Genomic DNA, 57,671 nt, shown 5'->3' with positions numbered 1-57,671 from the left:
CTAACGTGTCATCGGTGCTACCACCATCTTTAATAATTATCTCATATTCAGTAAATTTTTGCTGCAATATAGACAGCAAACACTCGCTTAAATATACTCCAGCATTGTAAGTAACTATTATGATGCTTACTTTTGGCCGGATATCATCTTTGCTATTATTAATGGGGAACATTACCTTGCTTCATGATTTTCATGATACGACAAAGATAGAATTGTTAGAATAAGTAGTGTACATTATTACGAATACAACTATTTTTGCTCTATGACATATAGTATAGATATTGTAATCCCTTCCTTTCGATTGGATGAACAATGCCTGCTACCTCTCCTCAATTTACCAAGGCCAGATGGTTTTGATATTAGTTATTATTTAGTTGCTGATAATCCGGCAGTACAGGTGCCCATTAGCATACAAAAATTAAATGGTCAAAACAATATTCATTTACTTATTAATAATCAAAACCTTGGCTATTCATGCACACGTAACCGAGGCATAGATACCGGAAAAGGCGATTGGATATTACTACTTGACGATGATGTAAACCCTGAACCTGACTTGTTATATGTATATGCTCAACATATTCTTAATCAACCAAATGCCATAGGATTTATAGGCGTAACAAATTTTCCGGAGCCCATAGATGCAGAAACAAAGTCATTAGAAATTTTAGGCGTCTCTACACATTGCCAACGGGCCAAGCAAGAGTCAGAAATGTTTTGGTCAGGCGGGGCAAATGTGATGTTGAACCGGAAGAAATTGGGGAGCCGTCGTTTTTTACCGGAGCTTATGAAGAGTACGGAAGATATGGAGTTACTATTTAGAAACGCATTCGAAAATAAGTTACAGCCATACTTAGCTGCCCCTAAAGCAGTAGTTCACCACCCCTGGTGGAAAAAAGGACTTAGCACAATACGTCTTTTTTTATATGGCGAAGGTGCCGGAGAAGCTGCACGCCTGTATCCTATTTCCTTATATACACATTACGATTTTACAAATACGCTGGAAACTTTGCTATTGCTTGTTATATCGATTTTACCCGCCCTTATTTTTGGATGGCCACTAAAATTCATATTATGGCTGGCCATAGCCGAAATTGTATCGGAATTTTTGACCAACTATTATCGTACTATTAAAGAAGGCCATTCTTACAATATCAATGTTGCATGCCAAGTAGTATGGTATAAAAATGCGCAGGAGGCCGGACGATTATGGAGTTGGCTACGCCTGGGCCGTTTTCAGGAGATTGCCCAACGTACGGATGGAAGTTTCCGGAAACCACATCCGCAAAACTTTAGATTTAACCGTTGGAAAATCATCAAGCTCGTGATTTATATTTTGATAATTGCGCTACTCTACATCGTTATAGAATTTTGACTTTGTTTCAAAACAACAAATTCAATTCTGAAAATTCCTTTAATTATCTACCTGAAAAATTGCGATAAAATCTAACTTTTTGCGCTTTTTTAAGGAAAACATGAGGTTTAATGCGGTTTTATGAAGTTAAACTTCGTGGTAACCACTGGGGCAATAAGTCAGCTTTTCTTCTACTGTCTTCCTGTAAATCAGCTCGTTAGGTAAGAAATTACCACGGTCGTGTATCTTGTGAAATATATGGTAGCTAATAGCGGCCATTTTAAGTCGCCTTTTTAGAATCCCGGCATTTATAAGTCTGGCACCAAATTCATAATCTTCCCAACCCCAGCCTTCAAAATCATTATAATAGCCGTTAACCGTAATGTAATCCTCGCGCCAAAAAGCTAAGTTACAACCCTTTACATTCCAGGAACTGCGCGGATCGGGCTTGAAGAACATACTCAGCAAAGGTATTCGAATGGCATTAAACCGGCTGTATAAGCCCTGCGATAAGGAATGGAAGTTAATTTGCTTGGTTTGGAGGATTTCACGGGTTTTAACCTCGGTTAACATAGTGCGGCTGCCCTGCATAAAACTGCCTTTACGGGCCATGCGCTCATGGTCGGCTACAAATTTAGGGTTAACTATAATATCGCCGTCTATCTCAATAATATAATCCGCATCAGATAACTTTACTGCCTTATTGAGGATCAGGCACTTACGAAACCCATTATCTTCCTGCCAGGCATGTTTAAGCGGGATGGTAAAGCGGGTGCGGTAACGGTCAATTAGTTCACTGGTTTCCGATTTTGAGCCATCGTCGGCTATCAGGATCTCATCGGGCATGCGGGTTTGCTGTAACAGGCTCAATAGCACCAACTCTAAAGCCTCGGGCCAGTTATAAGTAGCAATTAGTACCGCCACTTTAAGCTTGTTATTATTGCCGGTTATATCATGCAAAGATCTTTCTTCTCTCATTATCTCTGCAAAAATAAGCATCAGAAATATAATTCTATACTTCCGATGCTTATTGTGTATGCTTAACTGTTCATGATGTCTTCTATATGGTCAGCTTCTATTGGAATATCAGCCATTAAATCGATGTTTCCCCCTTTAGTGATCAGGATATTATTCTCTAAGCGTATGCCTAATTTTTCTTCGGGTATGTATATACCAGGTTCACAGGTTAAAATATTACCCACTTCAAACGGTTTATAACGGCTGGCGAAGTCATGTACATCTAAACCCAAATGGTGTGAGGTACCATGCATAAAGTATTTCTTATATATAGGTGCTTTCGGGTCTTGCTTTGCAACATCATGCTTATCAAGCAAGCCTAATTTTATCAATTCGCTGCTCATTATTTTCCCTACTTCGTCATGATACTCATTCCATACCGTGCCGGCAACAAGCATTTGGATGGCCTGTTTCATAACATGGAGTACTGAATTGTAAACACTGCACTGCCGTGTAGTGAATTTACCGCTCACCGGCACCGACCGGCTCATATCGGCATTGTAGTTAGCATACTCGGCCGCAAAATCAAATAGTATCACATCGCCATCTCTGCAAACCTGGTTATTGTCATTATAATGCAGTATTATGGCATTGGCACCCGATGCTATAATGGGGTTATAAGCATGTCCTGTTGCCCGCTGGCGTAAAAACTCATGCGTAATTTCGGCTTCAATTTCATATTCGGCAACACCAGGTTTAATAAATTTTAGTACACGTTTAAAGGCATCGTTGGTAATATCGCATGCTTTTTGGGTCAGTTCAATTTCGGTACCCGATTTAACTACACGAAGATCGCGCATAATAGGTGCCGACCTTTGGTAATGATGCAAAGGGTATTTGTTGCGCAGATCGGCTAAAATGCGCAAGTCGCGATAGGGAACACCAGGCAAAAAGCGGTCGTTCTCATTCGTGTTAATATATATGTTATCGGCATAATTAATAATGCTGTGTAAAATAGCATCCATATCCTGCAACCAATATACAATTTCTATCCCTGATGCTTTCCTGGCTTCCTCTTTCGTATATTTATGACCTTCCCACACAGCAATGTGTTCATCGGTTTGTCTTAAAAAAAGTACTTCTTTGTATAACGGATTAGGACAATCAGGAAAAAGGAATAATAAACTTTGCTCCTGATCGATACCAGTGAGATAAAAAAAATCAGCATTTTGTTTAAAGACAAAATTTTGGTCTCCGCTGCGCGTATATTCATCACTGGCGTTAAACAGGGCAACAGAATGAGGTTTAAGTCGCGAAACGAAATTTTTTCTATTAAGAGTAAATAAGTTGTTATTAATAGGTAGATATTTCATGATTTAATCACTTTTAATTTTTATAAAACAAAATTTTGCATTTCTTTGTCTACAATATTAGTAAAACTGGAACGGTGTTTGGTAAGGATCAAACATAAGTGCTAATTTTACAAAGTAAAATCACAATTAAAAATTGTTTAATCTTAAAACTATGAATTATTCTACATTAAAGAAAACGGTTGCGCTTTCTTTTGCATCTTTGATGGCAGTTGGCGTTGCCAACGCTCAAACAGATTCAACTGCGAGCATGACTACAACTACTACAGGCACTGCTAAAGTGTTTGGCGGCAGAGGACAGTACAACACCTGGAGCTTAGGCTTAAACGCAGGTGCTATTTCTCCGGTAACTGCAATTGGTGGCGTACATGATTACGTTAATTATAACGTATCATTAGGCTACGGCGCTTCATTGAAATGGCAATTAGCGCATTCATTTGCTTTGCAATTGGATTTCAATGGCGGTAAAGTTGCAGGTAACAACAATTTCGAATCGGAAGGTGAGCCAGGACAAGGAAGCTCATTCACAAGCCGTGATGGTTTCCGTTCTTACGATACTCGTTTTTGGCAAGGAACTTTAGGTGCTAAAGTAAATGTTGCCACTATCGATTTCTTACGTCGTAAAAACTCAGTAAATTTCTTCGTTAACGCAGGTGCTGGTATGATTTGGTATAATCCACATTACATCACTGCAAACGGTACTGAAGCCAGGTTCCTTGAACCAGGTACTACTGACGAAAAAAGATGGGTTAAAAGTTTAGTAATCCCTGTTGGTGCTGGTGTTAAATTCAGATTATCTGATGCATTAGGCTTAAACTTAGGTTACACAATTAACTTTACTGATGACGATAACTTAGACGCTTTGAAAAGAGCTTATCCTACTAAAGATCGTTACTCATACGGTTACGGTGGTTTAGAGTACACTTTTGGTTCAAGCTCAAAAGCTAACTTAGAGTGGGTTAACCCGGTAGCTATGATGTATGATGAACTGTATGATGCAGCTTTACGTCAAGAAGTTGAAGCTTTAAAAGGTCGTGTTACTAACGTTGAAAACGCTGTTAATGACTTGAAAAAAGATTCTGATGGTGACGGTGTTTCTGATCAGTTTGACAAATGCCCTAACACTCCTGCAGGTACTGTAGTTGATGGTGCTGGTTGTCCTATCAAATTCCCAGCTGTTGATTCAACTGCAGCCATTTCAGCTGTACAGCCTTACTCAAACATTCAGTTTGATTTTGACAGCTCTGTATTAAGAACTTCTTCTTACAGTGTGTTGGATGCCGGTTCTGCCGATTTACGTGCTAATTCAAGCAAAACTATCGAATTAGCTGGTTACGCTTCATCAGAAGGTACTGCTGCTCATAACTTACGTTTATCTAAAGATCGTGCTAACTCTGTAAAAACTTACTTAGTTAACTCAGGTGTAGAAGCAAAACGCATTAAGGTTAAAGGCATGGGTGAAACTAACCCAATTGCTGATAATTCAACTGAAGAAGGACGTGTAATGAACCGTCGCGTTGAATTCAAACAAAATTAATTTTTAAAAATTAATTTTTTAAAAAAGGCTTCGGATAACCCGGAGCCTTTTTTTGTTACTTTTGTTTATGTACTTCTTTCGCAAAAAAGACGATAATCGTCCTAAGAGTTTCAACCTTAAGGTTATGCATATTATAAATGCCATTGCCATTATTATGTTTGTGCTTGGCATTGCCTGGAAATTAATTGATTGGTTTATAATAAAAAAGTGATGAGTAACATTATCAATACCCTTAATGCTCCCGCACCTATAGGCCCTTATAACCAGGCCGTTTTTGCAGGTAACCTATTATTTGTATCGGGACAGATAGCATTAGATGCACAAACCGGCGAACTGGTTATGACCAACCTGGCAACTGAAACCAATAAGGTGATGAATAACATTAAAGCTATTTTAGAAGCAGCCCAGCTTGATTTTAGTCATATTGTAAAAACGAGTATTTTTTTAAAAGATATGGGCCATTTTGCACAGGTGAATGAAATTTATGGCTCCTACTTTACTGGCAATTTTCCTGCCCGCGAAACTATACAGGTTGCGGCCCTGCCTAAAAACGTGAACGTTGAAATTTCGGTTACGGCTTATAAAGCTTAATTGTTTAGCTCCTTCACTTGAACACGCAGGCTTTTCAAACGCCCATTGAGTATTTAAAAGGGGTAGGCACCGCCCGTGCCGAAGTTTTAAAGAAAGAGCTGGCGATATTTAAATATGAAGACCTGCTCCGCCATTATCCGTTCAAGTATATTGACCGCACTCAATTTTATAAGATTAGAGACATTAACCCTGAACTGCCCCATGTACAGGTTATAGCGCGGTTAACGCATAAAGAAATATTGGGTGAAAAGCACACCAAACGTCTTATTGCACATGCCATAGATGATACTGGTATTATGGAACTGGCCTGGTTTCAAGGCATTAAGTGGGCTGAGAAAAATCTAGTAGTTGGTAAGGCCTATATTATTTTTGGCAAACCGGGCATGTTTAATGGCAAAGCCCAGATGGCCCACCCCGAAATTGAGCCCTACTCACCCGAGGCTTTAAAGCGTAAGGGCAATGTAAGCTTACAACCGGGCTATCATTCTACCGAAAAACTGAAGACCTTCTCGCTTGATAGCAAAGGGCTACAAAAGTTAGTGGCTATATTACTGGAAATGTGTGCTAAAGACATACACGAAAACCTCCCGAAATACATACTCCAAAAATTCAATCTCATTAACCGGGCCGATGCCTATCGCAATATTCATTTTCCCGAAAATGCAGCTTTACTATACGAAGCTCAGCATCGGCTAAAATTTGAGGAACTTTTTTTAATCCAGCTCAGATTATTGAAGTCCAAGCTTTTGCGTACACAAAAGTTCAAGGGTAATATATTTAGCACTGTTGGCGAATGCTTTAATACTTTTTATAACGAAAAGATACCCTTCCCGCTTACTAACGCGCAAAAGCGTGTGTTAAAAGAAATCCGGCTGGACACCCAACGTGGCATACAAATGAACCGTCTTTTGCAGGGTGATGTAGGTAGCGGTAAAACGGTAGTAGCGCTTATGAGCATGTTGCTGGCTATTGATAATGGCTTTCAAACCTGCATAATGGCCCCAACCGAAATTTTGGCCACCCAGCACTTTATCTCCATACAAAACCTATTAGGCGAAGATTTTGTAGAGGTAGCGTTGCTCACCGGTTCGGTTAAGAAAAAGAACCGTAAGGTAATTCACGAGAACCTGGAGAACGGTAAACTTAAAATATTAATTGGTACACATGCGCTGATAGAGGATGCCGTACAATTTCAAAACCTGGGTTTTGTAGTGATTGATGAGCAACACCGCTTTGGGGTAGAACAGCGCGCAAAATTATGGCGTAAAAATGTTATCCCGCCGCATGTGCTGGTGATGACGGCCACCCCCATTCCCCGCACCCTGGCCATGACGCTGTATGGAGATTTGGACGTATCGGTAATTGACGAGTTACCCGCTGGGCGTAAACCCATTGAAACACTCCATTATTATGAAACGCAGCGTTTACAAATGTTTGGCTTTATAAAGCGAGAAATTGCATTAGGCCGTCAGATTTATATTGTATATCCGCTGATACAGGAAAGTGAAAAGCTTGATCTGAAAAACCTGACGGATGGTTTTGAGGTGATTTCCCGTGAGTTTCCATTGCCGCAGTACCGCGTGAGTATGGTGCATGGCAAGTTGTCTGCTGCCGATAAAGAGTTAGAGATGCAACGCTTTGTAAAAGGCGAAACGCAAATTATGGTTGCCACTACGGTAATTGAAGTTGGAGTGAATGTACCCAATGCCTCAGTAATGATCATTGAAAATGCCGAACGCTTCGGCCTGTCGCAATTGCACCAATTACGCGGGCGTGTTGGCCGTGGTGCCGAGCAATCATACTGTTTATTAATGAGCGGAGGCAAGCTGAGCCGTGAAGGCCGCGTACGCTTAGATACCATGGTACGTACTAATAACGGCTTCGAAATATCGGAGATAGATTTGCAACTGCGCGGGCCCGGTAATATTGAAGGCACCCAGCAAAGCGGTGTGCTCGACCTCAAATTGGCCAACCTAGCTACCGACCAGGAACTGCTCATACAGGCGCGCAAAGCGGTAGAAGATATCTTTGCAAAAGACCCACAACTGGCTTTGCCAGAAAATCAGATGCTTAATTACGTTTTACAATTAAAAAACGGTGGTTTAAGTTGGGATAAAATTTCGTAATCCCTATCTTACAGGCATCAAACGTCTAAAAACTTCTTCATGAAATTAAAAGCTACTGCCCTGTGTTTACTGGCCGGTGTAGGTCTATCGTTGCAAACCCACGCACAAACCGATTCGTTAATGCTGCGCAAAATATTTGATGAAGCGCTGGTAAAAGGTGAGTGTTATGAAAACCTGCGTTACTTATGTAAAAAGATAGGTTCCAGGTTGAGCGGCTCGGCAGGTGCACAAAAATCGGTAGCATGGAGTAAAAAGCTGATGGAAGGTTACGGCTTCGATAAAGTTTATTTGCAGGAAGTAATGGTGCCACACTGGGTACGCGGCGAAAAAGAACAAGGTATTATTGTAATGGGCGATACCCGTACCCCTGTTGCAATGGCTGCTTTAGGAGGTTCGGTGGCAAGCCCCAAAGCAGGTATTACGGCCCAGGTTATTGAACTGCAAAGCTTAAAAGAACTGGAAACTTTAGGCGAAGCAAGAATTAAAGGCAAGATAGTATTTTTCAACCGCCCGTTTGATGAACGCTTTATAGAAACCGGTGGTGCTTATGGCACAGCAGGAGATCAGCGTAATGTTGGTCCGGGTGCGGCGGCTAAATACGGGGCAGTAGCGGTTATTGTACGCTCACTGACGGCCTCGTTAGATAACTATCCGCACACTGGTGGCACCAACTATGGCGACAACCCTAAAATACCGGCAGCGGCCATTTCTACCATGGCTGCCAATAAGCTGAGCATGCTTTTAAAGCAACGGAGCGCTATCCCGGTAAAATTCTTTTTAAAAACCAGTTGTCAAACGCTGCCCGATGTATTATCCTACAACGTAATAGGCGAGTTGAAAGGCACAGAGAACAATAACAAATACATTACCGTTGGCGGTCACCTCGATTCTTGGGACTTGGCCGAGGGTGCGCATGATGACGGTACAGGGGTAATGCAATCGGCCGAGGTACTACGTATTTTTAAAGCAGTGGGTTATCGTCCAAAAAACAACATTCGTGCGGTATTTTTTATGAACGAAGAGAACGGACATAAAGGTGGTATTAAATATGCCGAACAAGCTTTGAAAGATAAAGAAGAGCACATTGCCGCTTTAGAAACCGATGAAGGTGGATTTACTCCGCGTGGCTTTAGTTTTGAACGTGCAACCCCCGCTTTTTTGAAGGGTATTAACCAGCAATGGAAAGCCCTGTTAGAGCCTTACGAAACTGACCGCCTCGTAGCCGGCGGTGGTGGTACCGATATTGGTCCGCTGCGCCAAACCCATCCAAACATCCAACTGATAGGTTTCCGACCCGATTCGCAACGGTATTTTGATATTCACCACACTCCTAACGATGTATTTGAGAATGTAAACAAACGTGAGCTGGAATTGGGTGCCGCTGCCTGTGCCTCACTTATTTACTTGATTGATCAGCACGGGTTAAGCTTTTAGTTCAATATGGCTAAGTTGCAGCATCAAACAATGAAAACCTTTATACGTATGTTGATAATGAAACTTAGCCGTACCTTTTTTATATTTTCCGCAATCTTATTTTCTTGCACCCAGGCCGAAAGCTCGTACCGGCAGGATGCTTCTACCCCATCTTCGATAGATACGCCTGCGCAAAAGGTTTTAAAAAGCACGGACGACAACGGCCAATCTATAACACGTATCAATACGGGTAAGATCACACCGTCACAATTAGTGGCCTACGCACGCACGCTTACCGGCATCCCTTATAAATACGGCTCTACCGATCCGCAGCAAGGTTTTGACTGTTCAGGCTTTATTACCTATACCTTCAATCACTTTAAAATTGCAGTGCCACGAAGCTCCGTTGATTTTACCAACGTTGAACACGAGATACCATTAAAAGAAGCCAAGCCAGGTGATTTTGTTTTGTTTACGGGTACCGATAGCACTAAAAAAGTAGTGGGCCACATGGGCATCCTGCTTACCTCGGCAGCCGAAGGTCACCAGTTCATCCACTCTACATCGGGCAAGGCCTATGGTGTTACCGAAACGCCTCTTAATCCATATTACCAAGGTAGGTATATGAAAACGATACGGGTATTTCCGCAAAACGATCTGTAGTGTTACTGCACTGTACTATTTCAATAAAATATATTTCAACGAAACTCAGTCGGGTTTAAATGCGTTAAATTTGCAGCACATCAATATATATCACTTCTGTGGAAGAACGACAGGTACAGGACACAACCGTAAAGAAAGACTCATTTGCCGCACTACGCTATAAAGATTTTCGCGCATACTTAGGTATGCGTTTCTTTTTTACTTTCGCTTACCAAATGCAGGCCGTTGTAATTGGCTTTTACATTTATCAAATTACGCACAGCAAACTGGCCTTAGGTTACATTGGCCTGTGCGAAGCCATACCAGCCATTAGTATTGCCCTCTACGGTGGTTACATTGCCGATAAGTACGAAAAGCGAAAACTCCTGTTCCTCATATTTTCGGTAGTAACGTTTGCATCCTTAACCATATTTGTGGTCACGCTTCAAAGCATGAGCCACTATGTACATACCGGCTGGATCATCCCCATTATTTATGTCATGATATTTTTTAACGGGGTTGCCCGTGCCTTTTACGGGCCGGCTACCTTTGCCATTTATGCGCATAGTATCCCAAAAGAGCTGTACCCCAATGGGAGTACCTGGAGCAGTTCGGCATGGCAAGTTGCTACTATTTTGGGCCCGGCGGCAGGCGGATTAATATTTGGCCACTGGGGCATTACACCAACCTTTGTAATTATCAATATTTTACTCATTATTAGCATGGTATTGGTTTACCTGCTGAAATCATATCCGCCGGTATATATTCCTAAAGAAAGTATTTATGAAAGCCTCTCGGCCGGTATAAAGTTCGTGTTCCATAACAAAATGATGCTGGGTGCCATGAGTTTGGATCTGTTCTCGGTGTTTTTTGGCGGAGCTATTGCCCTACTCCCGGTATTTGCACATGATATATTGAAGGTAGGCTCGGAAGGGTTGGGATTGATGCGCGCTACTTCTTCGTTAGGTGCGGTGCTAACCATGCTGGCCATGACGCGTTTTTCACCGATGAACCGGCCATGGCGAAACCTGTTGATAGCCGTTACCGGTTTCGGGGTGTCTATCTTATGCTTTGGTCTTTCTAAAAGCTTTTATCTTTCCCTTATCTTCCTTTTTACTGAAGGTGCATTTGATAGCATTAGCGTAATTATACGTAGTACTATCATGCAATTATTAACCCCGGATCACATGCGTGGAAGGGTATCAGCCGTAAACTCTATGTTCATCGGTTCGTCGAACGAAATAGGTGCCTTTGAATCGGGTTCGGCAGCAGAGTTATTAGGAACAGTTCCGGCTGTAATTTTTGGTGCTTGTATGACCTTGGTAGTAGTTACCGTAACTTTCTTTAAAACCAAGAATTTGATACCGGCTAAGCTATCGGATATTGGTACACCAACGGAGAAGCAGTCGGGATAACTATTTACACTTCGTTTTCAGTATAAGCATCCAGCTCTTCCTGTAAACGGCGTTCGCCCGATTGCTGACGCCACATGGCATAGTATAAGCCTTTCTGATCTACCAGTGCATCGTGGTTTCCTACTTCAACCACCTCTCCATTCTCCAGCACGTAAATACGGTCGGCATGCATAATGGTACTCAAGCGGTGGGCAATAATTAAGGTGATCCGGTTTTTAAGGTTAGAGATATGCTGTACCGTTTTGCTGATCTCTTCTTCGGTGATAGAATCGAGCGCGGAGGTCGCTTCGTCAAACAGTAATATATCCGGGTGACGCAGCAGGGCACGGGCAATAGAAAGGCGTTGCTTTTCACCTCCCGAAATTTTCACACCGCTCTCCCCTATCAACGTATGAATACCATTTTCGGCACGGGAAAGCATGCCCTGACAGGCGGCTTTGTTTAATGCCGATAAACAATCTTCGTCGGTAGCATCTGGCTTCACAAAGGTGAGGTTATCTTTAATGGTACCCGAAAACAACTGCGTATCCTGCGTTACAAAGCCTATACGGCGACGAATCATATCCAGGTGGTACTTGTCGCTTTCAATACCATTGTATAAAATACGACCGCTTGCAGGCTGATATAGGCCGATCATCAATTTAATAAGGGTTGACTTGCCCGAACCCGATGGACCTACAAAGGCTACCGTTTCGCCTTTATTAGCATGAAACGAAATACCATTGACTGCATATCGTTTTATGGTATGATACCTGAACTTGATATCCTCAAACGCAATACTTTCAATATGGGTAGAATCGGCAGGGTTTTCAGGAACAGTTTCCAATGGCCTGCTCATGATCATATTGAAATTGTTCAGCGAGATCTGTGCTTCGCGCCAGGTTAGCGACATGTGCCCAAACTCCTGAAGCGGGCCGAATAAGAAATAAGCATACAGCAAGAAGCTGAAATATTGTCCGCCGGTTATTTCTTTATCAAAAATTAGCACCAGTAACACCACCACCATAGCACTGCGCACTACGTTAACAGTAGTTCCCTGCACAAAGCTTAATACGCGTAACAGTTTCGTTTTGGCAATTTCGAGCGTGAGAATTTTGTAGGTGGTTTTGTTCAGACGGTCAATTTCTTCGTTAGCCAATCCGTGGCTTTTAACCAGTTCAATGTTCCGAAGCGATTCAGTAGTACGCCCTGCCAGCACCGATGTTTTAAGCACTATAGCCCGGTGTATCACTTTTATTTTTTTAGATAACGTCCAGCTGAGCCAGGTAATAATAGGTACGGCCACAAAAAACACCAAGGTAACCTTGTAGCTTATAGTAAAAGAGTAAACGGCCACAAAAATGATCCCAAAAAACGTCATAAACGTAACGTTGATGGTGGCTTTAACTAAATTCTCAATATCGCTGCGGATCCGTTGCAGCATGCCTAACTTCTCGCCGCTGCGCTGGTTTTGATGTTCGTAGAAGGGCATAGCCAGCGCATGCTTCATGCCGTCGGCGTAAACTTCGGCACCGGTTTTTTGGGCAATGGTAACGGTATAGTAATCCTGAAAATTATTGGCAATACGGGAGAAAAGCGCGGCTATGGCAGCTATTGTAATTAACCAAAGTACACCGCTTATAAAATCATGACGGGTAAACTGTTCTTTTTTACTGATGTAATCATCAAACAATTTACCTGTAATAAGCGGTTCCATTAATGCAAAGCATTGGTTGAGAGCCGTCATCAGTAAGGCCAACCACACTGCCTTCTTGTGTCGTATCAGATATTTGAAGAGTATTTTCATTATAAAGACTGCCTTATTGATAATTACACAACAATAACAACGCCTAAATGCAGATAATACTTGCCTATTAATTAATTTTTGCGTAAATTTTAATTAACCACATTGTAAATTAAAATTATGTAAATTTAGGATATTAAATAATCTGTTTGATTTCCATATATAATAAACCATTTCTGCTACAATAAATTCTATTCATTAAAGTTGTAAAGAATTTCAAACAATTGTAGTTAATAAATGCCAGCCCGGCTAAACAGTTTCTGTAGTGTACTTTTCACCAATTTGCTGACGCCACATGGCATAGTATAAACCTTTTTGTGTGATCAGTTCCAGGTGCTTGCCTTCTTCAATGATGTTACCTTTTTCGAGCACATAAATTTTATCGGCATGCATTATGGTGCTCAAACGGTGAGCGATCAATATGGTAATATGGTCCTGATGTTCAGACACATCTTTAATGGTTTCGGTGATTTCTTCTTCGGTAAGCGAATCAAGTGCCGATGTAGCCTCATCAAAAACCAAAATATCCGGCTTCCGCAGCAAAGCCCGTGCTATAGAAAGACGTTGCTTTTCTCCACCTGAAACTTTTACGCCGCCCTCGCCTATAACAGTGTCCAATCCTTTATCGGCACGGGCCAGCAGGCTTTGGCAGGCAGCCCAGTGCAATACGTGCATACACTCCTCGTCGGTAGCACCCGGACGAACAAACTGCAGGTTTTCCCTAATACTGCCCGAAAACAATTGGGTATCCTGTGTTACAAAACCAATGCGCTCGCGCAGGCGGTCTAAATCGAGTTCCTTACTCAATACACCGTTATACAATACATCACCTTCCATAGGCTGGTATAAACCAACCAGTAGTTTTACCAGCGTAGTTTTACCCGAACCCGACGGGCCAACAAAAGCAATAGTATTTCCAGTTTTAACATCAAAGCTGATATGGTTTAGCGCGTTGCGGTTAGCGGTTAAGTGTTTAAAGCTTACGTTGAAAAAGGTTAGATCTTTTACTTTTTCCAATAACACAGGCTTCTCAGGCTTAACATCAACCGGAATATTAATAATGGCCTCAAAATTAGCGAGCGAAACCTGCGCCTCTCGCCAAGAGAGGATCACATTACCCAATTCCTGCAACGGGTTAAACAAGAAGAAGGAGTAGAACAAAAAGCTGAAGTATTGTCCCGGTGATATGGTGCCTTCAAAAATGAGCAGCAATAGTACAACCACCATGGTACTACGCACCAGGTTTACGGTAGTACCCTGTACAAAGCTCATACTCCGTACAAATTTTACCTTTTTCAGCTCCAGGTCTAAGATCTTATAAGTGGTTTTATTGAGGCGATCAATCTCCTGGCTAACCAGTCCCAAGCTTTTTACCAGTTCAATATTCCTTAACGATTCAGTTGTAGAACCGGCTAAGGCCGTGGTTTCGCCCACAATTTTACGTTGAATAGTTTTTATGCGTTTGCTCAACGCGGTACTCACAAAGGCAATTACGGGTATGGCTGCAAAGTAAACTAAGGTCACCTTATAGCTCACATTTACCGAATACACAATAACGAACACCATACCCACCAAACTCACAAACAATACGCTAATGAACGAGGTGATAAACTTTTCGCAATCGATACGTACCTTTTGCAGAATGCCCAGGGTTTCGCCGCTGCGCTGGTCTTCAAATACCTGATAAGGCAGTTCGAGCGAGTGCTTTAAACCATCGGCATACATATTGGCGCCTACCTTTTGGGTAATAATATTGGTAAAATAATCCTGAAAGTTTTTGGCTATACGCGATACCATAGCCGCGCCTACACTAAGCCCTACCCAGGTAAGTACGCCAACCACAAAATCGTGGTGGGTAAGTTGGGTACGCTTTTCTATAAAACGGTCCACAATACGACCGGTTATATAAGGATCGAGCAGGGAAAAACCGATGTTAACAGCCGCTAAACCTAAGGCTATCAGCACCACTGAACGAAATTTTGTTAAATAAGATAAGAGTAACTTCATAATAAGGCTGCAAAAATAAAAAAGGGAATGATGCAAAATGCTCATTCCCTTTAATTTGACGTTGGTTTAAGAAACCTCTTTGAATATCGAATAATGAATTAAAAATGATGAATAATGATTGAAGAAAAAATCATTCGAAATTCAAGATTCAGCATTCGATGTTCATAATTCAAACTCTTACTAAACCGTCATAATATCTTTTTCCTTAGCATCTGCTAACTGGTCTACCTTAATAATATAGGCATCAACCAATTTTTGAACATCAGCTTCGCCTACTTTCATTTCATCTTCCGATACGCCTTCGGTCTTTAATTTTTTGATCTTCTCGTTGGCGTCTTTACGGATGTTACGAATGGCAATTTTACCGGTTTCTGCTTCACCTTTTAGTCTTTTCACTAAATCACGGCGACGCTCTTCAGTTAACGGCGGTACGTTGATACGGATCATGATACCATCGTTTTGTGGGTTTAAACCCAAAGTAGATTCTTTAATAGCTTTTTCAATTGGTGCTAATAAAGATTTTTCCCAGGGCTGTATAACCAGCGTACGTGCATCGGGCGTATTAACGCTACCCACCTGGCTTAAAGGGGTTGGTGTGCCATAATAGTCAACCACTAAACCATCTAACATGTTAGGACTGGCCTTACCGGCACGTATTTTTGATAACTCGCTATCCGCATGATCAATTGCTTTATCCATCAAGGCTTTCGCATCATTCAGTTGTTTTTTAATGAGTTCGCTCATCGTATGATTTTATTTTTTGTGTGCAAAAATAATAATTTTTAAGAGAGTCGAGAATACAGAATCAAGAGTAAAGACTTAAAATAGGAACTTTAAGAATCTTGACTCTGTATTCTTGACTCTATATTCTCTTAATTATCTTACCAGCGTACCAATAGATTCGCCTTGGGCAATTTTCATGAAATTGCCACTTTTGTTCATATCAAATACAATGATAGGCAACTCGTTTTCCTGGCAAAGGGTAAAGGCGGTCATGTCCATTACGTTCAGGCCCTTGTTATACACTTCCTGAAAAGTTACTTCATCGTATTTGGTGGCTGTTGGATCTTTTTCCGGGTCGGCTGTATAAATACCATCTACACGGGTGCCTTTTAAAACCACATCGGCCTTCATTTCAATAGCACGTAAAGATGCCGCGGTATCGGTTGTAAAATAAGGATTACCGGTACCTGCACCAAAAATTACAATTTTACCGGTTTCTAAATGCGTCATGGCACGACGACGAATGTAGGGTTCACAGATTTGCTCCATTTTTATGGCCGATTGCAAGCGGGTATCTACACCGATACCTTCCAGCGCACTTTGTAAAGCCATGCAGTTAATAACGGTTGCCAGCATGCCCATATAATCGGCCTGGGCGCGTTCCATGCCCGATTTTTCCGCGCTTAGTCCTCTGAAAATATTACCTCCACCAACTACAATGGCAATTTCGATACCAGCTTCGCTTACTGCTTTAATTTCGTGCGCATATTGCAGCACCCGGTTGTTATCAATACCATATTGGCGGTCGCCCATTAATGATTCTCCGCTCAGTTTAAGTAAGATTCTTTTGTATTTCATGCAGATGGTTGGTTTTTTAAAGTTGGTGTTTATTGTTGTATCGAGTTTTACCTTTATAAATTGTAAACGCAGGGTTAAATTCTGTGTCAAAAATAATTAAATCTGCGTCATATCCGGCCTCTACTTTTCCTTTCGTTTTTAATGATGCCAGTTGTGCCGGATAAAGCGATGCCATATTAACCGCTTCGGGCAAGCTAATGTTAACATGGTTTACACAGTTTTTTACCGCAGTAAGCATAGTTAGTGCCGAACCTGATAGCGTGCCATCGGGCATTACATACTTATCGCCTTGTCGTTTATGCAGATACGTACCTTCGGTAGTTTCGGTAACAGCATCGGATATTAAAAATAGTTTATCACCCAGTTCGTGCTTGGCTAAACGGATCATGGCGTAATCTACATGAAGGCCATCGGCTATAATACTGGCGTAAGGCTTATCTTCAAAAATAGCTGCAATAATACCCGGTTTGCGGTGATGCAATGGCGGCATAGCGTTGTACAAATGCGTTGCTGCTTGTATAGGATTATTTAAAAATGCCTTAGCTTGAGTGTACGTTGCGTTGCTATGTCCCGATGATAAAATTATACCTTGATTATGTAGGTAACTAATTACCTCCTCGTCTTGTAACTCAGGAGCCAGGGTCATCATTTTCACTTCGCCGCCGGCCAGTTCAATCCAGGATTGCACTTCGGCAAGGGTAGCTTTCTTAATATACTTTTCGGGATGAGCACCCTTACGCAGGGCATTTATATATGGACCTTCGAGGTGTAAGCCTAAAAAGTTTCCTATTGCAGTTGGACGGTAGGCTCTTGCTGCGTTTATAGCTTGTAGTACCACTTCATTACTATTGGTAGCTACAGTGGCAAAAAAGCCGGTGCACCCTTGTTGCAGTAGTCCCTGCTCCATTTGCTGCAAAGCCTCCACACTGGGTACTCCGCCAAAGTACAAGCTACCGGCACCATAAATTTGCAGATCAATTAAACCGGGAGCCAGATAAGCTCCGTTCAAATCTACGTGTATAACATCGGCAGGAATATTGGCCGGATCAACTATAGCTAAAATTTGATCGCCTTGAATAATAACAGCTTTTCCCCCGGTAATGTTACCGTTGGATACAATTTGAGTATTGTATAAAGCTGTTAACATGAGTGATAAAAATAAAAGGGCAAAAAAAATCCCCGCCTTTAAAAAGGCGGGGATTAAATAATTATGCTCCTAAAGCAACTCGCTTAAACGCGGTAACCGTCAGGCCTTTTTCAACGCTGTCCAAAAACTGGGCAACGTTTTTAGAAGAATCCTTTACAAACTCCTGGTTTAACAGGGTTGAATCTTTATAGAACTTGTTCAGTTTACCGGCAGCAATTTTTTCAACCATTGCTTCTGGCTTACCTTCGGCACGGATCTGCTCTTTAGCAATTTCCATTTCACGCTCAATAACGGTGGCATCAACGTCACCTTTATCTAAAGCGGCAGGGTTCATAGCAGCAATTTGCATAGCTACATCTTTACCAGCTTCATCGGCACCAGCTACGTTAGCACTTAACCCAACCAATACACCTAAACGGAAATTACCGTGGATGTATGCAACTACTTTTTCGCCTTCTAATACAGCGTATTTAGATACACCGATCTTTTCCCCAATTTTACCGGTCATGGTAATAACAGCTTCGCCAATTTTAACACGGCCAACTTCTGTATCCAGTTCCAGGTTGTTTAATTCTTCAACGCTTGCAGGTAAAGCTTGTACAGCTTCGTTAGCAACCGCGTTAGCAAAAGCGATAAACTCAGCGTTTTTAGCTACGAAATCGGTTTCGCAATTTAATTCGATAATTACACCGCGTTTGCCATCTTCAGATGTACGTGCAATTACCACACCCTCGTTCGACTCTCTGTCTTGACGGCTAGCGGCTACTTTAGCACCTTTTTTTCTTAAAAAGTCAATAGCTGCTTCAAAGTCGCCGTTAGTTTCGGTTAAAGCTTTTTTGCAGTCCATCATACCTGCACCTGTTTGCTGGCGCAGCTTGTTTACGTCTGATGCAGAAATTTGTACTGTAGACATTTTTATGTTAGTTGTTATCTGTTGTGAATTTACCGTTGCCGGTTAGCGCACAACAAAAGTGAATGATCTGTTTTAATATAGAAAATTGCCAGGTGTAAATATCAGCTTTATGCTGATAACTTACAACTGACAATTCACAATGTATTTACTTATGCGCCTTGACCTTCGCTACCAGAGCTATCGGCAACGTTATCAGGAGCTTCAGTAGTAGCAGCTGCTTCAACGGCATCGGCCTCAGCAGTTACAGCACCTCTTCTTTTACGCCCACCTTCGTTGTTAGCAGTAGCTTCGCCACCATCAACTTTAGCTTTAGCAGCTGCGCCTTCTTTTTCTGTTTCGTCGTCTTTTTCGCGTTTACGCTCGTCTAAACCTTCTTGTATAGCCTGGATAATGATACCTGTAACCAATGAAATTGATTTGGTAGCATCATCGTTAGCAGGGATAGGGAAATCGATGTTTGAAGGATCAGAGTTTGTATCCACCATTGCAAAGGTTGGGATGTTTAACTTTAAAGCTTCAGAAACAGCGATATGCTCTTTCTTAACGTCGATCAGGAATAACGCGGCCGGTAAGCGGTTAAGGTCAGCAATACCGCCTAATAAGCTTTCCAGTTTAATACGCTCACGCTGAATCATCAATCTTTCTTTTTTAGAAAGGTTGGTGTAAGTACCGTCTTTGGTCAATTTATCGATGTTAGACATCTTTTTGATTGACTTACGTACGGTAGCGAAGTTAGTTAACATACCACCTAACCAACGCTCGGTTACGAAGGGCATGTTTACTGATTTTGCATAATCGGCAACGATGTCTTTTGCTTGTTTCTTGGTAGCAACAAACAAAACCTTACGGCCCGATTTTACAATTTGTTTTATAGCCGAAGCGGCATCTTCAACCTTGTTTAAGGTTTTATTTAAATCTATAATATGGATACCGTTACGCTCCATGAAAATGTACTGAGACATTTTCGGATCCCATTTACGGGTAAGGTGACCAAAGTGTACACCTGCATCCAGTAAATCCTGATATGTTGTTCTTGCCATTGTTGTGTCCTCCTTAAAATATTAACGTTTACTGAATTGGAATTTACGACGCGCTTTCTTACGGCCCGGTTTCTTACGCTCAACCATACGGTCATCACGTGTCATTAAACCTTTAGCGCGCAAAGCTGGTTTTTTCTCAGCATCCAGTTCAACAATAGCTTTGGCAATAGCTAAACGAACGGCTTCAGCCTGTCCTTTTACACCACCACCTGCAACGTTTGCAATAATATCAAATTTACCTTCAGAGCCCGAAACCAGTAAAGACTGGGTTACAACGTACTGTAATGGTAAAGTTGGGAAGTAAGTTTTGTAATCTTTACCGTTAACGGTAAGGGCGCCTGCACCTTCGTTTAAGTAAACGCGTGCAACAGCTGTTTTTCTTCTGCCTGAAGTGTTAGTTGTTGGCATTTTTTCTTTTCTCCTTTAAAATTAAAAAGTTAATGGTGTAGGGTTTTGTGCGGCATGAGGATGCTCTGCACCGGCATAAACATGCAGGTTACCATAAATGGCGCGGCCCAAACGATTTTTAGGTAACATACCACGAACGGCTTTTTCAATTACGCGCTCGGGGAACTTAGCCATTAACTCCTTAGGAGAAATGAAACGCTGACCACCAGGGTATCCGGTGTATGAAACGTATTGCTTGTCGGCAAATTTGTTTCCGGTCAGTTTTACCTTGTCTGCATTAATAACGATGACGTTATCTCCGCAGTCTACGTTTGGGGTGAAGCCTGGCTTATGTTTACCTCTGATGATCGCTGCGATCTTAGAGGTTAAGCGCCCCAAAATCTCGCCTTGTGCGTCAACAACTACCCATTGCTTGTTAACGGTTGCTTTGTTGGCTGAGACAGTTTTGTAACTTAACGTATTCACTTGCTTTAAATTAAATTATATTAAACAGTTTACTATACCCCGAAATTCGGGACTGCAAATGTACGACTAATTGTTTATTTTACAAGTAGTTTGAAACATTTATTAAGCAATAATATACTATTTGAATTACTACCACATAAAAGCGAACACACTATAGTGAAATGATGCGGAAGGTAGCATAAGTAAAAAAAACGCCATGCTATAATAGAGTAACATGGCGTTTATCAATATTCATATTTTAGAGTTAGTTCAACCCTAAAGGTGTTTCAGCGTTATCATTAAGAAAATACAGGTTCACCAATTCCATTACCATTTCAGAACGAAGTGGTTTGTGGTAAAAAGTAGCTATATCTTTATCCTGCTGAGCCCGCTCACGGTCATCAGCGTTAAGCGATGTGGTGAGCATAATGACTACGATACGGGCTTTTTGGCTTTCGCTTAACTGGTGGTAGGCATCCATAAACTCCCAGCCATTCATTCCGGGCATATTAATATCTAAAAATATAATACCGGGGCGGTGCAGTTGCGGCACACCGGCATATTTACCGGTGCCTGTTAAAAAATCCAGTGCTTCACTGGCCGATGTTAACGCCTGTACCTCCACTTCCAATCCCGCTTTCTCAATAACTTTTTTGTGAATAAAGTTAGTTGGCCTGTCATCATCAATCAATAATACGCAATCCAGATCTTTAATTTTTCTCATTTACTTATTTATACCCAATTAATTTTTACAATTCTAAGTTGAAATAAAACTCGCTTCCTTCTCCAAAAACCGATCTCACATCAATATCGCCGTTGTGCATAATGGCTATCTTTTTACAGTTTGCCAGCCCTATTCCATTCCCCGGATAATCATCGCGGTTATGCAGGCGTTGAAAAATCAGGAAGATCTTTTCCTTATACTTATCAGCTATACCAATGCCATTGTCTTGTACGCTAAACTGCCACCCATCATTATAAGGCTTTGCTGTAATATTTATAACCGGCGCAACGTCCTTTTTAGCAAATTTAACAGCGTTAGTTATCAGGTTCTGAAACAATTGCCTTAACTCTGTACGGTAGGCTTTAACGGTAGGTAACCCACTGTAAATCAGTTTTGCTCCGGTTTGTGAAATAAGCGTATCTAAATCGCTTGTAATATTCAATAGCAGTTCGTTCACATCTACCTGCTCGGCTAATTTAACTTTTCCAATTCGCGAGTAATCAAGCAAATCCTTAATCAGCGTACGCATACGATCGGCAGCCTGCTCAACAAAGCCCATATACATGGTGGCATCATCGTCATACAAGTGTCCGTACTCGGCTTTTAGTAACGATATAAAATTACTTACGGTTAATAGTGGTTCTTGCAGGTCGTGCGATGCTATATACACAAACTGTTCCAATTCCTGGTTTTTGATCTGCAGCTGGTCCATATGTTGGCTTACCGCTTCAGCAGCCAGCATTTTATCAGTTAAATCGCGCGTTACCTTAGTAAAACCAATTACATTTTGCTGTTCATCGTGTATGGCGGTTATGGCAATACTTCCCCAAAACCGGCTTCCATCTCTACGAATACGCCAACCTTCATCAAAGGCATATCCTTTAACGCGGGCCAGGTATATAAGCATTTCGGGCTTCTTGCTTTTCTGGTCTTCGGGTGTATAAAACAAACTGAAGTTTTTGCCTAAAATCTCTTCAGCCTTGTAACCTTTAATTTTTTCTGCGCCCTTGTTCCAGTTCTCAATATTCCCGCTACTATCTAAAAGTAAAATGGCATAGTCTTCTATCTCTTCTACCATATTCTGCAACCGCAATTTCTTTACCTCTTCATTCATTTTAGTTACCTAAAGGTTTACATAAGAAACATTAACTAAGCTATAATGGTATGTTGGCTCAAAATAAATAATTAAACTACGGTTATAGCTTTTTTCTTTTTAAATATCATACTATACCATAGTTTTTGCCTGTTAGTAAACCAGCCTTTCCATAAACTTACACAACATTGTTAAATAAACGAATTGTAAGAGCTGCGCCATAAAAAAAACGAAAGCTACCAAATCCACTTCATAGCCTGATTATTGTACAAAACAGTATTATGAATCATATTCGCTTAAGCGTTCTCGATCAATCGCCCGTACGTAAGGGATTAACCGCAAGCCAAGCAGTTGCTGAAACCGTAGAACTGGCAAAATATACCGATACTTTAGGTTATACCCGCTTTTGGGTATCCGAACACCATAATACCGGCAGTTTGGCCGGCTCTACCCCCGAGGTGCTTATAGCACACCTGGCCGGACAAACTAAAAACTTGCGCATAGGTTCGGGCGGGGTAATGATGCCCAACCATAGTACCTTAAAAGTAGCCGAAAACTTCAGGATGCTGGAAGCCCTGTTTCCGGGCCGTATAGACCTGGGCATGGGCCGTGCGCCTGGTACCGACAGGATAACTGCGGGGGTGCTTAACCCCAGCAACCAGTTTAGGGAGCAGGACTTTGTAGAGCAACTGATGGACCTGCAAAATTACTTTCATGATGCTGCCGAAACCGGGCCTGTGGCCGCCAAGATACGGGCTATACCACAAATTGATACCGTACCGGGGATGTGGCTGTTAAGCAGTAGCGGACAAAGCAGCTTGTTTGCAGCGCATTTTGGTATGGGTTTTTCGTTTGCGCACTTTATAAACCCATCGGGTGGTGCGCAGGCTGTAGAACTGTACCGCAGTCGTTTTCAACCCTCGGCAGACAATGCACTACCCGAAGCTAATGTAGCCATATTTGCTTTTTGCTCGGAAGATGAGGAAAAAATAAAGCAGCATGTAGCTGTAATGGACTACCGCTTTTTGCAATTTGAAAAAGGCGGAGGTATAAACCCGCTATCGTATAATGACGTAAAGGATGCCGTTTACACGCCACAGGAGATCGAGCGTATTAAGTACAACCGTAGGCGTGTGGTTACCGGTACGCCCGAACAAATGAAAGCTAAAATTACCCAGTTAGCCAACACTTATGCGGTTGATGAAGTGATTATTATTACCATTGCCGAAGATTTTGACGACCGTTTAAGATCGTACAAGTTACTGGCTAAGCAGTTTAAACTGGGGCAAACCGAAAATACCCCTAATCAACATGCCGCGTAGGCATATATCAAATTATAACCGCCATACCGCATTAAAGGCCGGCTTAGCTATAAGCCTGCCTTTAATGTTAATAACTTTTACATTTTGCTTTTTAAATATTACCTTTGCCCAAACAATTTTACTCTTTAATATTTGTTATAGTATTGCACTATAATATATAGAAATACGCCGTGATTATAATAATTTTTTTTGTTGCCCATTGGTTCTTGTCCCTTTTCTTTCAAACATTTTACCTGCACAGGTACGCTGCACACAAAATGTATAGCACTCCTAAGGTTACTGAACGTATTTTCCATTTTTTAACCTTTTTGTTCCAGGGTTCGTCGTTTTTAAACCCTCGTGCTTACGCTATTATGCACCGTGAACACCATGCCTATAGTGATACCGAAAAGGATCCGCATTCACCTCACTTTTTTACGGATGTGTTTCAGATGATGTATAAAACCGTTATCAGTTTTCGCGTGTATGAAAGAAGACTTAAAGAGCCGGATGCCCAATTTAAAGGAAATTACCCTGAGTGGCGCTTAATTGATTATTACGGATCGTTAGCTGTAACCCGTATAGGTTTTGGCTTATTGTACGCGGCATTTTATTATGCGTATGCTACGGCTTGGTGGCAATGGTTATTGTTACCTATTCAATTTATTATGGGCCCGTTACATGGTGCTATTGTAAACTGGTGCGGTCATAAATACGGCTATTCTAATTTCGATAATGGTGATAAATCAAAGAATACCACGCCATTCGACTTTTTAATGTTAGGCGAACTGTTCCAAAACAATCACCACAAACGCCCAAACAGCCCCAATTTTGGTGCCCGCTGGTTTGAAGTGGATCCGGTTTATCCGGTAATGAAAGCCCTTCATTGGATGCACATTATCAGGTTGAGAAAACCGATTGCTGCATAAGTATAGAATCAGGAGTAAAGAATCAAGAATATAGCTCTTTTAAGGCGTTAATTGAATTAACGCCTTTTTTATTGCCTTAACTTTTACCAATCCCCAAAACTCTTGATTCCTGACTCTGTACTCTTAACTCTAAAAAACTATCTTTGCCATCCAAACAAACAACTATGAGCGTATCGGTATTAGCTCAAACCTTAAAGGGTTCTGAGATTATTAAAATAGGTAACGAAATTAACGAGTTAAAGCGTCAGGGGCAGCAAATTGCCAACCTAACCATTGGCGATTTCGACCCTCAGATCTATCCTATTCCTGCAGAACTGCGCGACCTGATTATTGAAGCCTACCAGGACAACCAAACCAACTATCCTCCTGCCGATGGTATTCTGGAATTGCGTAAGCAGGTAGCCCTGTTTTTAGATAAGTATCATCATATAAAGGTAACGGCCAACGAAGTATTGATCTCCAGCGGATCGCGCCCGTTGATCTATTCTACTTTTTTAGCGCTGGTTGATCCGGGCGATAAGGTGATCTATCCGTTACCATCGTGGAATAACAACCACTACTGCCATATTACCGGCGCCGAAGAAGCACAAGTATTAACTTATGCCGAAAACAACTTTTTACCCAAAGCTGCCGATATTGCACCCCATGTAAAAGGTGCTACTCTATTGTGCCTATGCTCACCGCAAAATCCTACGGGTACTATGTTTGAGCAGGCCGACCTGGAAGAAATATGCGACCTGGTAATTGCCGAAAACGCCAGCCGCCAGCCGGGCGAAAAACCGTTGTACATTATGTACGATCAAATTTATGCCATGCTTACTTTCGGCAAAAAACATGTTGACCCGGTTACTTTGCGCCCCGAGTTGAAAGATTATGTAGTATATATTGATGGTATCTCTAAATGCCTGGCCGCAACCGGCGTACGCGTAGGCTGGGGTTTTGGTCCCGAGGCTATCATCTCTAAAATGAAATCTATTGTAGGGCACATGGGTGCGTGGGCTCCTAAAGCTGAACAGGTGGCTACCGCTAAGTATATTCAGGATGATGAGGCCTTAAAGACTTATCTGGGCACTTTTAGCAGTCGCATACAAGAATGCCTGAGCACTTTATACAAAGGCATTCAACAATTGAAAGCCGAAGGTTTTGCGGTTGACGCCATTGAACCTATGGGTGCTATCTACCTGACCATTAAAGCAGATTTTATTGGGAAAACCACGCCCGATGGTGAGGTGTTGCAATCATCGGCCGATATTAATTTTTACCTGATTAAAGCCGCCAAAGTAGCCCTGGTGCCATTTTCGGCATTTGGTGCGGGCGATGATGTTACGTGGTTCCGCGCATCGGTAGGTACATCTACTTTAGAGGATATTCAGAATATGATTCCCCGCATAAGAGAAGCGCTGAGCCAATTAAAATAGCCGCCGGAGGCCAGTGTTGAGAGGCCCCTTGTCTGATTGCATTGTCATTTCGAGTGGTATGAGAAATCTTTTCATCATTTAAATTTGGAAATAATCTTTTACTATCATTCGGGATGATATTGTTTTTTTATTTGACAACTAAAATCAGGAAACGGACAACCGACAACTGAATTAAGCTGCATCCGATATATATTTTACCAAACTGCGTTTAGCTACAGGCAGCAGGGTTTCCTCAAGCGGAAAGGTGATCTCGCTTTGTACATGATACATAGCCGGGTTGGGCAAATGTTTGCGTTTTTTGATTAATTGCTGTTTAATGGCTTCAGGAGTATTTACCAGGTTGTATTCAAATGTATCTATTAGGTTTATATGAATACCTCTGTATTGATCATTTTGTGATTCGAACAAAGTGAACTGGTATTCGTACACGCGATTAGTTTTTTCAATTCCATTACGCAAAGTAAAATAACCTTCATAAGGCAGCAAAGGAATCACTCCTACAGGGTCAATATCTAAGCAACTCTCTACAAAATCATAAATTTTACGCCCGGTTTTTAAAGCCGGGTCCATCTTACATAAAGCGTAGGTAATAATCTGCTCAATTTCGTGCATGGTATGATCGTCCTGTACAATTTTTTCATAGGTAAGCTTCACGCCTTCCATATCTGCTTTGGTTAAACGTTGCGGAAAGTTTTGCTGCAATACCGTTTTATTTTGCTTGAAATGAACCAGGTTATTATAATGAAAAACCAGATCGGCCAGGTTTGGGTATAAGTACCTCCGATGAAAATGCTGGTTTATGGATTGTAAGTAATCCAGCAAAACGTATTTTTTGTACTCAAAGTCAATAGAACCTTCAATAAACCAGTTCAAGCTTAACGATTTCATAGGCATCCCATTTATTATTAACCTAATTTAAAAATAAAAAGCCAAATTTGCACCATGCCCGCCGGAACACTTTATTTAATACCGGTTCCGCTTGCTGAAGATGCCGCGGTCCAGTCTTTTACACCATACCTTACCCACACTATTAACCAAATTAGTGAGTATATTGTAGAGAGTGAAAAAACCGCCCGCAAGTTTTTAAAACAAGCCGGACTCACCATTCCTCAAAACCAGTTGATAATCCACGATTATGGCAAGCATAACCGCAACGTTGCCGATATAAGAGAATTTTTTACCGGGCTATTGGCTGGTAAAGATGCTGGGTTAATGAGTGAAGCCGGCTGCCCCGGCGTAGCCGACCCAGGTGCCGACATTGTTGCCGAAGCACATCGCCGTGGCATTAAGGTAGTGCCCTTAGTTGGACCAAGCTCTATTTTACTGGCACTTATGGCATCCGGCTTTAACGGGCAGAGCTTTACTTTTCATGGTTACCTGCCTATTGATAAAATGGAGCGCAGCAAACGTATTAAAGAACTGGAAGCTCAGGCCGAACGCGTTAACCAAACGCAGTTGTTTATAGAAACCCCTTTCCGTAACGACTCGCTGTTAGCCGAAGTGCTAAAATCCTGCAAAGCTACCACTCGCTTGTGCATAGCCTGTAACCTTACCGCAGCCGATGAACTGGTGCAAACCAAAACTATTGCCGAGTGGAAAAAACAAGTGCCCGATCTACATAAAAAACCAACTATTTTTCTGTTGTATAAATCCTAACGCCACAAACCAATTTTTTCTGAGCATATTTGATTTGTATGATGCCTATTGCCCAAGGTCCAGCTAAAATATTAATTGTAGGTGCCGGCCCATCTGGTTTAATGATGGCGGCACAAATGCTGCGCTATGGCATACAGCCTGTTATTATTGATAGCAGGCAAGGCCCAACGCATCAGTCGAAAGCTTTAGCCGTACAGTCGTGCTCATTGGAAATTTACAGGCAGTTGGGCATTGTAGAGCCGGTTATTAGCGGCGGCAAACAAGCTAAAGGACTCAACTTTCATTACGCCGGTAAGCAGGAAGCATCTATTACTATTAATGATGTAGGGCAAGGCTTAACACCCTACCCTTATGTGCACATTTACCAGCAAAGCAAAAACGAAAGGGCATTACTCAACTACCTTACCGAGCACAGTTGCCCGGTGTATTGGAATACAACCTTAATTACGTTACAGAAAGGTACCGGTGTGGTGAATGTAACGCTCAACAACCAGGAACAGGAATACAGTTTATTAAGCAACTGGATTATAGGTGCCGATGGCGCACACAGTACCGTACGTAAACTATTGCAAATCCCCTTTACGGGTGATAGCTACCCCAACCAGTTTTACCTGGCCGATGTGGTTTTAGATCACGATACCGATCAAATGAACATGCATTTAACCGGCAAGGGCTTCGCCGCATTTTTTCCTATGCCCGAACAAAATACCTGCCGTATTGTGGGTAACCTTACCGGTAAGTTGGCAGCTAAAAATGACCTTGTTTTTGAAGATATATTACAAACCTTACAGGAAAAAGTCCGCAAGCCACTAAATATTAAACAGTGCAACTGGTTTACCACTTACCGCCTGCACCACCGCATGGCCGAAAATTTTAGCCAGGGTCGTTGCTTTTTAATTGGCGATGCGGCACATATACATTCACCCGTTGGCGGGCAAGGCATGAATACCGGCTTACAGGATGCTTATAACCTGTCGTGGAAACTGGCAGGGGTTATTAACAAACATTTAAACCCAACTATATTAAATACCTATGCTGCCGAACGCATGCCGGTGGCCCGGGAGTTGTTGAACACAACCGATAGAGCGTTTAAGCTCATTATGTCGAATAACGTTTTGGCTAACCTGTTTAAAAAGTTGGTGCTTCCACAATTGCTTAAACGCGCCTGGAAAAGCGAAAAACTAAAACTGGCATTTTTTAAACGTGTTTCGCAAATCAGCATCAGCTATCCTAATAGTAGTTTGAGCCTGCACCTGAGCTTATTACGTACTATAAAGGCCGGCGACCGCCTACCTTATATGAAAGTGTATGATGAAAAAAAGCTACACGAAACCGACCTGCATGCCTGGTGCAGCAAGCCTGGCTTTACGCTAATTACCTTTGGTACAATACAGGAATTATACGTGTTTAGTTTAGCTAAGTGGATCAGCCAGAACTATAACGGCTGGCTCAACTTTTTTCATCTGCCGCCATCAATAAAAAACCAGCGGGTGTTTGATGCTTTTGAAATTAAGGAGGGGCAAAATAAGGCTATTATAGTAAGGCCCGATATGTATATAGGCTATATTAACGATGTGGTAGACCTGGAGATGATGAAAAATTATTTGGAGAATGTGGTGCGTAGCCCCTCCCAACCCTCCCCGGGAGGGAGGGCTTAAAATAAGTTTTGTTTAAAAGTCTCCCCTCCCGAGGGAGATTTAGAGGGGGCTACCTCCCTCCCGGGGAGGGTTGGGAGGGCCTTAACCGTGTATGGTTTCGCTCTTTCCGTAATTTTGTATCACTTGCGCTTCGTGCGTTAAAAAGGCTGTCCAGCGGGCATCTACATCAATAGTTCCGGCATGCTTTTTAGCCAGGCGAATGAACATGCTGTAATGTGTTGCTTCACTCACCATCAGTTCGTGATAGAACTGCGCTAATTCGGGATCATTAATATTTTCGGACAAAACTTTGAAACGTTCACAACTACGAGCCTCTATCATGGCCGAAAACAGCAGCCTATCGATCAGTTGATCCTGCCGTGTGCCTCCATGTTTCAGGAACTTGAACAGTTCGCCCACGTAGCTATCCTTACGCTCTTTACCCAGCACGTAGCCGCGGGCTAAAATAATATCGTGTACTTGCTTAAAGTGTGCTAATTCTTCCTGTGCTAACGCTACCATTTCCTGCACCACATCGGCCAGGTTAGGGTTTTGTACAATTAAGGTAATGGCATTGGTAGCCGCCTTTTGCTCGCAGTATGCATGGTCGGTTAATATCTCTTCAATATTACTTTCTACAACGTTTTTCACCCAGCGCGGATCGGTAGGCAATTGTAATTTCAGGATGGTTTTCTCGCTCACGGGAGCAAAGATAGTGGATTTAGAATCAAGAGTACAGAATCAGGAATCAAGATATAGATGCAAAATTTGAAAAGATACTTCCACAATCTTTATTCTTGACTCTATATTCTATGCTCTGAAATCCTACCTGTACAAATTCTTGCTCTCAATAAAATTGAGCACGGCATCGGGCACAAAATATTGTACGTTCTTTTTATCGGCGATGGCTTGACGGATGAACGTGGCGGAGAGTTCCATTTGCGGGGTCATGGTGATGGTGACCGACGGATGGGAGGCCAGTTCGGCGTTTTCATAACCGGGCCGCGGGTACACAAACACTTTATAATCGCGCAGAATAAGTTTGTAGTTTTTCCACTTATGCAAACTGGCCAAATTATCGGAGCCCATAATTACGGCAAATTCGTGCTGCGGGTATTGCTCGGTTAAATGAGTTAGGGTATCAATGGTGTACGATGGCTGTGGTAGCTTGATCTCTACATCGCTTACTTCCAGGTTGTCGGCATTGTCGGTAGCCAGCCGGGCCATCTCCAGGCGGTCGTACGTGTTAATTAAACCACCATATTTTTTAAATGGGTTTTGCGGGGTAACCACCAGCCATACCTTGTCCAGATCGGTATAATTTGCCATGTAATTGGCAATAATCAGGTGACCAATGTGAATAGGGTTAAAAGAACCGAAAAGCAAGCCTATTTTCATCAGTTTGCAGTTATTAGTTTGCAGTTATCAGTTTCAATTCGCAAATGACTATTAGGCAGATATTGCTCCAAATCTATCTGGATTATTTATCATAAAGTTCACCAGCTTACCTACCTCTTCACTTTGCCCTGTTAATTTACTAAAAATATCCTGATTAATATAATTGCAAGCTAATGCGAACTGCAGCCAGCCTTGCGTTTCACTGTTTTCCATGTCAACGTCGGTTAGCTTGCTAATAAAATAATTCGGATACCTACGTTTCCGGTAGGCCTCAACTGTACAGATATTTGCAGACCGGGAAGACCTTCTTATTTGATCAATGAGTGAATATCGTTCTTCTTTAGGAAAGCTTTTAGTGATATGGAATATTTCCATAGCCAGATCAAAGGTTCTTCTATAAAGCAATAAATCCTTGTATGTTCCCATTCCGGTTTGTCAACTGCAAACTACCAACTGCAAACTGAACTATCCTTTCAAAAAGTCACCCACTAATTGTTCGGCTTCCTTGCAAGCTACATCTAACTCAAAATTTTTCAGGATCACATCAAAACGCGGGGCGTAATTCAGTTCTTTTTCAGCCTTATCAAAACGCTCTTTCAGCTTGGCTTCGCTATCTGTACCCCGGCCTGTTAAACGCTCTTTCAACACTTCTAACGATGGGGGTTGTACAAATATAGCCAGCGCTTGGTCTTGGTACTTACGTTTCAGGTGCAGACCGCCCTCTACGTCAATATCAAAAATAACAGTTTTGCCTTTAGCCCAAATACGCTCAATCTCCTGGCGCAGGGTACCGTAAAAAGTACCCGTGTAAACTTCTTCAAATTCTACGAACTGCTTTTTGGCAATGCGGTGCAAAAATTCTTTAATGCTGATAAAATAATAATCCTGCGCATGTACCTCGTCGCCACGTTTTTCTCGCGTGGTAGCCGATATAGAAAATTCCAGTTCGGGAAACTTAGTAAGCAGGTGATGTACAATGGTGGTTTTACCAGCGCCAGACGGAGCAGAAAATATGAGCAGTTTACCTTGGGGCATGAGTACTATTTGGTTTGCAAATGTGCGAATGTGCAGATATGCAGATTTTTAATTATTTGATCAGTTATTGCTTTACCTCATTTGCACTTTTGCACATTACCGCATCTGTACATCTTACTCAACTACAATACGTTCAGCAATTGTTCTTTTATCTTTTCGAGTTCTTCTTTCATGCCTACTACCAGTTTTTGCATGGCGGCATCGTTAGCTTTAGAGCCCAGGGTATTAATTTCGCGGCCAATTTCCTGCGAAATGAAGCCCAGCTTTTTACCGTTTGCATCCGGGCTTTTCAGCGTTTCTAAAAAGTAAAGGCAGTGGGTTTTCAGGCGTACTTTCTCTTCAGTTACGTCCAGTTTATCAATATAATAAATGAGTTCCTGCTCAAAGCGGTTCTTGTCAATATTATCGCCACCTATGGCATCGGCCAAGTATTGGTTCAGGCGTTCACGGATCAATGGAATACGTTTTGGCTCTTCTATTTCCACCAGTTCCAGGTTGTGCATAATGGTTTGAATACGACCGGTCACTTCCTGTTGCAGCACATTGCCTTCATCGGCCCTAAATTGCTGAAAGTTTGCCAGCGCCTGTTTAAAGGTACTGTCTACCAGCTTCCATTCTTCTTCGCTAATAGTATCTTCGGTATATTTAACTACTTCGGGTAAACCTAAAGCCAGTTGTAATAGGTTGCCGCCCGGCTCGTTCAGCTCATCGCTTACAGCTTTAAGCTGATCATAATAATGTTTAAGGAGTTTGGTATCTATACCGGCAGCTTTAAGTACCGATCCGGCTTGCTCTACATTAATACTAAGGTTTACTTTTCCGCGTTCAATTTGTTTATTGCACTCGGTGCGCAGCTGAAATTCCTTTTCAGAAAAAGCTTTGGGGATTCGCAGGGAAAGTTCCAGAAACTTGCTGTTCAGGGATTTGATCTCAACGGTGTACTTAGTGCTGCCAGCATCGTGGGCTGCAATTCCATACCCTGTCATGGATTTTATCATGTGCAAAGATAGGGTTTTTTACTTAATCTGTGATTTGGTACCGGGCAAATGAGTGGGTGATTTGTAAAGCTTAACCTTTTTTAACAGACAGCTGCCAGCATTAATATGTAAATTTGCCTATAATGAGAATACTGTGCGGGCTGCCTAAAGCTATTTTATTGGGAATTGGAGTTGTTTTACTGCCTTTTTTTGCTTCTGCACAAACCATAATACCCATTACCGGCATCACTTATAATAACAAAACATCCGACCGCGTAGCGCAGGTAACCATTACCAATTTGCAACACCCGGTGTTGGTGTACAGCTCAGATGTGGGCATGTTCAGCATCACTGCCGCCCCTACCGATACACTTTTATTTTCAAAAGCCGGCTTTACCGATCAGCGGCTAATTGTTAAAGAGCAAAAACAGATAATGGTGTTTATGGTGCCCGCCCTGCAGTTAGATGAAGTTTTTGTAAAGGCTAAAACCAAGAAACAGGAGCAAAAAGAAATTATGGACACCTACCGCAGCAAGGGTATTTATTATAATGGGAAACCGCCTGCTTTATCTTTCCTATCCTCACCAATTACAGGTTTTTATGAGTTGTTTGGAAAAGGACCCGGACAAGCACGTCATTTTGCGGCGCAAATGCAGCGTGAAAATCAGCAAACCGAAGTTAATAAACGCTATACGGTAGAACTGGTTAAACGAATCACCAAACTGCCCGATGAAGAGATCCAGCAATTTATGCTGATGTATAGTCCGCCCTACCCCGAAGTTTTAAAGTGGAATGATTATGAAGTGATCCTATTTATTAACCGGAGTATGTTAGGGTATAATAAGAGTAAGACTTTGCCGCCCTTGCCTAAGCTGAATAGTAATCCAGGATCGTAAGTCTATGGTCGGTTAGTCCGTGAGATGTAGTGTGCTTAATTGATATTTCTCCAACAGCAATTTTAGTCCCTTTGCCATTCTTAATATCTTCTTTACCTTGAAGGATCTTTTTTACAAACGCAGGGTCATAAGGGCTCTTTTCTGACTTGAAGTCAATTTTTAGTGCTTTAATAAAAGCCTTTAAAGCTGCAAGTTGTTCTTTAGTTTTGGGATGTACAATTAGCGTCTCCATACACAAACTTAAAAAAGATTTGCAGCAGAATGCTTGTCAAAATCTTGATAACAACAAATTTGAATTTTATCTTAATAACTAACGGACTCGCCCGACTTCTTAACTCAAATCCCCAACGCTTCACAGGCCTTTTCAGCAGCTAATTTTTCGGCGTTCTTTTTACTAAATTCTTTACCCAGGCCCATAATATCGCCATCAATATTTACCTGTACGGTAAATAATTTATTGCTTTCGCCGTCCTGGTTTTGGGTAAGTTCAAAGAGCACATCTTTGCCGTGGCGCTGGCACCATTCAATCAGTTTGCTTTTAAAGTTAGTCTCGGTTTGTTCGAGGGTATGGATATCGATATGTGCCTTAATGATATGGTTAATAAGGAAGCTCTTGGTAAAATCGTACCCCTTATCCAAATAAACGGCACCAATCAGGGCCTCAAAAGCATCGCCCAGTAACGAGCCCTGGCGGGTTGAATTGACCATGCGGTTATCATATTGTATCAACTGATCGAACCCCAGCTTACGGGCCAGCTGGTTTAAATTATTGCGGTTAACAATTTTAGAACGCAGTTCGGTTAAAAAGCCTTCATCTTCATAAGGGTACATTTTAAAAAGCACCTCGGCCACTACGCTACCTAAAACAGCATCGCCCAAAAACTCTAAACGCTCATTACTGTTTTTAACACCTTTTTTTACAGACTGAGCAACCGATTTATGCCTGAAAGCCAAACGGTATAAAGACAAATTGCCCGGCACAAAGCCGAGCAAATTCTTTAATGATTTTACGTATTTTCTATGAGGCGATAAGTAAAGCTTGTATAACCGGCTAATTGGCATTAAAACGAATTTTATTCTTCGTATTTTTTAAATATTACCGAAGCATTATGCCCACCAAAGCCAAAACCATTGCTTTGTGCAGCCCTAACCACACGGTGCTGAGCCTTATTAAACGTAAAATTAATACGCGGGTCAAAGGCAGGATCGTCGGTAAAATGATTAATAGTGGGCGGCACCAAATCATTTTTGACGGCTAAAATAGCCGCTATTGCTTCCACCGCACCAGCTGCTCCCAGCAAATGCCCGGTCATAGATTTGGTTGAACTAATGTTTATTCGATATAACTCGTCGCCGTAAGCTTCCGATATAGCTTTAATCTCTTGCGGGTCACCTATGGGAGTTGATGTACCGTGTACATTTACATAATCAATGTCTGCAGGAGTCATACCCGCATCTTCCAGGGCCGCTTTCATTACCAGGGCCGCGCCCAAACCTTCAGGGTGCGGAGCCGTCATGTGGTAAGCATCGGCACTCATACCCCCGCCCATCATTTCGGCATAAATTTTTGCTCCACGCGCTTTAGCGTGTTCCAGTTCTTCCAGTATAATGGTTCCGGCACCTTCACCAGCTACAAAACCATCACGGTCTAAATCAAACGGACGTGAAGCTGTAGGCGGGTCGTCATTACGTGTGCTGAGGGCATGCATGGCGTTAAACCCACCTATGCCCGCTTCGTTAATAATGGCTTCGGAACCACCGCTGATAAACATGTTGGCCCTGCCTAAACGAATATAGGTAAAAGCATCTATTAAAGAATTGTTGGATGAAGCACACGCCGATACGGTGGTAAAATTTGGTCCCCTTAAACCATATTTAATAGAGATATGCCCGGGAGCAATATCAGCTATCATTTTAGGAATAAAAAAAGGGTTAAAGCGCGGCGTACCATCACCCTTGGCAAAGTTAACCACTTCATCCAAAAATGTTTTTAACCCCCCGATACCCGAACCCCAGATTACACCAATACGATTGGTATCCAGTTTGTTGAAATCTAATCCCGCATCCTTAACTGCCTCTTCGGTAGAGTATAAAGCATACTGCACAAAAGGATCCAACTTTCGGGCATCCTTGCGGCCCAAAAATGCATCGGCATCAAAATTTTTAACTTCGCACGCAAACTTTGTTTTAAAGTGCGTGGTATCAAAACTTTTAATGAAGGCAGCACCACTCACCCCATTGATCAAACCGTTCCAGTATTCTGCAACTGTATTTCCAATAGGAGTAAGCGCGCCAAGCCCGGTTACTACTACTCGTTTAAACTCCATCTAATATTATTGAGGAAGCTTATTTAACGTTTTTTTCCAGATAAGCGATAGCTTGACCTACCGTACCAATAGTTTCGGCCTGATCGTCAGGAATAGCCACGTTAAATTCTTTTTCAAACTCCATGATCAGTTCCACGGTGTCTAATGAGTCAGCACCTAAGTCGTTGGTGAAACTTGCTTCAGGTGTAACTTCACCTTCGTCAACACCTAATTTTTCCACGATTATTGCTTTTACTCTTGAAGCGATATCAGACATAATAATTTTATGTTAAATGATTAAATAAAAATTCTGTGCAAAGAAAAATAAATTTAGTTAAATATCAAATCTAAAATCTTAGCATTTCATTACAACAAAAATTTACCACTACGGTTTCTCTTTTGTAATTTTACAGCTCAAATATATATATTCATTTTGACCAAAAAGGTTTTAAAATTTGAGATTGATCTGGACTTTGTGCTGATCGCCATTAATACCCCCTTAAAAGACTACCGGGTTTGCCACTTTATTAACAAATATCTTTATTTTAATTTAAAAAAAACGCCCGATCTAGCAGTTGATATTTATCAGGGAGTTACCGAACCAGCCCTGTTTTCTATATACCATTACCAATGGGAAACTACCGAAACCGATTTCTATTTTATAGCCAATAAAGGCCCTGAAGGCCTCTTAATACCCGAAATGCGTGAGGTAGATTACTTTTTTATGATCAAAAATTTTATAGACGATACCGACCTTAACACCATCATTAGTACGCTAAACAAGATACCCGAAATTATGGCCGCCGTAAAGATTGAACCTAAAAAGATAAAATCACGTGAAAATCTTTTATTTTAGCGCAAATTTTAAAAGTGTACTCTGTACACACTTAACACGTTAATTAATTACGATCAGATAAAACCAATATATGAAATTATCTTATAACAGAACTAAAATTGTGGCTACCATGGGCCCAGCATCGGCAAAAAAAGATGTTTTACTGGCCATGATAAAGGCCGGTGTGACCGTTTGCCGGCTGAATTTTTCGCACGGCAGGGCCGAAGATCATCAAAAAACCATTGATCTGATCCGTGAAATTAATGAACAATATAAAACTAACATCGCCATTCTTGCCGATTTGCAAGGCCCTAAAATCCGTATTGGCCTCGTAAAAGACGGCGGCATTCACCTGGTGAACGGAAAGCACATTAACATTACCACCAAAGAAGCCATTGGTGATGAGAGCAATATTTACATTACTTACGATACTTTTCCGCAAGATGTACAGGCTAACGAGATCATTTTATTAGATGATGGCAAATTGCAGCTTAAAGTAATTGAAACCAACCGCAAAGATACCGTAGTATGCGAGATCATTCACGGAGGCATTTTAACTTCGCGTAAAGGTGTTAACCTGCCTAATACCAAAGTATCTATCCCAAGCCTAACCGAAGAAGACCTGATCAACCTGCAGTTTGCCTTACAAAACGATGTGGAGTGGATAGGTTTATCGTTTGTACGTACCGGTGAAGATATTGTAGAACTAAAGCGTATTATTAGCCGTAGCGGTAAGGCATCGCGTGTAATTGCAAAGGTTGAAAAACCCGAGGCTATTGATAATATTGATGCCATTATTGCGGCTACCGATGGCGTAATGGTTGCCCGTGGCGATTTAGGCGTGGAAATGCCTTTAGAAGAAGTGCCTTTGCTGCAAAAAATGATAGCCCGTAAGTGCCGTGCGGCATCGAAACCGGTTATTGTTGCTACGCAGATGCTCGAAAGCATGATCACCACTCCGCGCCCAACACGCGCCGAGGTGAACGATGTAGCTAACTCTGTATTGGATGGTGCTGATGCGGTGATGCTGAGCGGCGAAACCTCTGTAGGTGAGTTCCCGGTTATAGTAATTGAAACTATGGCCAAAATTGTACGTAACGTAGAAGAGCGTGGTTATCCGTTTAACGCGCCAAAAGAAGCACGAGAAGATTCCTCAAATCCAAATTATTTGAGCAACGCGGTTTGCGAGTCGGCTGTACACTTATCACAGCATACCAATGCGGTAGGTATCGTATCTATGACTTTTTCGGGTTATACCGCTTTTGAAATTTCGAGCCACAGGCCTAAGGCTAATACGTACATTTTTACTTCTAACAGGCAACTGCTAAATGCGCTGAGTTTGGTTTGGGGGGTTAAGGCTTTCTTTTACGATGAGCGCGAAAGTACCGACAAAACCATCAGCGATGTAAATAGCATCCTTATTGGCGAAAACCTGGTAGAGCGTGGAGATGTGGTGATTAACACAGCTGCCGTTCCTATTATTGCTTTAGGCAAAACCAATATGCTTAAAGTAACAGTTATAGAATAAGTTAATTTGTAAATAAACAGAAAAAGCCACTTTCAGGAGCGGCTTTTTTTGTTAATACCATCCCCGGTACAGATGATATTGAGGAGAATACCGGTGCCTTTTTGTAACAGTTGAGCGGTTTCATCATCTTACATAAAACCTCATCAAATGTTCAAAAAACTTCAAAAAACCGCATTATTATTCATGGTACTGGGGGCGGGTGTTGTAAGCAGCGCATTAGCCCAAACTCCAGTAGATACCCTAACCCCGGGAAGTGGAAAGCTACTGTCATCGGCATTAAAACCCGGAATAAGGCAGTACCTGGTTTACACACAGCAAACAGCTAAAAGCAAAATGCTCGGCCTCAGCTATTGGGTTCGCGATGTTAAAGCAGGACAGCGCAATGGCGAGAAAGTGATCATGATCACTCAGCACTGGTACGGTACCGATACCCTTAATTATCGTACAACGTACTCGGTAAACCGCGCTGCCGGTTTTGCGCCCATTTATCATACCGAAACCCTGCACGGTGATACCCGTGCCTTTAACTGGGGGCCAACGCAAATTACCGGTGCCGATACCGTGGCCGCCAACGCACTCAAAACCTTTAAGCTTGATTTTAAGGTTCCTGCATTTAATTGGAACCTGGACATTGAAACCTTTGAACAACTGCCCCTGGCGGCTGGTAAAGCATTTGCCATTAGCTTTTATGATGCCGGGGTTAGTCAGCCTAATTTTGTGCTCTATAAGGTAAACGGCAGTGAAATACTGACCTTGTTTGATAACACCAAAACAGATTGCTGGATACTACTTACCGAAGGTAAAGCACCCAACGGTACTGCTTATACTCAATCCTTTTGGATCAGTAAAAAAGGGCACGAATTTATAAAAGAAGAAGACCGTTATGGTGGTAATACCCGCGTTAAGATCAAGCTTGCTGGTGCAGCACCTAATGTGGTGGCTGCATATAAAATCAATTAACACCCTAACTAAACTTATTAATTATTAAAAAACAAAGCTGATCTATGATACAGGCCGTTTTACTCAGGTTTTATAATAAACAGCTGAAAGATAAGTATTTAAAAAAACCGTAAACTACTATAATTCACCCAGCTTCATCAGCGCATAAAATAACGTAGTGCAATGCAAAGCCTGCGTTATTTTATTACCGGCCAGTAGTTGCTTTACCTCGTTAATGGTATATTCTTCAATAATAATCTGCTCGTGTTCGTCCAGGTGCTGGTCTTGTATCTTCTTACCACCCCGTGCCAAATAACAATGAGTTAAATTATTAGCAGTTGATGGATTGGCGTGCAGCTTACAAAGTAATTCCAAATTATCAAACTGATAGCCCGTCTCTTCCAGCAGTTCACGCTTCATGCCAATTTCCGGGGATTCGCCTATTTCAATAACACCGCCCGGAATTTCTAAAGAAACCATACCTGCGGCATGACGGTACTGGCGTACCATAATGATCTTATTGTCTTCAGTTAAAGCTACGGCATTTGCCCAGTCGGGGTATTCCAAAACATAATAAGCGGGTACTATACGACCATCTGGCATCCGGCACTTATCGCTGCGAAGGGTAGCCCAGGGACCTTTATGTAAGTACTCAGAACTCAGGACTTGCCACTTTAATTCAGGCATGATGTGTTAATAAATTTAAAGTAAAGTTTTGTAATCCCCCCCTCGGGGGGGGGGTGCGGTTGGCATTGCGCAAATGCAGGGGTGGGGTCATTCGCCAAGCGGCTAAAAGCCGAGCCGAAGAACACACCCCTACCCCTCTCAAGAGGGGAATAAGACTACTACCAGCTGCCGCTGCTTCCGCCTCCGCCACTGCTTCCGCCGCCAAAACCACCGAAGCCGCCACCGCCGCCACCGCCAGAGAAACCTCCCCAGTCGCTGCCGCTGCTACGACCACCGCCGCCCAGCATATTGCCGGCTAAGAACCACCAAAACGGACTCGCACCACCACGGCCACCAATAATTTGGCCGCCACCACCGCCACCGCGCCCTTTAAATATCAGGATGAGCACGACTATAATAATAACGATGATAATAGCCGGACTGCCGCCACCGCCTTTGCCACGGCGTTGAGCTTTAGGCTCGGCTTTAAATTCACCTTTGGTGGCTTTAATAATATCATCGGTTGCCTGGTCTAACCCGGCAAAGTAATTACCAGCCTTAAAGTTAGGCTTTATATCTTTTTGAATAATTTGCTGGGTAAGCGCATCGGTTACGCTTCCCTCAACACCGTAACCGGTTTGTATGGTAACTTTACGGTCGTTAATGGCGGCTAGGATGAGTACGCCGTTATTTTTGCCCTTTTGTCCAATACCCCATTCGCGTATCAATAAAGCACCGTACTGGCTAATATCATAATCGCCAACCGATTTAATGAGCACAACAGCAATTTGGGTAGAGGTAGAATCGTTAAAGGCTACCAGCTTACTTTCCAGTTGCTGTTTTTCACCGGCCGAGAGGGTGTTGGTATAATCGGTAACCAGCGTGGTGGATTTAGCCGGAAAATCCTGCGAAAAAGCCATAAGGCTTATCAGCATTACCTGAAGCAGGAAGAATATTTTTTTAAACATCTTATAATAAGGTTATTCGCCGTCCATGTAGGCAATGTCGTCCGATAGTTCATTTTTATCGCCGGCTTCAAACGGAAAGTATTGGCGTAACTGCTTACCGGCTCTATCAATACCCGTAACAATACCTTGCGCCAGGTTGCCTTCTTTAAAGCAGGTGAGCATGGCTTCCTTGGTTTCGTCCCAAAAATTGGCAGGTACTACTTTATTGATACCGGCATCGCCAATAATGGCAAATTTATGATCGGCCGTGGCTAAATAAATAAGCACACCGTTACGCAACTTGGTCTTATCCATTTCCAGCTTAAAAAAGTAGCCTGCGGCCCGGTTAAGCGGATCTTCGGAACAGCTTTTTTCTACACAAATCCTGATCTCGCCCGAAGTATTCTTTTCGGCACGTTCAATAGCCTGCCTAATGAGCTGCTGTTCCTGGTCGTTAAATGCCATAGTATTTATGTGATTACACCGATTTTTGTTTGATTACACCGATTTTTAAAATGATTGCACCGATTAGTTGATGATTACACCGACATTTAGCATCGGTGTAATCTCAAATTGAATGAGTGTAATCCAAAAATTAAAATTCTACCTTAGGCGCATTTTTAGCAGCGGCATCGGCTTCAAAGTATCCCTTAGGAGCAAAACCGAACATTTTAGCGGTTAAATTATTAGGGAAAGCGCGCAGTTTACTATTGTAGGCCTGTACTGAGTTATTAAAATCTATACGGGCTACGCTGATCCGGTTTTCGGTACCTTCTAACTGTCCTTGCAAGGCGGTAAAGTTATCGTTAGCGCGCAGGGTAGGGTAATTTTCGGTAACACTTAATAAACGGCCCAGGGCGGTACTCAACTCACCTTGTGCCTGTTGGTATTTTTGAACGGTTTCAGGTGTTAATTTTGAGGCATCAACTTGTACAGATGTTGCTTTAGCACGGGCTTCGGTAACTTCGGTCAGGGTACTTTTTTCAAAGTTGGCTACACCTTTTACGGTAGCTACCAGGTTGGGTATCAGATCGGCACGACGCTGATACTGGCTTTGTACGGTTCCCCATTTGGCTTTGGTATCTTCATCCAATTTTACCATACTATTATAGCCGCAGGAGCTGAAAGACATAGCTACCATTGCAAACAGGATAGCGGAAAGTAATTTCTTCATGTTTAGTCTGAATTTTTTTGTTTAAAGTTGAACTTTGTAATTAGATTACAAATGCTATACCGTTGTTACGATATAACGTATTTATGCCAATATGGCAATTATAATTGGTTTTAAAACCCTTAACATTTTTAAAAGTGCAAAAACACTATACACTATTTCTTATAATGTCATCATTAGGGTTTACTACTGTGGCTCAAAACAAACCGGCCGAAAAACTGGTACCATACGTTAAACCCATTATTGGCACCCAGCGCATGGGCCATACTTACCCCGGCGCCACCGTGCCTTTTGGTATGGTACAGGTAAGCCCCGAAACCGATACCGCCAGTTACGAGCTCAACGGCAAGTATAACCCTAAAGTATATGAATACTGTGCCGGTTACCAGTACAACGATAAAACCATTACCGGTTTTAGTCATACCCATTTTAGCGGTACCGGCCACTCCGACCTGGGCGACTTTTTAGTGATGCCTACCGTTGGTACTGTAAAATTAAACCCCGGCACGGTTGATAAACCGGGCAGCGGCTACCGTTCCCGTTTTTCGCATCAGAATGAAGTGAGCCAGGCGGGCTATTACAAAGTAAAACTCGACGACCCTAACGTGTTGGCCGAAATGACCGCCAGTACCCGTGTTGGTTTTCACCAGTACACTTTTCCGCAAAGCGATCAATCGCATATTGTGTTAGACCTTACCGCCGGTATTTATAATTATACCGATAAAAACGTGTGGACGTATGTACATGTTATTAACGATACCCTGGTAACCGGTTTCCGCCAAACCAATGGCTGGGCTAAAAACCGGGTGTTGTATTTTGCCATGCGTTTTTCTAAGCCGTTCACCTCGCATGGTTTCCGCAACGAGAGCACCCGCCAGGTTTACCGTGGTTTTTGGGGTAAATTCAATCAAAATAAAAACTTTCCTGAAATTGCCGGCCAGCGTATAAAAGCATATTTCGATTTCAAGACCACCGATGGCGAAAAGGTCAAAATTAAAATGGCACTATCGCCGGTAAGCATGCAGGGAGCCTTAAACAATATGGCTGCCGAGGTACCAGGCTGGGATTTTGAAAAAGTAAAGGCCGATGCCCAGCAGCAATGGGAAAAAGAGCTGGATAAGATCGTGATACAATCGAACAGCAAAGCGACAAAGGAAAACTTTTATACCGCCATGTACCATACACTCATTAACCCTACCATATATATGGATACGGATGGGCAATATAAAGGCGTAGATCAGAACGTACACCAGGCCAAAGGTTTTACCAACTATACCACGTTTTCGTTATGGGACACCTACCGTGCGCTGCATCCGCTGTTTAATATTATAGCGCCCAACCGCAATAACGATATGGTAAAAAGCATGCTGGCCCACTATGAGCAAAGCCCGGAACACATGTTGCCGGTATGGTCGAACTCGGGTAACGAAAACTGGTGCATGTCGGGTTACCACAGTGTTTCGGTTGTGGCCGATGCTATTATTAAAGGCAACACCGCTGGTATAGATGTCAATAAAGCCCTCGAAGCCTGCGTGACCACCGCCCGCAAACGCGATTACGAAGGCATTGGTTATTATATAGATAAGGGATATATCCCCGATGAGCGCAACGGCACTTCCGTATCGAGCACGTTAGAGTATGCTTACGACGACTGGTGTATTGCGCAACTGGCTAAAAAGTTGGGCAAGCCGGATATTTACGAGGAGTTTAACAAACGTGCACAGAATTACAAGAATGTGTACGATAAGGCGTCGGGCTTTATGCGCCCGCGACTGGCCGATGGCACCTTCCGCCCAAAGTTTGACCCGCTGACCACTATTGGGCAGGGTTTTATTGAAGGCAATGCCTGGAACTATACCCTGTTTGCCCCGCAAGATCCTAAAGGATTAATTGAAATTATGGGCGGAAACAAGCGGGTGATCCCTTATCTCGATTCGTTATTCACCATGCACCTGCCCGATAAATTTTTTGAAGAAACGGAAGACATTACCCGCGATGGGATCATTGGCAACTACGTGCATGGCAACGAACCCTCGCACCATGTGGCTTACCTGTACAACTGGACCAACCAACCTTGGAAAACCCAGGAACGTGTACGCATGATCCTCCCGAAAATGTACAAACCCACGCCCGATGGCTTGGGCGGAAACGACGATACCGGCCAAATGAGCGCCTGGTTTATTTTTACCAACCTGGGTTTCTACCCGATGTCGCCGGGTAACGACGAATATGCGCTGGGCAGTCCGGCTGTAAACGGCGCAGTCATTAACTTGCAAAGCGGCAAAAAGTTCACGGTTATCGTAAAAAACCAAAGCGATAAAAATGTGTACGTGCAAAAGGTGCTGCTGAATGGTAAACCGTTAACCGGCCTATCTATTAAGCATGCTGATATTATGAACGGGGGAGAGGTGGTGTTTTTTATGAGCGGGAAGCATAGGTAGGGTGTGAGTGGTGAGTAGAGAATGGTGGTCGGTGTTATTACCACACACTTTTTACTTTTTCCCACTACACCTAAGATAGATAGTTCAGGAACTACTGACCAAACCCAGCAATAACAACCGCACCAGCATTGCTGCTTATTGAAGCGCCGAGGGATTGAGCCAGCGCAAAATTGCGGGTGAGTTGAGGTTGTCGGTTGGAATTGGTGAATACGTTGTTGAAGGGTGGTGGGTAGGTATTCAGATACTACGGATAGCGGAAGTGTTCACGCCGTAAGTGTAGGTCATTATTTATAAAACCTTATTAAACCGCGCTTTTCCTCATTTGGGCAAACTTTTGCTGTTGGATGCACGAGCCAATTCGACTCATTTTTGGCCAAAAGTGTTCACATGTTAACGCTTATGAACGGTTTTCGAACACTTTCGTGAACGATTTTTAGGATATTTTTTATCAAGCTGTTCGCTTCATCCCTCCTCGGGGAGGGCAAGGGAGGGGTTTCACCAAGCTCCACTTGTGACAAAACAGTGGCACCACTTTTACGGAAACCGTTATTTATATTTGTGGTCTCCACCTCAATTTTCTTCCCCTTATGTACTCTTCTAATCTGGAGGGCCTGCCGGTCCTCGAACGCGAGATGATCTCTGCCCCGTGTGTAAATAATGCGCTACCGGTTGCCTCACCCTTTGCCCACGACCGCTTGCAGGAAGCTGCCGCCAATTTGCTGACCCTGCGTACCGCGCCCGACTGGATGCGGCAAGAGCAATACACCAAGCCGCCCTTGCAGCTGTTTGGTGAGTTTTGGTACGAAAACGAACTGAGTATTTTGTTTGCCGATACCAACATGGGCAAATCGGTGCTGGCAGTGCAAATAGCCAATAGCCTAACCCGTAATGAACCTATTGAACCGTTGCGCATGCAAACCGGTTACCGAACGGTGCTATATCTCGATTTTGAACTTTCGGCCAAGCAGTTCGAGCAGCGTTATACCTCTACGGGCGAACCTTACCCGTTTAGCACCTCCTTTCACCGGGCGCAGCTGAACCAGCACGAACCCTTGCCCGAAGGTATTAACCGCACGCAGGTAATGCTCAACGCCATAACCCAGGCGGTTGAAAAGGTGCGACCCTCGGTGCTTATTATTGATAATATTACCTGCCTGAGCCATACCGCCCACGCAACCGGGGCACTCACCTTAATGGAACATTTAAAAGGCCTGAAAGAACGACACCAACTCTCTATATTGGCACTGGCCCATACGCCCAAGCGCAAAACCGGCATGGCCATTACCACTAACGATTTACAGGGCAGTAAACTCCTGCTCAACTTTTGCGATAGCGCCTTTGCCATTGGTGCCGGCCTGCACGGACAACGCTACCTTAAACAAATCAAACAGCGCAATACGGCCGGCGTTTACGGGGCCAACAACGTATGCCTGCTCCAACTCCACAAAACCAAAGATTTCTTACAGTTCCGCTTTACGGGTAACACTACCGAACAGCAACTCATCAACAAACCCAGCAACACCGCTGGCAACCACCGCGCCGGTATGGCCGCTTATTTAAGCGCCCAGGGATTAAGCCAGCGCAAAATTGCTGCGGAGTTAGGGGTGTCGGTGGGGTTGGTGAATAAGTTGTTGAAGGGTGGGTAGTCAGAGACTACCAGCATAGTAGTCCGTAGTCTGAGACTACGGACAGCGGGGGGAGTTAACATGTCAGCTTCCTAAAAGTAATACTAATCCTTTCGTTATCGACTTCAGAATTATCTATTGGTAGTACAGCATGCAACCATTCATTCTGTAGTTCGGCAGTCATATGCATAAACGATTTTGGCTCCATTAATTCATCATTTATTGCTCCTGTAAATTTATTTTTGAAACGCATTGTTCTTTGATTTCCAAGTGATAGGATAGTAATTCCTGTAGACTGTACAAGAATGTCTGTTCTATCTGAATGAAACCCCATAAAAGAACTACTATTATCGTAAAAATTTATCAAGCAATTATTAGGACGATAACCTAATTTAGGTGAGAGATCGTCTATCACTCGCTCAATGTAGAATGGAAAATCTAAATACTTATAATTGATATTGGAATAATTATAGGGAATTCCAAATGATGCAGTTTTTCTTGATTTGAAACTTCTATCCCAATTTACACTTTCTTTAACAGCATTGAAAAGATTCCCATAGATATCTCCAATTGCTTTAAATATCAAGATACTATCGTTGAAACTTTGAATCATTGTTTAAAGTTACTAACTTGTCGGAAGACTTTATAATATTATACTAATTTAAGTGCCTCGTCAAGATATTAACGGAAATAATTTTAATCATTATCTAAATTTCCCAAATGACCCTATGGTCAAAAATATTGAATTTGCAGCTGGAAAGACTTTTTTTGGTAAAATGGAATTTCCTAATTGCTATCTCACTGATATTGCAATTCCACCAATTGAACATTTTATGAACTTTCCTCAAGACTATGAAAATCATGATTGCCATTATATAGATCAGCAGTGTGATTATTATAAACTCAATATAGGAGCCAAAAGATTTGACAATATCATTTTTTGCAATCCTTTCGAGGTAGGATTCAGAGGAAGATTTGAAACTAAAGACTTTTTGGAAACAGCTCACACAATGCTTTCTGAAGACGGAACAGTAATCGTTTTAGGTAGTTCGACCAACCAGTGGAGCCAGTATAGAAACTTAAATAGGCATTACAACTATTTAATAGAGTCTAATAATTTAGCATATAAATTTACATTTGAATTTCAAACTATTGATGAAACCCATCCGTATAGGCATAATCATCAATTTTATATTACCGACCTTTCGACATTTACTATACCAAATGAATTGATCAAAATTAAACGAGCGAACTGATGGAAAATATAACATCAATAAATAAGTCATTAGATAATTTTGAATTTTCTGAAAGCTATCGTGGAAAGGCATTTGTAAAAAACTTTAACAGCCATGTGGATTCTTTAATGGAAACCTGTTCGAGCCTCTACGATCTTCCTGTAATTGAGGATCCTAACTTCAACTTTACCAATTTAATTTATTGGCAATTTGAAGCGCTGATTTTAGAAAAACTTGACGATGTGATAGAGCAGGATGTACTCAATGCTTTAGACAATCTTGAAGACAAGCTATACTCAACATTAATTAAGAATCTTGGACAATTTTATAGAAACGGAAACACCAACTGGATTAATAAGATGCTGGATATGACTATAAATAACATCGTCCTTGCAGCAAAATATGAATATTTTTCGCAAAGAGACCATTTTAAAAATCCGTGGATTGATGCTATGGGCATCCTTATTGATAATAAATTAATTTATACCTTTTCTGATGATGTTACTGAACTCAAAGGCTTGGGTTTAAAAATCAATCAAAAGGAAAGCCAATTAGTGTCGGATAAGTTAATAGGTGTTGCTGGTAAGGGGCATAAGAAAGATTTCGCAACTGGTTATTTTAGAGATCTCACTGCACTAAGAAACATGCTTTATAATATATTAGATTCTCAAAACAATAACAGTTCTAATCCACTTAAACGAGAAAAAATTGTAGATGAAATTCGAACAATGGGAATTAAAGAGAGTGAATTAAGCGATAATAATATTCAGAGCTGGTTGATTAATCCTTTAAAAAGAAGCAACAGAATTGGTTCCAATAAAGACGGTTATTTTGTCATAAAAAACTCAGATGATCTTATTATATCTTACAATAGTCATTTTGAAAATTTTAAGGGCTTTTATAGAACTTTGGAAAGGCACAAAAGGCTCGCGAAACAGTACGACATTCCTGAAGCTATTCTGAACAAGCATAATAGTTTTATTCAAGACTTAAATACTGATAAAAACACAGGCAGTAATTCATAGATTAATACTATGGACAGTGCAATAAATTTAAACCCCGCGCTGTTCGAAGTCTCTGACTTCGAACCCCTATGCCCGTAGTCTCCAGACTACCGGTCTATCAATAAATACAATCCACATCAATAATCTGATCTATACCGGCATAGTTAGCCGCACTGCTATAAACGTAATCTTCGGGCCGGTAAACCCAGCCAGCCTTAACCGGATTTTGGTGTATGTAATCGATCTTTTGCTGCATAAAATCGGGCGAGGTTAACTCGATGTAATGGTTGTCGTGTTCCCAAAGCTGGTAGCGTTCGTTACGACTATGGCGCGAGGCATAATACTTAAACTGGTGCAGCATCCATTCGCGCCTGCTTTCGGTACCGTTCTCTTCAATCTCCTTTAAAATTTGAGTGGCGGTGAATTTCTTACAATCGCGCACAAAGGCACTGATGCTGCAACCCTCATTAACCGATACAATTACATGCACATGGTTAGTCATGATAACATAGGCGTGCAAACGCAGTCCTTTATGTTGCTGGCAATATTTTAACGATTCAATAAAAATATCACGGTAGCTCAATCGGCTAAAAACATCTATCCACCCTACCACCGTAAAGGTCATGTAATAAATGGCCTGCTGATTGTGTATGATATAGCCTTTGCGCATAATTATAGTACGGCAAAGTAGTAAATTGAATTTAAATTAGGTAGTCTGAAGACTACCGGCATATTAGTCCGTAGTCGGAGACTACGGACAGCGCGCTGAGACAACGCGTTTTTAGCTGCGCAGGACTCGCGGAAGTTTCCTCGCACATTGCGCTGTTCGAAGTCTCCGACTTCGAACGCCTATGCACGTAGTCTTCAGACTACGGACAGCGCGGGAGACTACCGAACAATAAAAAAGGCCTCGTTCACACGAAGCCTTTTTAAATATCTGAAGCAATTCTAAAACAATTGCTCAATAATATCATCCGTTGATAACCCTTCGGCTTCGGCGTGGTAACTGCGCACGATGCGGTGCCTTAAAATGGGTTTGGCTACGGCTTGCACGTCTTCAATATCGGGGGAGTACTTGCCACTAATGACGGCGTGGCATTTGGCACCTAACACCAAAAACTGCGAAGCACGGGGCCCTGCGCCCCAGTTAAGCAAACGCTTGATTTGCGGCGTGGCAAACTCGCCCTGCGGACGGGTTTTTGATACCATCCGCACAGCGTATTCCAGTACATGATCGGATACCGGTATATTGCGAACCAATTGCTGAAACTCAATGATCTCGCGGGCACTAATGATTTTGTTCAGTTCCACCACGTTAGTACTGGTGGTGTTTTTTACCACCTGCAATTCTTCGGCAAAGGTAGGATAGCTCAGCGTTACATTGAACATAAAGCGGTCCAGCTGGGCCTCGGGCAGTGGGTAGGTACCTTCCTGCTCAATAGGGTTTTGGGTAGCCAAAACAAAAAAGGGCTTATCTAACTGGTGGGTAACACCGGCTGCGGTCACCGCTTTTTCCTGCATGGCCTCTAACAGCGCGGCCTGGGTTTTAGGCGGGGTACGGTTTATTTCATCGGCCAAAATAATGTTGGAGAAAATGGGGCCCCGTATAAACTTAAAGTGACGGTCTTCCCCCAAAATTTCGGCACCAATAATATCCGATGGCATCAGGTCGGGCGTAAACTGTACGCGGTTAAAGTTGAGGTCTAACACGCGGGCAATGGTTTGCACCAGCAAGGTTTTAGCCAGGCCGGGCACGCCAACCAGTAAACAATGTCCGTTACTAAAAATAGAGATCAGTACCGATTTTACAACCTCATCCTGGCCAACAATTACTTTACCTATTTCGGCTTTAATGTTTTGATAAGCCTGCTTTAAGGCATCAGCTGCTTCTACTTCGTTACGGTATGACGACATGTTATGTATTAAGGCTTAACTTGAGCGGTTTGCGGTGTGCTAACCCAATCTTTCAACTCCTTGCACGATTGAAACTCTGGATCGATACGTACAAAGGTGTTCTTTCTTTTCTTTTCAAACCACTCGCTTACCGTACGGTTAAATTTATCGGCTTGGGCGTTTTCTTTAATTTTAGGCAGATCCTGCGCCAAATTAGCCTTGTGCGCATCCGTTACCGAACGCAGCAATAAGATCTTGTAGGTAGATTTCTGGTCTTGCGGATTGGTAAACAATTGCGGTTTGGAGATGCTGCCCACTTTCATGGTATCCACAATTAGCGCTACTTGCGGGTCCAGTTTATCCGTAGGTATCAGGGTCGAACGCGATTGTACATTCTCGGCATTGAGCAGCATGCCGCCATTGTACTTGGTTTCCTTATCATCGGAGTACACAGATGCGGCCGTAGAAAAATCAACCTGCTTATTGGTTTTAATAAGCGTATAAATGCTATCGGCTTTGGCCCTGGCCCGCTCCAGGCTGCCTGGTGTAATTACAGGCGTTACTAAAATATGGCGGGCATGCACCTGCTCGCCGCGGCGTTCAATAACCTGCAAAAAGTGAAAGCCGAATTCGGATTCAAATACCGGAGAAATTTCACCCGCTTTTAATTTAAACGCGGTTGCCGAAAACTCCTTTACCATACCTGTACGGTCAAAAAAGCCCAAATCGCCACCATCGGGCGCCGAACCCGGATCCTGCGAATATAAACGGGCTATAGTACCAAAATCTTCTCCGTTTTTTACCCGCGTACGTAAGCCTTCGGCTTTATCCTTATAAAATTGTTTTTCTTCTTTATTCAGTTTAGGTTGAAATACAATTTCTCCAACTTCCACCTCTTTGTTGTACGATGGCAAACTGTCTTTAGGAATGGCATCAAAAAAGCGTTTCACTTCCTGCGGGGTAACGCTTACTTTTTCGGTAATTTTTCCCTGCATTCTTTCTGCAACCAGGCCTTCTCTAACATCCGCACGTATTTCGTCTTTATATTGAATAACCGAACGGCCTAAAAACTGCTCCAGCCTTTCCTGCCCACCGGCACGCTGCATCATGCCGCGCATCCGGCGGTCTATAGAGCCATCTACGTCATCGTCAGTCACCGTAACACTATCAATAACAGCTTGCTGGGCAAGCAGCTTTTGGGTAAGCAACCGGCTTAACGCCAAACATTTGATCGACTCGTTGGGCTGGCCTCCATTAGCCAGGTACTGGGCATATTGTAACTCTATATCCGATTTTAAAATAATGCTTCCGCCTACCACACCAGCAACCTTATCGAGCGTGCTGCGTTGGGCATAGGCCAAGGTAAATGTTAATAAACAACTCAAAAAAATAATTCCAAACTTTCTCATGTACACTTTAATTGAGCGCTTGCCTTCATTACGGCAAGTGCTTGAAATAAACCTCCGAATTTCGTAAAAAATCTGAACTTCGGCGGCATAAATATGTCATTATATACCTATGGCATAATATTATGCGAATATGCCCATAAACCCTCACTTGCTTTAGCTATTTTTGTTAAAAATTGTTAAAGTGAAACTGGATACACCACTTGCCCAATTACGTTACTTTTTGCAGGATGAACTTTACCTGTTAAAAGGCGATATGCAGAGCTACCGCAACCCGGATGCTCCTCAAACTGCTACTGTTGAGCCTGCATTTGCTGCCGCTGATATGGAAGCTGACACCACTACTGCTTCTGCCAGTCCAACAACGTCTGCTATAATTGAACAAACGTACGCCCCAACGTTTAAGTACTTAGGCAATAATCAAAAAAGCTTTTTAATACTCACCCATTATCCTGCCGAACAATTTATAGCCGAAGCGCACTTAACTGCACTGCTCAATACCGTTACCCGTTTAAACTTCAGCCAGGATGATGTGGCAATTGTAAACCTTTCGGCAAACCCGGCGGTAAGCTGGCCGCAACTGGCAGACTTTTTTAACCCGGCCAAATTACTCGTACTTGGCGCTGCGGCACTGCCTGCCCAAATGCCGAACCTCAATCAAAATGAGGTGCAGCAACTCAATGCCTGCCTGGCGCTATATACCTTTAGTTTCGATGAAATGATGGGCAATAAAGAAAACACCAAAGCCTTTTGGAACCAGATCAAAACCTTTTAAACATGCCCGTTACCTTAGTATTCGCTACCCACAACCAGCATAAGTTACAGGAAGTAGCTGCCAAAACCGGCGACCTCTTCCTGTTGCAAAGTCTCACTGACATTAACTGCCACCACGATATTGAAGAGAACGGCACCTCGTTCCAGGCCAATGCTTCTATTAAAAGCCATTACATTTTTGATCAATATAAACTTAACTGTTTTGGCGACGATAGCGGCCTGGAAATTGAAGCCCTAAACAACGAGCCGGGTGTGTACTCGGCCCGTTACGCTGGCCAACATGGCAACCACGAGGCTAATATTAACAGAGTACTGAAAAACCTGGAAGGTATTAGTAATCGCAAAGCCCGTTTCCGCACGGTGATTTCCCTGCTATGGAATGGGGAGGAACATTTTTTCGACGGTACGGTTAACGGCACTATCCGCCTGGAAAGGTCAGGTACCGATGGCTTCGGTTACGACCCTATCTTTGAACCCGAAGGCTATACCATTACCTTTGCCGAAATAACCATGGAAGAGAAGAACCGTATTAGCCACCGCGCTATTGCCATGGAAAAGCTACTCGCTTTTTTAAAGGAAGTAGGGGGATAGAGTTAAGAGTACAGAGTCAGGAGTCAAGAAGTAACCCAACCCGCCCATTGAGGCGTGGACGCCTCAATGCAAACATGGTAAGCGTGGACGCCTGATCGGGCGTGTAGGTTTGATTACGGTTTTACCACCCGAGCAGTATCCTTACCTACCTTCTTCTTAACCGAATCTATAACAGCCGGCACCTTCTTCAACGCTGGCAGCTTTGAGCTACCCGGTAAGCCTGGCAACACTTTCAACACACTATCCGTAACCATTTTCGTAGTGGCCGAATCTATTACCGGTAGCGCTTTCCCTGCCGAATCAATAACCGGTTTCTTAGCTCCGGGCAATACAGGTTTACCTTTGCCGGGCGGACTCTTGGCCGGTGTTTTACCGGCTGCTCCTTTTTTACCTGGTGGCTTTAATTTTGTTGGCGATATAATAGCTTCTTTCGATTCGGGCCTTTCCTTGGGTTTCCAAATAAAGCCTTTTAATATCTTGTCGTCATCCACAGCTTTAGCTATAGGCAATATGCGCTGTTCTACCTTGGTGTACAGCGTAATGTTCGATGCTTTGTTATCCTTGAAATTTACCCTTATCCGGCTGCTGATGGAGCGCATCAAATCGGTCACCTCTTTTTTGGTGCTATCGCGGTTGAAATAAATAGTTTCGGCATTGCCATCCACAAACATGCGCTGCAACTTATTGGCTACGAAAAAGCCCCGCATTTTTTTACCGGCCACCTGGTTAAAGTGGGTGGAATCGGGCGCTTCAATGTTTACCGTGAAAGCATTGGGCCACAGGTCCATATTATCGAGCTTTTTGTTTTTCAGCTGCAGGTAAATGGTATCGCCCGATAGTTGCGAGCCTTGAGTCCATATCATAGGGTTTACAAAACACCGCATGGTAGAATCGGCATAACTATAGAACATGGAATCGGCTTTGGATTGCAGGTCCGACTTAAAGATCTTAGCATTATGATGCGCACTTAAAATACGAATGCGCGCCGTATCGCTCAGGTTAAGTTTACGGGTCATGTACACCGAATCGAGCCGGATGTCTTTTGGCTGGGCTACTGCTTTAACCGGTTTTTTAGCCGAAGAATCTTTAGCAATAACCGGCAGCTTCTTCTGCGTAGTATCGGGAGCCTTAGGTGCGCCAAATAAATCGGGTTTTAAAAAGCTCATGTCTATTTTTATATCGGCCGGCGGCATGGCTATCAGGGTTTTAGTGGTAGATACCTTTAAAGGTATTTTTTTAACCGGCTTGGGCTTGTCCTTCAACGACGTGTCCCTGATACCCGAAAGGCGCATTCGTTCCTGTAGTTCGCGCAGTTTTTTGTAGGTTAAAATTTGTGTTTCCAAAGTATCGGCACCCCAGTAAATAGAATCGCGTTTGATACGGGGAGGCGGTTTTATGGCTATCGAATCGGTTGTAAGCGTACCCTTATCGCTTACATGAGTTCCAACCTTCGCAAGTGGCTTGGTATTGGCTGGCACCTTGGGCTTAACAACAGTAGTTTTATCGCGTTTAGCTTTCAGTAAAGGCTGGGCGGCAGTCATCTTGTTTTGCGTGGTGTCGCGTTCTTCGGTTACCATAATTACGTACGGATCCTGTGTTACCACGGCACGTTCATCGGCACGGTAATAGGTTCCCAAATTACCTTTGATAGTCACTTTTTGTTCGTTATCATTAAAGGTAATGTTCCTCACCGCGCGGCCGTACCCCTTTAAGCGGTCATAAAATAAACTATCGCCTTTTAAAGATTTGGTGCCTTGGGTGTACAGGTTATTTTTGCTGAAAAATGCCTGTTCGGTTATGGTGTTGTAATTACCTTTTTCGGTGTACAGGGTATCCTTGTCCTTCCCTAAAATATGCGTAGGACCAAAAAAGTAGGAGATCCGCGTGCCCGAATTATAACGCAGCGTATCTGTTTTTATCACAGCATCAATTGTGGTGAGCACCACATTATACCTGAAATAAGCATCGCGCGTGTTGGCAAAGTAGTAACCGTTTTGACTGATCAGCGTATTATCTTTGTTAACTAACTTACCTCCGCCGGTGTAAGTGCCAATTTTAGTAGCAGTATTATACGTAAGGTAATTGGTAGTTAAAGTGGCATCGCGGTCTACCAGGCGCACATTATTGGTAAGCAGAGCTACGTGCGATGTTCCGTTGTAGTAAAGCTTATCCGAATAAACATTCAGCGTATCGCCCTGGTTTATATGCACATTTCCAAAGGCATCAAAAGAGTTACGCTTAGGGTAAAAATAAGAACTATCGGCCCTCAGGGTAGTATTTTCCTGTCGGAAAGTTCCGTTGTAAACTTTGATCATCTCTTCGTTTACACCCACGCTCCTATCCGACTGAATGATATAAACTATTGATTTTGCAGGTTTCCGTTGTGCCATGGCCGCGGCCGATACCAGTAACAGGATATATATAAAGAGACTTTTTCTCACGCTGCAAAATTAGTTGTTTGGTTGCGGTTATTAAATTAATAATTTTGAGCATGCTACCGGTGCAAAGCTTTACTGCCTTTATACAACAAAATCAACTGTTTAAGGCAGATGATGTGGTGTTGGCAGCCGTAAGCGGCGGTATGGATTCGGTTTTACTGGTTCATTTATTAAAGGCGGCCGGGTTTACATTTGCCATTGCTCATTGTAACTTTCAATTGCGCAATGGCGAAGCCGAGGCCGATCAGGCCTTTTGCAAGCAACTGGCTCTTGATATGGGAGTACCCTTTCATACCATTAACTTCGAAACCTCAGCATACGCTGCCGAGCAAAAATCATCTATACAAATGGCTGCACGCCAGCTACGTTACCAGTGGTTCGGGCAGCTTTGCCAGGAGCATAACTATGCTGCCGTTGCTTCGGCACACCACCAAAACGATACAATTGAAACTATATTGTTAAACCTTACACGGGGTACCGGTATTGCCGGTTTACATGGTATTTTACCTAAAAATAACCTGCTGGTACGCCCCCTGCTTTTTTTAAACCGGGAGGAAATTACCGGGCTGATTAGTCAGCACCATTTGGCTTATGCAGAAGACAGTTCCAATGCATCTACCAAATACGCCCGTAATAAACTGCGTCATCAGGTTATTCCTAAACTCAAAGAACTCAACCCTAACCTGGAGCAAACCTTTGAGCGCAACCTCACCCATTTCAGGGAACTGGAACAATTGCTGCAACAGCAGGTAGCCATGGCCAAAAATCAGGTTTGGACGGAACATGGTAAAGAGATACATCTTTCTTTAACAGGAATCAGCCAGTTATATCCACAACGCTTACTGTTAAGCGGAATGCTTAAAGATTACGGCTTTAACGATACCACTATTGACGACCTAATTAGCTCTCTAAATAAACACAGCGGACGGGTGTTTGAAAGTGCGGGTTATATTTTAGTACTGGATAGAGATAAACTCATATTGAGTTCGAAAATCATCGACACCCAGTCGTCAGTAACTATTGATCCAGAAGATGAAACTGCCCGGTATGGCAACTATACTTTTCAAATTTCGTGTACCGATGAGCCTGGGCCTATTGCGCCAAATGCTAATATAGCTATGATTGATTCGGGTTTACTAATTTACCCGTTAACCCTGCGCAGTTGGCGGCAAGGCGACTATTTTATGCCGCTTGGAATGAGCACACGCAAGAAACTAAGCGACTTTTTCGTTAATCAAAAAGTACCTGTACATCAAAAAACACAAACACCCATACTAATTAATGGCAACGGCGAGGTGATTTGGATAGCAGGTTACCGGCTGGACAACCGCTATAAATTAACGGCCCAAACCAAAAAAGTTACTATCTTCGAAATATTAAAATGACGACAGCAACAAAACCAGTTTATTTAGAAAAGCAGTACCTGGGCCGTGAATGGATACCGGTTACCATACGGCTGGTACTGGCCATGTTGTGTTTCGCCATTTTTTTTATGACCGAACCCAACGAGCGCAACGCCGACCTATTAGTGGTTGTGGGTTTTGCTATCGTCATTATCTCTATCATTTTGGGCTTTGTGGTCCACTTTACCATCAGGGTACAAAACCAAAGCATTTTGCTGAACGGCTTATGGACCACCAAGCTGGTAAAAATTGATCTCAACAGCATTGTTAAAGTAGAAAAAGGCACCTATAGCCGCTACCTGTTCAATAACCCGGTTTATAACCTGCACAGCAAAGGCACCATCCGCTTTTACACCGCCGGAAACGAGGCCATTCACCTCACCGACCGCGACGGCCTGGTTTACATTATAGGTTCGCAGCACTGCAACGAATTTTTAAGGGCTATACAGAGCGAAATGAAAGTAGCTTAATGCTGTTAATCCCTCCTTGGTAGACGAAAGAATTACAAAACACTTTTTATAAATCGTTCTATTCATCCCTCCTTGGGGAGGGCAGGGAGGGGTTAAAATCGCTTGGCTAAACTCTCTGTGTCAACCTCTTTCATGAAAGGAAATGCTTTTAAAAATACAAAGCCCTGATACAACTTGCATCAGGGCCAATTCAACTCCCTCCCTCCG

General features: G+C 42.6%; 58 protein-coding genes (1 of these 58 only partly in view). 25 read left to right on the top strand and 33 right to left on the bottom strand.

The window, feature by feature from the left end:
• Positions 1-172: the start of a glycosyltransferase family 2 protein gene (locus ACFQ3S_RS10085; RefSeq protein WP_377163928.1), read on the bottom strand. The gene continues 572 nt to the left of window position 1, outside the view; 172 of the gene's 744 nt are visible here — the first part of the coding sequence; it begins with the start codon at positions 170-172; the stop codon falls past the left edge of the window.
• A gap of 90 nt (positions 173-262) precedes the next feature.
• On the opposite strand from ACFQ3S_RS10085, the gene ACFQ3S_RS10080 reads away from it, so the two are divergent.
• On the top strand, positions 263-1,375 hold the full coding sequence (locus ACFQ3S_RS10080) for a glycosyltransferase (protein ID WP_377163927.1): 1,113 nt from the start codon (positions 263-265) through the stop codon (positions 1,373-1,375).
• A 126-nt stretch (positions 1,376-1,501) separates the two neighbouring features.
• On the opposite strand, the gene ACFQ3S_RS10075 is transcribed toward ACFQ3S_RS10080, so the two are convergent.
• On the bottom strand, positions 1,502-2,332 hold the full coding sequence (locus tag ACFQ3S_RS10075; protein ID WP_377163925.1) for a glycosyltransferase family 2 protein: 831 nt from the start codon (positions 2,330-2,332) through the stop codon (positions 1,502-1,504).
• A gap of 62 nt (positions 2,333-2,394) precedes the next feature.
• On the bottom strand, positions 2,395-3,684 hold the full coding sequence (locus ACFQ3S_RS10070; RefSeq protein WP_377163923.1) for an aminopeptidase P N-terminal domain-containing protein: 1,290 nt from the start codon (positions 3,682-3,684) through the stop codon (positions 2,395-2,397).
• A gap of 151 nt (positions 3,685-3,835) precedes the next feature.
• Between ACFQ3S_RS10070 and ACFQ3S_RS10065 the strand changes: the two genes are divergently transcribed.
• The 7 genes from ACFQ3S_RS10065 to ACFQ3S_RS10035 all read left to right on the top strand — a co-directional run bounded on the left by ACFQ3S_RS10065 (position 3,836) and on the right by ACFQ3S_RS10035 (position 11,405).
• Entirely contained in the window at positions 3,836-5,218 is a 1,383-nt protein-coding gene (locus tag ACFQ3S_RS10065) for an OmpA family protein (protein ID WP_377163921.1), read from the top strand.
• Between the two features lie 67 nt (positions 5,219-5,285).
• A complete protein-coding gene (locus ACFQ3S_RS10060; RefSeq protein WP_377163919.1) occupies positions 5,286-5,429 on the top strand; it encodes a DUF6728 family protein in 144 nt (47 codons plus the stop codon).
• Entirely contained in the window at positions 5,429-5,809 is a 381-nt protein-coding gene (locus tag ACFQ3S_RS10055) for a RidA family protein (protein WP_377163917.1), read from the top strand. Before ACFQ3S_RS10060 ends, ACFQ3S_RS10055 begins: the two co-directional genes overlap by 1 nt.
• A gap of 17 nt (positions 5,810-5,826) precedes the next feature.
• Entirely contained in the window at positions 5,827-7,935 is a 2,109-nt protein-coding gene (gene recG / locus ACFQ3S_RS10050) for an ATP-dependent DNA helicase RecG (protein ID WP_377163915.1), read from the top strand.
• A gap of 39 nt (positions 7,936-7,974) precedes the next feature.
• Positions 7,975-9,369, top strand: a complete 1,395-nt coding sequence (locus ACFQ3S_RS10045; RefSeq protein ID WP_377163913.1) for a M20/M25/M40 family metallo-hydrolase — start codon at positions 7,975-7,977, stop codon at positions 9,367-9,369.
• 30 nt (positions 9,370-9,399) lie between these two features.
• Complete coding sequence (locus ACFQ3S_RS10040; RefSeq protein WP_377163911.1) at positions 9,400-10,011, top strand: C40 family peptidase; 612 nt, start codon at positions 9,400-9,402, stop codon at positions 10,009-10,011.
• A 98-nt stretch (positions 10,012-10,109) separates the two neighbouring features.
• The gene (locus ACFQ3S_RS10035) at positions 10,110-11,405 is read left to right on the top strand and encodes an MFS transporter (RefSeq protein ID WP_377163909.1); all 1,296 of its coding nucleotides are present in this window, start codon (positions 10,110-10,112) and stop codon (positions 11,403-11,405) included.
• A gap of 4 nt (positions 11,406-11,409) precedes the next feature.
• Here the strand turns inward: ACFQ3S_RS10035 and ACFQ3S_RS10030 are convergent, their stop codons facing one another.
• The 11 genes from ACFQ3S_RS10030 to ACFQ3S_RS09980 form a co-directional block, all read right to left on the bottom strand.
• Positions 11,410-13,191 (bottom strand): ABC transporter ATP-binding protein, encoded by a 1,782-nt coding sequence (locus tag ACFQ3S_RS10030; RefSeq protein WP_377163907.1) that lies wholly within the window; start codon positions 13,189-13,191, stop codon positions 11,410-11,412.
• Between the two features lie 246 nt (positions 13,192-13,437).
• Positions 13,438-15,195, bottom strand: a complete 1,758-nt coding sequence (locus tag ACFQ3S_RS10025) for an ABC transporter ATP-binding protein (protein ID WP_377163905.1) — start codon at positions 15,193-15,195, stop codon at positions 13,438-13,440.
• Between the two features lie 180 nt (positions 15,196-15,375).
• On the bottom strand, positions 15,376-15,939 hold the full coding sequence (gene frr / locus ACFQ3S_RS10020; RefSeq protein WP_377163903.1) for a ribosome recycling factor: 564 nt from the start codon (positions 15,937-15,939) through the stop codon (positions 15,376-15,378).
• A 132-nt stretch (positions 15,940-16,071) separates the two neighbouring features.
• The gene (gene pyrH, locus ACFQ3S_RS10015; protein WP_377163901.1) at positions 16,072-16,776 is read right to left on the bottom strand and encodes a UMP kinase; all 705 of its coding nucleotides are present in this window, start codon (positions 16,774-16,776) and stop codon (positions 16,072-16,074) included.
• A 16-nt stretch (positions 16,777-16,792) separates the two neighbouring features.
• Entirely contained in the window at positions 16,793-17,923 is a 1,131-nt protein-coding gene (gene nagA, locus ACFQ3S_RS10010) for an N-acetylglucosamine-6-phosphate deacetylase (protein ID WP_377163899.1), read from the bottom strand.
• A gap of 61 nt (positions 17,924-17,984) precedes the next feature.
• Positions 17,985-18,836, bottom strand: a complete 852-nt coding sequence (tsf, locus tag ACFQ3S_RS10005) for a translation elongation factor Ts (RefSeq protein WP_377163897.1) — start codon at positions 18,834-18,836, stop codon at positions 17,985-17,987.
• 149 nt (positions 18,837-18,985) lie between these two features.
• The gene (gene rpsB, locus ACFQ3S_RS10000; RefSeq protein ID WP_377163895.1) at positions 18,986-19,876 is read right to left on the bottom strand and encodes a 30S ribosomal protein S2; all 891 of its coding nucleotides are present in this window, start codon (positions 19,874-19,876) and stop codon (positions 18,986-18,988) included.
• 21 nt (positions 19,877-19,897) lie between these two features.
• A complete protein-coding gene (gene rpsI, locus ACFQ3S_RS09995) occupies positions 19,898-20,284 on the bottom strand; it encodes a 30S ribosomal protein S9 (RefSeq protein ID WP_377163893.1) in 387 nt (128 codons plus the stop codon).
• A 21-nt stretch (positions 20,285-20,305) separates the two neighbouring features.
• Positions 20,306-20,749 carry a 50S ribosomal protein L13 gene (rplM, locus tag ACFQ3S_RS09990; RefSeq protein WP_377163891.1) on the bottom strand — a complete coding sequence of 148 codons (444 nt, stop codon included), beginning with the start codon at positions 20,747-20,749 and terminating at the stop codon, positions 20,306-20,308.
• A 244-nt stretch (positions 20,750-20,993) separates the two neighbouring features.
• On the bottom strand, positions 20,994-21,452 hold the full coding sequence (locus tag ACFQ3S_RS09985) for a response regulator (RefSeq protein WP_377163889.1): 459 nt from the start codon (positions 21,450-21,452) through the stop codon (positions 20,994-20,996).
• 25 nt (positions 21,453-21,477) lie between these two features.
• Positions 21,478-22,566 carry a sensor histidine kinase gene (locus ACFQ3S_RS09980; RefSeq protein ID WP_377163887.1) on the bottom strand — a complete coding sequence of 363 codons (1,089 nt, stop codon included), beginning with the start codon at positions 22,564-22,566 and terminating at the stop codon, positions 21,478-21,480.
• A gap of 260 nt (positions 22,567-22,826) precedes the next feature.
• On the opposite strand from ACFQ3S_RS09980, the gene ACFQ3S_RS09975 reads away from it, so the two are divergent.
• The 3 genes from ACFQ3S_RS09975 to ACFQ3S_RS09965 all read left to right on the top strand — a co-directional run bounded on the left by ACFQ3S_RS09975 (position 22,827) and on the right by ACFQ3S_RS09965 (position 26,193).
• Positions 22,827-23,867, top strand: coding sequence for an LLM class flavin-dependent oxidoreductase (locus ACFQ3S_RS09975; RefSeq protein ID WP_377163885.1), 1,041 nt, complete (start codon positions 22,827-22,829; stop codon positions 23,865-23,867).
• 170 nt (positions 23,868-24,037) lie between these two features.
• Positions 24,038-24,775, top strand: coding sequence for an acyl-CoA desaturase (locus ACFQ3S_RS09970; RefSeq protein WP_377163883.1), 738 nt, complete (start codon positions 24,038-24,040; stop codon positions 24,773-24,775).
• 164 nt (positions 24,776-24,939) lie between these two features.
• Positions 24,940-26,193, top strand: coding sequence for a pyridoxal phosphate-dependent aminotransferase (locus ACFQ3S_RS09965; RefSeq protein WP_377163881.1), 1,254 nt, complete (start codon positions 24,940-24,942; stop codon positions 26,191-26,193).
• Positions 26,194-26,364: 171 nt separating this feature from the next.
• On the opposite strand, the gene ACFQ3S_RS09960 is transcribed toward ACFQ3S_RS09965, so the two are convergent.
• Positions 26,365-27,081, bottom strand: coding sequence for a hypothetical protein (locus ACFQ3S_RS09960; RefSeq protein WP_377163879.1), 717 nt, complete (start codon positions 27,079-27,081; stop codon positions 26,365-26,367).
• Between the two features lie 54 nt (positions 27,082-27,135).
• Here ACFQ3S_RS09960 and ACFQ3S_RS09955 point away from each other — a divergent pair, with 54 nt between their 5' ends.
• Both ACFQ3S_RS09955 and ACFQ3S_RS09950 read left to right on the top strand, forming a co-directional pair.
• On the top strand, positions 27,136-27,849 hold the full coding sequence (locus ACFQ3S_RS09955) for an SAM-dependent methyltransferase (protein ID WP_377163877.1): 714 nt from the start codon (positions 27,136-27,138) through the stop codon (positions 27,847-27,849).
• A gap of 38 nt (positions 27,850-27,887) precedes the next feature.
• Positions 27,888-29,507: an FAD-dependent oxidoreductase gene (locus tag ACFQ3S_RS09950; RefSeq protein WP_377163875.1), complete on the top strand. Its 1,620-nt coding sequence runs from the start codon at positions 27,888-27,890 to the stop codon at positions 29,505-29,507.
• 81 nt (positions 29,508-29,588) lie between these two features.
• On the opposite strand, the gene miaE is transcribed toward ACFQ3S_RS09950, so the two are convergent.
• The 5 genes from miaE to ACFQ3S_RS09925 form a co-directional block, all read right to left on the bottom strand.
• The gene (gene miaE, locus ACFQ3S_RS09945; RefSeq protein WP_377163873.1) at positions 29,589-30,188 is read right to left on the bottom strand and encodes a tRNA-(ms[2]io[6]A)-hydroxylase; all 600 of its coding nucleotides are present in this window, start codon (positions 30,186-30,188) and stop codon (positions 29,589-29,591) included.
• A 123-nt stretch (positions 30,189-30,311) separates the two neighbouring features.
• Entirely contained in the window at positions 30,312-30,884 is a 573-nt protein-coding gene (nadD, locus tag ACFQ3S_RS09940) for a nicotinate (nicotinamide) nucleotide adenylyltransferase (protein ID WP_377163871.1), read from the bottom strand.
• 51 nt (positions 30,885-30,935) lie between these two features.
• Positions 30,936-31,310, bottom strand: a complete 375-nt coding sequence (locus ACFQ3S_RS09935) for a four helix bundle protein (protein ID WP_377163869.1) — start codon at positions 31,308-31,310, stop codon at positions 30,936-30,938.
• A gap of 39 nt (positions 31,311-31,349) precedes the next feature.
• Positions 31,350-31,919, bottom strand: coding sequence for a guanylate kinase (gmk, locus tag ACFQ3S_RS09930; protein ID WP_377163867.1), 570 nt, complete (start codon positions 31,917-31,919; stop codon positions 31,350-31,352).
• 122 nt (positions 31,920-32,041) lie between these two features.
• Entirely contained in the window at positions 32,042-32,905 is an 864-nt protein-coding gene (locus ACFQ3S_RS09925) for a YicC/YloC family endoribonuclease (protein WP_377163864.1), read from the bottom strand.
• 134 nt (positions 32,906-33,039) lie between these two features.
• On the opposite strand from ACFQ3S_RS09925, the gene ACFQ3S_RS09920 reads away from it, so the two are divergent.
• Positions 33,040-33,792 (top strand): hypothetical protein, encoded by a 753-nt coding sequence (locus ACFQ3S_RS09920; protein WP_377163861.1) that lies wholly within the window; start codon positions 33,040-33,042, stop codon positions 33,790-33,792.
• Here the strand turns inward: ACFQ3S_RS09920 and ACFQ3S_RS09915 are convergent.
• The 4 genes from ACFQ3S_RS09915 to ACFQ3S_RS09900 all read right to left on the bottom strand — a co-directional run bounded on the left by ACFQ3S_RS09915 (position 33,764) and on the right by ACFQ3S_RS09900 (position 36,375).
• Entirely contained in the window at positions 33,764-34,024 is a 261-nt protein-coding gene (locus tag ACFQ3S_RS09915; RefSeq protein WP_377163859.1) for a DUF2683 family protein, read from the bottom strand. The two genes, ACFQ3S_RS09920 and ACFQ3S_RS09915, sit on opposite strands and share 29 nt — an antisense overlap.
• A 104-nt stretch (positions 34,025-34,128) precedes the next feature.
• A complete protein-coding gene (gene rnc / locus ACFQ3S_RS09910) occupies positions 34,129-34,854 on the bottom strand; it encodes a ribonuclease III (RefSeq protein ID WP_377163857.1) in 726 nt (241 codons plus the stop codon).
• An 11-nt stretch (positions 34,855-34,865) separates the two neighbouring features.
• Complete coding sequence (gene fabF / locus ACFQ3S_RS09905) at positions 34,866-36,119, bottom strand: beta-ketoacyl-ACP synthase II (RefSeq protein WP_377163855.1); 1,254 nt, start codon at positions 36,117-36,119, stop codon at positions 34,866-34,868.
• 19 nt (positions 36,120-36,138) lie between these two features.
• Positions 36,139-36,375, bottom strand: a complete 237-nt coding sequence (locus ACFQ3S_RS09900) for an acyl carrier protein (protein ID WP_377163853.1) — start codon at positions 36,373-36,375, stop codon at positions 36,139-36,141.
• A gap of 156 nt (positions 36,376-36,531) precedes the next feature.
• Between ACFQ3S_RS09900 and ACFQ3S_RS09895 the strand changes: the two genes are divergently transcribed.
• The 3 genes from ACFQ3S_RS09895 to ACFQ3S_RS09885 all read left to right on the top strand — a co-directional run bounded on the left by ACFQ3S_RS09895 (position 36,532) and on the right by ACFQ3S_RS09885 (position 39,421).
• Positions 36,532-36,954, top strand: coding sequence for an IPExxxVDY family protein (locus ACFQ3S_RS09895; protein ID WP_377163851.1), 423 nt, complete (start codon positions 36,532-36,534; stop codon positions 36,952-36,954).
• Positions 36,955-37,024: 70 nt separating this feature from the next.
• On the top strand, positions 37,025-38,461 hold the full coding sequence (gene pyk, locus ACFQ3S_RS09890) for a pyruvate kinase (protein ID WP_377163849.1): 1,437 nt from the start codon (positions 37,025-37,027) through the stop codon (positions 38,459-38,461).
• 147 nt (positions 38,462-38,608) lie between these two features.
• A complete protein-coding gene (locus tag ACFQ3S_RS09885) occupies positions 38,609-39,421 on the top strand; it encodes a DUF3108 domain-containing protein (RefSeq protein WP_377163847.1) in 813 nt (270 codons plus the stop codon).
• 117 nt (positions 39,422-39,538) lie between these two features.
• On the opposite strand, the gene ACFQ3S_RS09880 is transcribed toward ACFQ3S_RS09885, so the two are convergent.
• From ACFQ3S_RS09880 to ACFQ3S_RS09865, 4 genes are all read right to left on the bottom strand, one after another.
• On the bottom strand, positions 39,539-40,087 hold the full coding sequence (locus ACFQ3S_RS09880; RefSeq protein ID WP_377163845.1) for an NUDIX hydrolase: 549 nt from the start codon (positions 40,085-40,087) through the stop codon (positions 39,539-39,541).
• 158 nt (positions 40,088-40,245) lie between these two features.
• The gene (locus ACFQ3S_RS09875) at positions 40,246-41,034 is read right to left on the bottom strand and encodes a TPM domain-containing protein (RefSeq protein ID WP_377163843.1); all 789 of its coding nucleotides are present in this window, start codon (positions 41,032-41,034) and stop codon (positions 40,246-40,248) included.
• A gap of 12 nt (positions 41,035-41,046) precedes the next feature.
• Positions 41,047-41,478 carry a TPM domain-containing protein gene (locus tag ACFQ3S_RS09870; RefSeq protein WP_377163841.1) on the bottom strand — a complete coding sequence of 144 codons (432 nt, stop codon included), beginning with the start codon at positions 41,476-41,478 and terminating at the stop codon, positions 41,047-41,049.
• Positions 41,479-41,608: 130 nt separating this feature from the next.
• Positions 41,609-42,187, bottom strand: a complete 579-nt coding sequence (locus tag ACFQ3S_RS09865) for a LemA family protein (RefSeq protein WP_377163839.1) — start codon at positions 42,185-42,187, stop codon at positions 41,609-41,611.
• 134 nt (positions 42,188-42,321) lie between these two features.
• Between ACFQ3S_RS09865 and ACFQ3S_RS09860 the strand changes: the two genes are divergently transcribed.
• Both ACFQ3S_RS09860 and ACFQ3S_RS09855 read left to right on the top strand, forming a co-directional pair.
• A complete protein-coding gene (locus ACFQ3S_RS09860) occupies positions 42,322-44,625 on the top strand; it encodes a GH92 family glycosyl hydrolase (RefSeq protein ID WP_377163837.1) in 2,304 nt (767 codons plus the stop codon).
• 587 nt (positions 44,626-45,212) lie between these two features.
• On the top strand, positions 45,213-46,271 hold the full coding sequence (locus tag ACFQ3S_RS09855) for an AAA family ATPase (RefSeq protein ID WP_377163835.1): 1,059 nt from the start codon (positions 45,213-45,215) through the stop codon (positions 46,269-46,271).
• A gap of 55 nt (positions 46,272-46,326) precedes the next feature.
• On the opposite strand, the gene ACFQ3S_RS09850 is transcribed toward ACFQ3S_RS09855, so the two are convergent.
• Positions 46,327-46,863 (bottom strand): alpha-ketoglutarate-dependent dioxygenase AlkB, encoded by a 537-nt coding sequence (locus tag ACFQ3S_RS09850; protein ID WP_377163832.1) that lies wholly within the window; start codon positions 46,861-46,863, stop codon positions 46,327-46,329.
• Positions 46,864-46,915: 52 nt separating this feature from the next.
• Between ACFQ3S_RS09850 and ACFQ3S_RS09845 the strand changes: the two genes are divergently transcribed.
• On the top strand, positions 46,916-47,506 hold the full coding sequence (locus ACFQ3S_RS09845; protein ID WP_377163830.1) for a hypothetical protein: 591 nt from the start codon (positions 46,916-46,918) through the stop codon (positions 47,504-47,506).
• Complete coding sequence (locus ACFQ3S_RS09840) at positions 47,506-48,510, top strand: hypothetical protein (RefSeq protein ID WP_377163828.1); 1,005 nt, start codon at positions 47,506-47,508, stop codon at positions 48,508-48,510. Before ACFQ3S_RS09845 ends, ACFQ3S_RS09840 begins: the two co-directional genes overlap by 1 nt.
• A 97-nt stretch (positions 48,511-48,607) precedes the next feature.
• On the opposite strand, the gene ACFQ3S_RS09835 is transcribed toward ACFQ3S_RS09840, so the two are convergent.
• The 3 genes from ACFQ3S_RS09835 to ACFQ3S_RS09825 all read right to left on the bottom strand — a co-directional run bounded on the left by ACFQ3S_RS09835 (position 48,608) and on the right by ACFQ3S_RS09825 (position 51,791).
• Entirely contained in the window at positions 48,608-49,159 is a 552-nt protein-coding gene (locus tag ACFQ3S_RS09835) for an REP-associated tyrosine transposase (RefSeq protein ID WP_377163826.1), read from the bottom strand.
• Positions 49,160-49,437: 278 nt separating this feature from the next.
• Positions 49,438-50,403: an AAA family ATPase gene (locus ACFQ3S_RS09830; RefSeq protein WP_377163824.1), complete on the bottom strand. Its 966-nt coding sequence runs from the start codon at positions 50,401-50,403 to the stop codon at positions 49,438-49,440.
• An 8-nt stretch (positions 50,404-50,411) separates the two neighbouring features.
• Positions 50,412-51,791 carry a peptidylprolyl isomerase gene (locus tag ACFQ3S_RS09825; protein WP_377163822.1) on the bottom strand — a complete coding sequence of 460 codons (1,380 nt, stop codon included), beginning with the start codon at positions 51,789-51,791 and terminating at the stop codon, positions 50,412-50,414.
• A 163-nt stretch (positions 51,792-51,954) separates the two neighbouring features.
• Here ACFQ3S_RS09825 and ACFQ3S_RS09820 point away from each other — a divergent pair, with 163 nt between their 5' ends.
• Both ACFQ3S_RS09820 and rdgB read left to right on the top strand, forming a co-directional pair.
• The gene (locus tag ACFQ3S_RS09820) at positions 51,955-52,563 is read left to right on the top strand and encodes a hypothetical protein (RefSeq protein WP_377163820.1); all 609 of its coding nucleotides are present in this window, start codon (positions 51,955-51,957) and stop codon (positions 52,561-52,563) included.
• A gap of 2 nt (positions 52,564-52,565) precedes the next feature.
• Positions 52,566-53,153, top strand: a complete 588-nt coding sequence (gene rdgB, locus ACFQ3S_RS09815) for an RdgB/HAM1 family non-canonical purine NTP pyrophosphatase (protein ID WP_377163818.1) — start codon at positions 52,566-52,568, stop codon at positions 53,151-53,153.
• Between the two features lie 113 nt (positions 53,154-53,266).
• On the opposite strand, the gene ACFQ3S_RS09810 is transcribed toward rdgB, so the two are convergent.
• On the bottom strand, positions 53,267-55,594 hold the full coding sequence (locus tag ACFQ3S_RS09810) for an OstA-like protein (RefSeq protein ID WP_377163816.1): 2,328 nt from the start codon (positions 55,592-55,594) through the stop codon (positions 53,267-53,269).
• 50 nt (positions 55,595-55,644) lie between these two features.
• Between ACFQ3S_RS09810 and tilS the strand changes: the two genes are divergently transcribed.
• Both tilS and ACFQ3S_RS09800 read left to right on the top strand, forming a co-directional pair.
• Positions 55,645-56,976, top strand: a complete 1,332-nt coding sequence (tilS, locus tag ACFQ3S_RS09805) for a tRNA lysidine(34) synthetase TilS (protein WP_377163814.1) — start codon at positions 55,645-55,647, stop codon at positions 56,974-56,976.
• Positions 56,973-57,464 carry a hypothetical protein gene (locus tag ACFQ3S_RS09800; RefSeq protein ID WP_377163812.1) on the top strand — a complete coding sequence of 164 codons (492 nt, stop codon included), beginning with the start codon at positions 56,973-56,975 and terminating at the stop codon, positions 57,462-57,464. The genes tilS and ACFQ3S_RS09800 overlap by 4 nt, the downstream gene beginning before the upstream one ends.
• Positions 57,465-57,671: the final 207 nt, after the last annotated feature.

The organism is Mucilaginibacter terrae (assembly GCF_042679325.1).
Lineage (GTDB): Bacteria > Bacteroidota > Bacteroidia > Sphingobacteriales > Sphingobacteriaceae > Mucilaginibacter > Mucilaginibacter terrae.
Note: the sequence above shows the minus strand (reverse complement) of the source record. Positions and strands in the feature narration are given on the sequence as shown.

Bases quoted from the DNA above. Each gene is read 5' to 3' on its own strand.
- ACFQ3S_RS10080 (WP_377163927.1), top strand. From the start codon at position 263: ATGACATATAGTATAGATATTGTAATCCCTTCCTTTCGATTGGATGAA.
- ACFQ3S_RS10075 (WP_377163925.1), bottom strand. From the start codon at position 2,332: ATGAGAGAAGAAAGATCTTTGCATGATATAACCGGCAATAATAACAAG.
- ACFQ3S_RS10070 (WP_377163923.1), bottom strand. From the start codon at position 3,684: ATGAAATATCTACCTATTAATAACAACTTATTTACTCTTAATAGAAAA.
- ACFQ3S_RS10065 (WP_377163921.1), top strand. From the start codon at position 3,836: ATGAATTATTCTACATTAAAGAAAACGGTTGCGCTTTCTTTTGCATCT.
- ACFQ3S_RS10060 (WP_377163919.1), top strand. From the start codon at position 5,286: ATGTACTTCTTTCGCAAAAAAGACGATAATCGTCCTAAGAGTTTCAAC.
- ACFQ3S_RS10055 (WP_377163917.1), top strand. From the start codon at position 5,429: ATGAGTAACATTATCAATACCCTTAATGCTCCCGCACCTATAGGCCCT.
- ACFQ3S_RS10045 (WP_377163913.1), top strand. From the start codon at position 7,975: ATGAAATTAAAAGCTACTGCCCTGTGTTTACTGGCCGGTGTAGGTCTA.
- ACFQ3S_RS10040 (WP_377163911.1), top strand. From the start codon at position 9,400: ATGAAAACCTTTATACGTATGTTGATAATGAAACTTAGCCGTACCTTT.
- ACFQ3S_RS10030 (WP_377163907.1), bottom strand. From the start codon at position 13,191: ATGAAAATACTCTTCAAATATCTGATACGACACAAGAAGGCAGTGTGG.
- ACFQ3S_RS10025 (WP_377163905.1), bottom strand. From the start codon at position 15,195: ATGAAGTTACTCTTATCTTATTTAACAAAATTTCGTTCAGTGGTGCTG.
- frr (WP_377163903.1), bottom strand. From the start codon at position 15,939: ATGAGCGAACTCATTAAAAAACAACTGAATGATGCGAAAGCCTTGATG.
- pyrH (WP_377163901.1), bottom strand. From the start codon at position 16,776: ATGAAATACAAAAGAATCTTACTTAAACTGAGCGGAGAATCATTAATG.
- nagA (WP_377163899.1), bottom strand. From the start codon at position 17,923: ATGTTAACAGCTTTATACAATACTCAAATTGTATCCAACGGTAACATT.
- tsf (WP_377163897.1), bottom strand. From the start codon at position 18,836: ATGTCTACAGTACAAATTTCTGCATCAGACGTAAACAAGCTGCGCCAG.
- rpsB (WP_377163895.1), bottom strand. From the start codon at position 19,876: ATGGCAAGAACAACATATCAGGATTTACTGGATGCAGGTGTACACTTT.
- rpsI (WP_377163893.1), bottom strand. From the start codon at position 20,284: ATGCCAACAACTAACACTTCAGGCAGAAGAAAAACAGCTGTTGCACGC.
- ACFQ3S_RS09985 (WP_377163889.1), bottom strand. From the start codon at position 21,452: ATGAGAAAAATTAAAGATCTGGATTGCGTATTATTGATTGATGATGAC.
- ACFQ3S_RS09980 (WP_377163887.1), bottom strand. From the start codon at position 22,566: ATGAATGAAGAGGTAAAGAAATTGCGGTTGCAGAATATGGTAGAAGAG.
- ACFQ3S_RS09975 (WP_377163885.1), top strand. From the start codon at position 22,827: ATGAATCATATTCGCTTAAGCGTTCTCGATCAATCGCCCGTACGTAAG.
- ACFQ3S_RS09965 (WP_377163881.1), top strand. From the start codon at position 24,940: ATGAGCGTATCGGTATTAGCTCAAACCTTAAAGGGTTCTGAGATTATT.
- ACFQ3S_RS09960 (WP_377163879.1), bottom strand. From the start codon at position 27,081: ATGAAATCGTTAAGCTTGAACTGGTTTATTGAAGGTTCTATTGACTTT.
- ACFQ3S_RS09955 (WP_377163877.1), top strand. From the start codon at position 27,136: ATGCCCGCCGGAACACTTTATTTAATACCGGTTCCGCTTGCTGAAGAT.
- ACFQ3S_RS09950 (WP_377163875.1), top strand. From the start codon at position 27,888: ATGATGCCTATTGCCCAAGGTCCAGCTAAAATATTAATTGTAGGTGCC.
- nadD (WP_377163871.1), bottom strand. From the start codon at position 30,884: ATGAAAATAGGCTTGCTTTTCGGTTCTTTTAACCCTATTCACATTGGT.
- ACFQ3S_RS09935 (WP_377163869.1), bottom strand. From the start codon at position 31,310: ATGGGAACATACAAGGATTTATTGCTTTATAGAAGAACCTTTGATCTG.
- gmk (WP_377163867.1), bottom strand. From the start codon at position 31,919: ATGCCCCAAGGTAAACTGCTCATATTTTCTGCTCCGTCTGGCGCTGGT.
- ACFQ3S_RS09925 (WP_377163864.1), bottom strand. From the start codon at position 32,905: ATGACAGGGTATGGAATTGCAGCCCACGATGCTGGCAGCACTAAGTAC.
- ACFQ3S_RS09920 (WP_377163861.1), top strand. From the start codon at position 33,040: ATGAGAATACTGTGCGGGCTGCCTAAAGCTATTTTATTGGGAATTGGA.
- ACFQ3S_RS09915 (WP_377163859.1), bottom strand. From the start codon at position 34,024: ATGGAGACGCTAATTGTACATCCCAAAACTAAAGAACAACTTGCAGCT.
- rnc (WP_377163857.1), bottom strand. From the start codon at position 34,854: ATGCCAATTAGCCGGTTATACAAGCTTTACTTATCGCCTCATAGAAAA.
- fabF (WP_377163855.1), bottom strand. From the start codon at position 36,119: ATGGAGTTTAAACGAGTAGTAGTAACCGGGCTTGGCGCGCTTACTCCT.
- ACFQ3S_RS09900 (WP_377163853.1), bottom strand. From the start codon at position 36,375: ATGTCTGATATCGCTTCAAGAGTAAAAGCAATAATCGTGGAAAAATTA.
- pyk (WP_377163849.1), top strand. From the start codon at position 37,025: ATGAAATTATCTTATAACAGAACTAAAATTGTGGCTACCATGGGCCCA.
- ACFQ3S_RS09885 (WP_377163847.1), top strand. From the start codon at position 38,609: ATGTTCAAAAAACTTCAAAAAACCGCATTATTATTCATGGTACTGGGG.
- ACFQ3S_RS09880 (WP_377163845.1), bottom strand. From the start codon at position 40,087: ATGCCTGAATTAAAGTGGCAAGTCCTGAGTTCTGAGTACTTACATAAA.
- ACFQ3S_RS09875 (WP_377163843.1), bottom strand. From the start codon at position 41,034: ATGTTTAAAAAAATATTCTTCCTGCTTCAGGTAATGCTGATAAGCCTT.
- ACFQ3S_RS09870 (WP_377163841.1), bottom strand. From the start codon at position 41,478: ATGGCATTTAACGACCAGGAACAGCAGCTCATTAGGCAGGCTATTGAA.
- ACFQ3S_RS09865 (WP_377163839.1), bottom strand. From the start codon at position 42,187: ATGAAGAAATTACTTTCCGCTATCCTGTTTGCAATGGTAGCTATGTCT.
- ACFQ3S_RS09855 (WP_377163835.1), top strand. From the start codon at position 45,213: ATGTACTCTTCTAATCTGGAGGGCCTGCCGGTCCTCGAACGCGAGATG.
- ACFQ3S_RS09850 (WP_377163832.1), bottom strand. From the start codon at position 46,863: ATGATTCAAAGTTTCAACGATAGTATCTTGATATTTAAAGCAATTGGA.
- ACFQ3S_RS09840 (WP_377163828.1), top strand. From the start codon at position 47,506: ATGGAAAATATAACATCAATAAATAAGTCATTAGATAATTTTGAATTT.
- ACFQ3S_RS09835 (WP_377163826.1), bottom strand. From the start codon at position 49,159: ATGCGCAAAGGCTATATCATACACAATCAGCAGGCCATTTATTACATG.
- ACFQ3S_RS09830 (WP_377163824.1), bottom strand. From the start codon at position 50,403: ATGTCGTCATACCGTAACGAAGTAGAAGCAGCTGATGCCTTAAAGCAG.
- ACFQ3S_RS09825 (WP_377163822.1), bottom strand. From the start codon at position 51,791: ATGAGAAAGTTTGGAATTATTTTTTTGAGTTGTTTATTAACATTTACC.
- rdgB (WP_377163818.1), top strand. From the start codon at position 52,566: ATGCCCGTTACCTTAGTATTCGCTACCCACAACCAGCATAAGTTACAG.
- tilS (WP_377163814.1), top strand. From the start codon at position 55,645: ATGCTACCGGTGCAAAGCTTTACTGCCTTTATACAACAAAATCAACTG.
- ACFQ3S_RS09800 (WP_377163812.1), top strand. From the start codon at position 56,973: ATGACGACAGCAACAAAACCAGTTTATTTAGAAAAGCAGTACCTGGGC.